The following is a 54,339-nucleotide window of genomic DNA, read 5'->3' on the forward strand; positions in this document are numbered from 1 at the left end:
AACGACCGCCCCCGGATGACCCTCGGCTGGGACAGCCCAGCCGAACGCGTGACACAGTTACTCAACACCGCCCACCAACAGCAATGTTGCAACGACCGCTAGAAACCGCCCGCATAGGGGGGTTAACCCCCGTGACTCCAGGTTTCGAACTGATAACTTGGAGAAACACGATCGAGCGCGGGAGGTGACACGATGAGCTGGATTCTCCTGACGCTAGGGGTTGCGTTCGGTTCCGCCATCGTGCCGCTGATCAACGCCGAAGTGTTCCTGATCGGGCTCTGCGCGAGCCAGCCCGGGCTGCACTGGCTGTGGCTCGGAGCGGCCGTGGCCGGCGGGCAGATCGCCGGCAAGTCGCTCTACTTCCTCGCCGCGCGCGGCACGATCAAGCTGCCGAAGCCGCTGCACGACCGGCTCCACCGCGAGCGGCCGATGACGGAGCGGCGCGTGCGCTGGGAGCTGCGGACCAAGCGGCTGCGCGGCTGGATCGACCGGCTGCGCGAGCGCTGCCACCGGCACCCGCACTGGATGGCGGGGACGTACGGCGTGAGTTCGCTGGTGGGCCTGCCGCCGTTCATGGCGACGAGCGTGCTGGCCGGTGTGGTCCGCATGCGGCTCGTGACGTTCCTGACCACGGGCTTCGCCGGAAGGTGGATCCGCTTCAGCTTGATAGCCGCTTCACCCGCGGTGTTCGCGGGCTGGCTGCACCACTGAGGGAACGTCACCCTCGGGGTGCGTGCCGCCGGTAGACGAGTGGCCCCGCCACCGCCCCGCCGGCCGCGAGCACGAACGCCCACCCGCCGAGCGGCTCGGCCAGCACCGCCACCAGGAAGCAGAACGCCGCGAACCCGCCAAGCCCGCGCAGCAGCCCCCGCATCGTCGCGGCCGCCGCCGGCGGGCCGCCCTGGGCCAGCGCGAACACCGCCACCACGCTCAGCGCGGTCGGGAACGGCGCCAGCACGCCCGTGAGGTCCGGGCCGAGGCGGCCCGCGGCAGTCGTCACGGCCAGCACGAGTCCCGCTGTCACCAGCGCGCGGGCGGGCAGGTCCCACCACGACGGCGTCACCGGCCGCACCTCTCCCGGCAACGGCAGGAGCCGCGTGCCTGCCCAGGCCGCGGCCAGGGCGAGCCCCAGCGCCACCCAGGCCGGGACCGGCGCGAACGAGAGCGCGAGGTCCAGCGACAGGCACACCAGCCAGCCCTGCAGCACCGTGCCCACCCAGCCTCGCGCCCGCGACACCCGCGCGAAGACCACCGCGAACGCGGCCAGCGACACCAGGCCCAGCAGTGATGCCGACGCGGCCCGCGCGACGAACGCCGGGCCTTGCTCGAGGTAGGTGATCAGCAGGATCGGGCCCGCCACCAGCGGCAACGCGACCAGCAGGCCCGTCAGGCCCGGGCCCCAGCGCCGTCCGGCCAGCGACGACCCGACCACCAGCAGCGGCGCCAGGACGAGCTTCAGCAGCAGCGTCACCGGGTCCAGTCTGCCGGATTCAGTGGTCGGCGGCTTCCAGCTCCACGGCCTTCTTCATCGTCTCGCGGGCCCGGCGCCGGTCACCCGCGATGTCGTACGCGTACGCCAGTTTGTACCAGACTCGCCAGTTCTCCTGGTCCGCTTCGACCTCCGCGCGGCGGTCCTGGAACCACGCGTCCGCCGCGTCGCGGTCCACGCGTCCCGAGGGACGGCGCGGCAGGTCCGAAACGTCCGGGAGCGCGCCTTCGCCGTCGAGCCGGCGGGACAGCCGCTGGATCTGGACGCCGTTGCGCCAGGTCACGACGACGATCCAGATCCCCAGGATCGGCAGCAGCAGCACGCCGACGCCCAGCGCGATGCCCGCGCCGGTACCCGACGCGAACAGCGCGAACGCCCGGTCGGCGAGCAGCACCAGGTAGACGACCAGCGCCGCCGTCATCAGCAGCGCGACATTGCGGGCCTTCACAGGTCGAGCACGTTCTCCAGGCCGACCGTCAGGCCGGGCCGCGCCACCACCGTGCGCACGCCGAGCAGCACGCCCGGCATGAACGACGTCCGGTCGAGCGAGTCGTGGCGGATGGTCAGGGTCTCCCCCTCGCCGCCGAACAGGATCTCCTCGTGCGCCACCAGGCCCGGCAGCCGGACCGAGTGCACCCGGACGTCCTCGACCGACGCGCCGCGGGCGCCGTCCAGCTCCGACGTCGTCGCGTCGGACCCCGGCGTCACGCCGGCTTCCGCGCGGGCCGCGGCGATCATCCGGGCGGTGTGCGCGGCGGTGCCCGATGGCGCGTCCGCCTTGCGGTTGTGGTGCAGCTCGATGATCTCGGCCGACGCGTAGAACTTCGCCGCCTGGGCCGCGAACCGCATGGCCAGAACCGCGCCGAGGGCGAAGTTCGGCGCGATCAGCACGCCCAGCGACGGCTTCGGCTCGAGCAGCGCCCGCAGCGCGGCCAGCCGCTCCTCGCTGAAGCCCGTGGTGCCGACGACCGCGTGGATGTCGTGCTCCACCAGGTACTTCAGGTTGTCCATGACGGCGTCGGGGTGGGTGAAGTCGACGACGACCTGAGCCTCGGCCAGCGCCGAGAAGTCGTCGCCCGCGTCCAAAGCGGCGACGACCTTCATGTCGCCGGCGCCTTCGACGGCCTTCACCACCGTCGCGCCCATCCGGCCGCGCGCGCCGAGCACACCGACGTTGATGGTCATGAAGCGATCACCTCGTGCAGATCGTCCGGAAGGTCGTCGGCGTGAGCGTACGGCCCCACGACCGCCGCCGCCGAGACCCCGCCCGGCCGCGCGAACAAAGTGCGAGCGAGCGCACACACCTCTTCGGTGGTGACGGCGTCGATCCGGGCGATCGTCTCGTCGACGCCCAGGTAGTGGCCGTAGTTGAGCTCGCTCTTGCCGATCCGCGACATCCGCGACGACGTGTCCTCCAGGCCCAGCACGATCCCGCCGCGCAGCTGGCCCTTGGCGCGGGCCACCTCGGCGTCGGTCAGGCCGTCGACGCCGACCTTGTCGAGGACCTCGCGGATGACCCCGGCGACGTCGCCGAGCTTCTCCGGCTGGCAGCCCGCGTACACAGCCATGTGCCCGGTGTCGGCGTAGCTCGCGACCGACGAGTACACCTGGTAGGCCAGCCCGCGCCGCTCCCGGATCTCCTGGAACAGCCGCGACGACATGCCGCCGCCGAGCGCCGCGTTGAGCACCGACAGCGCGAAGCGGCGCTCGTCGTGGCGCGACAGCGACCGCAGGCCGAGCATCACGTGCGCCTGCTCGGTGTCGTCGGTGTGCAGGGCGAGCTTCGGGAGCGTCTTGATCCGGGCGCGGCCCTCGCGCGGCGCGACCGGCGTCGCGGTGCCCGCCAGGCGCTCCTTCAAAGCCTTGCGCACCAGGCGAAGCACCTGGCCGTGGTCGACGTTGCCGGCCACCGCCAGGACCATCCGCGGCAGCGTGTAGCGGCGCTTGTAGAAGGTGCGCAACGCCGCCGGCGACATCTCGATGATCGACTTCTCGGTGCCCAGCACCGGGCGGCCCAGCGGGTGGTCGCCGAGGATCGCGCTGACAAACGTCTCGTGCAGCAGGTCTTCGGGGTCGTCGTCGCGCATCGAGATCTCTTCGAGGACGACGCTGCGTTCCATGTCCATGTCGCGATCCGTGCAGAGCGCCTCGAACACGACGTCGGTGACCAGGTCCACGGCGAGCGGGAGGTCGGCGTCGAGCACCTGCGCGTAGTAGCAGGTGTGCTCCTTCGCCGTGAAGGCGTTGAACTCGCCGCCGACGGCGTCGATCTCCTCGGCGATCTGCGTCGCGTCGCGCTTCTTGGTGCCCTTGAACAGCAGGTGCTCGAGGTAGTGCGCGGCACCGGCGACGGCCACCGGTTCGTCGCGGGAGCCGATGCCCACCCACAGCCCGACCGTGGCCGAGCGGGACGCCGGGACGTGCTCGGTGATCACGCGCAGACCGCCGGGCAGGACGCTGCGCTTGACGACCGCACCGTCCGGAGTGGACTCGAGCGTGCGGGTGGTGCCGACGGGCTGCTCGTGCCCGGAAACCTGCCGTGCCATGGGTTCCTTACTCACGATGCCGTTAAGGCCACCTTACGGGCGTCTGACGCCCGTAAGGTGGCCTTAAGGGACCACTACTTCTGCGGTGAAGCTGACTTACTCAGGCGTCGGCCTTCTCGGCCTCGGCCGGCGCGTCACCCTCGGCCGCAGCCGGGGCGTCGTCCTCCTTGACCACGATCAGGCTGATCTTGCCGCGGTTGTCGATGTCGGCGATCTCGACGCGGAGCTTGTCGCCCACGTTGACGACGTCCTCGACCTTGGCGATCCGCTTGCCGTTGCCCAGCTTGGAGATGTGCACCAGGCCGTCCTTGCCCGGCAGCAGCGAGACGAACGCGCCGAACGCGGCCGTCTTCACCACGGTGCCGAGGAAGCGCTCGCCGACCTTGGGCAGCTGCGGGTTGGCGATGGCGTTGATCAGGTCGATCGCCGCCTCCGCCGACGGGCCGTCGGCCGCGCCCACGTAGATCGTGCCGTCGTCCTCGATGGAGATGTCGGCACCGGTCTGCTCGGTGATCGAGTTGATCATCTTGCCCTTCGGGCCGATGACCTCGCCGATCTTGTCCACCGGGATCTTCACGCTGGTGACACGCGGCGAGTACGGGCTCATCTCGTCCGGGCCGTCGATCGCCTCGGCGATGACCTCCAGGATGGTGAGGCGAGCGTCCTTCGCCTGCTTCAGCGCGGCGGCGAGCACCTCGGAGGGGATGCCGTCGAGCTTCGTGTCCAGCTGCAAGGCGGTGATGATGTCCTTGGTGCCGGCGACCTTGAAGTCCATGTCGCCCATGGCGTCCTCGGCACCGAGGATGTCGGTCAGCGCGACGTAGCGCGTCTCGCCGTCGACCTCGTCGGAGATGAGGCCCATCGCGATGCCCGCGACCGGCGCCTTCAGCGGCACGCCGGCGTTGTACAGGCCCATGGTGGACGCGCAGACCGAGCCCATCGAGGTCGAGCCGTTGGAGCCCAGCGCCTCGGAGACCTGGCGGATCGCGTACGGGAACTCGTCACGCTTCGGCAGCACCGGAACCAGGGCGCGCTCGGCGAGCATGCCATGGCCGATCTCGCGCCGCTTCGGCGAACCGACGCGGCCGGTCTCGCCGGTGGAGAACGGCGGGAAGTTGTAGTGGTGCATGTAGCGCTTGTGCGTCTCCGGGGACAGCGAGTCGATCTGCTGCTCCAGGCGAAGCATGTTCAGCGTGGTGACGCCCAGGATCTGGGTTTCGCCGCGCTCGAACAGCGCCGAACCGTGCGCCCGCGGGATCACGGCGACCTCGGCCGCGAGCGACCGGATGTCGGTGAGGCCACGGCCGTCCATGCGGATCTTGTCCGTGAGGACGCGCTTGCGCATGACCTTCTTGGACAGCGCCTTGAACGCGGCGCCGATCTCCTTCTCGCGGCCCTCGAAGGCTTCGCCCTCGCCGACGCCGACCTTCTCCAGGACGGCGGCCTTGACCTCGTCGGTCGCGGCGTCGCGGGCCTGCTTGCCGGCGATCTGCAGCGCGTTCGCCAGGTCGTCGGTCGCGATCGCGGCGACGGCCTCGAAAGCGTCCTGCTCGTAGGGCAGGAAGACCGGGAACTCGCCGGTCGGCTTCGCGGCCACGTCGGCCAGCTTCTGCTGGGCCTCGCACAGCACCTTGATGAACGGCTTCGCGGCCTCGAGGCCCTCGGCGACCGAGACCTCGTCCGGCGCCTTGCCGCCGTCGGCGATCAGGTCGAGCGTGTTCTCGGTGCCCTCGGCTTCGACCATCATGATCGCGACGTCATCGCCGACGATGCGGCCGGCGACTACCATGTTGAACGTGGCCTTCGCGAGCTGCGACCAGGTCGGGAACGCGACCCACTGGTCCTCGATCAGGGCGACGCGCACGCCGCCGACCGGGCCCGAGAACGGCAGGCCGGCGATCTGGGTCGACGCCGACGCGGCGTTGATCGCCAGCACGTCGTACGGGTCGTCCGGGTTCAGGCTCTGGACGGTGATGACGACCTGGATCTCGTTGCGGAGACCGTCGGTGAACGACGGGCGCAGCGGCCGGTCGATCAGGCGGCAGGTCAGGATCGCGTCGGTCGAGGGACGGCCCTCGCGGCGGAAGAACGCGCCGGGGATGCGGCCGGCCGCGTACATGCGCTCCTCGACGTCCACCGTCAGGGGGAAGAAGTCGAAGTGGTCCTTCGGGTGCTTCGACGCCGTGGTCGCCGAGAGCAGCATGGTCTCTTCGTCGAGGTAAGCCACGACGGCGCCGGCGGCCTGCTTGGCCAGGCGGCCCGTCTCGAAGCGGACGGTGCGGGTGCCGAACCGGCCGTTGTCGATCACGGCTTCGGTCTCGTGCACGGTGACTCCGGTGGAGTCGGTCATAGGGTGTTTCTCCTCTTTAGTTCCTTCTATACGGCGCGAGTCTCCCACCCTGGGACCCGTTTCGCCTGAGGACGCTCGAGGAGTGATGCCGGTCTTCGATCGAAGCCCCCGGGACTCTTCCCGGAAGCCACTACCGAGGACCGGCGGACGGTTCCTCGGGCGCGCTCGCGCCGTTTCTTTCTCCTGCTAAACCGAGGGGGAGCGACCGGCGGTCACTCCCCCTCGGGCAACAGCTATCGGCGCAGGCCGAGGCGCTGGATCAGCGCACGGTAACGCTCGATGTCCACCTTCATCACGTAGTTCAGCAGCCGGCGGCGACGGCCGACCAGCAGCAGGAGCCCGCGACGCGAGTGGTGGTCGTGCTTGTGAGCCTTGAGGTGCTCGGTGAGGCCGACGATCCGCTTGGTCAGCAGCGCGACCTGGGCCTCGGGGGATCCCGTGTCCGAGTCGTGCACGCCGTACTCGGCCAGGATCGACTTCTTCTCTTCGGTGGACAACGCCACTTGTATAACTCCTCGAAATGATCAGTGCCGTGCGGCCCCGGACGCGGAATGAACGCCGGGAAGTCGGTCGCGGCCGCCACGGACTGCAGCCGGACCCGGTCATGACGTTACCAGCCGTCCGGACTGTGCCCCTGAGCAGGGCCTTCAGGCGTCGCCGAGCCCGAACGCGCGGGCCACCCGGTAGCGGGTCCCGCCCGGCTCGCGCTCGCTGGTCATCAGCACGGCGTGCGTGGCCGTCCAGCGCCGGCTGGTGAAACCGGCCAACGCCGATGTCCAACGCCCGGCGAGCCCCGGTTCTTCCCGGGGGAACCGCGCCAGCGTCAGGTGGGGCACGTACGGCCTCGCCTCGGCGCCGGCCCCCGCGGCGAGCGCGGGGGGCGTCAGCTCGTCTCCGGCGGCAGTCACCCACAGCCCCCCGGGGAACGCCGCGGCCTTCCCCCGCCGCACGGCGCCGCCCGCCCGCCCGGCCAGCCGCTCCGCCAGCCAGGCGGCGCGGGTGTCCAGGTCGTCCGGCCCGTAGTAGGCGAGGGTGACGTGCCAGCGCTCCGGCGGCTCCCACCGAAGGCCGTCCCCGGGGTCGCCGAGTGTCTCGGCGACCGCTTCGACGACGTCGTCCGGCGGGACCAGCGCGCTGAACAGGGCCGGCATCAGGCGCCGTTGCCCGCCCGGCGCAGCAGGTCGGCGATGGCCGGGAACTCGTCGTCGAGCCGCTTGGCGGCCTCGCCCAGGTCCTCGTCCTCGGCGAGGTCACGCAGGTAGGCGAGGACCTTCTGGTCCTCGTTGACCACCGGGATGTTGTCGCGGCCGACGGTGGGCCGGGAGTCGCGGACGTCCTCCATCGCGGCCAGCATCGCGTCGCGGTTGCCGGCGGCGACCTCGGGCACCAGGATCTTGCGCTCGAGCATGATCATCCTGGCCAGCACGACCGGGTTGCCGATCTTCGCCCGCCGCCCGCTCATCACCTGGCTGAGCATGGGGGCGCTGATCCCGAGGACCTCGGCCAGGAACGCCTGCGAAACGTCGAACGCGACGACGAGGCGGCGCACCCGGTCACCGAGCGGCTCCCCGTACCACTCGCGCTGCAACGCGATGTTCCGCTGGACGATCTTGTGGTCCTCCACCAGTTCCGCTCCCCTAAACCGCTTCGTGCCGCTTGCGCGTGCACCGTCCGTGAGCATCTTGCCATCGCTGTCACGTGCGTGAACGCGAAATCCCCTATTCGCGCCCGGTCGGGGCGTCCGGGGGCATGTCCAGTGCCTTTCTCGTCTCGACGACGTCGTCGTCGATCTGCGCGACCAGCCCGGCCGAGTCGGCGAACCGGACCTGGTCGCGCAGCCGCGTCACGAAGTCGATCGCCACGTGCTGGCCGTAGAAGTCCTCGTCGACGTCGAGGACGAACGCCTCGACGGTCCGCTCGCGCCCGGAGAACGTCGGGTTCGTGCCCACCGAGACCGCGGCGCGCAACCGGCGGGTGCGGTCGGCCGAGCGGGTGAACCAGGCACTGTAGACACCGTCGGCCGGGACGGCGGCGAAGCGCGGCGTCGACAGGTTCGCCGTCGGGTAGCCGAGCTCGTGGCCCCGGCCGTCCCCGCGGACGACGATGCCCTCCAGGCGGTGCGGGCGGCCGAGCGCCTCGGCCGCGGCGACGACGTCGCCGGCGTCGATGCACGAGCGGACGTACGTGCTGGAGAACGTGATCGCCGACTGGTCCTCTTCGGACAGTTCCTTGCCCTGCAGTTCGGCGCCGTAGGCGGCGAAGCCGAACCGGCGGCCGAGGGTGCGCAGCAGCGCGACGTCGCCGGCGGCCTTGGCGCCGAAGGTGAAGTTGTCGCCGACGATCACCGCGGCCGCGTGCAGCCGGTCGACGAGCACCTCGTGGACGAACTCCTCCGGCTGCAGCCGGGACAGCTCCAGGGTGAAGGGCAGCACGCAGAAGACGTCGATGCCGAGGCCTTCGACGATCTCCGCCTTGCGCCGCAACGTGGTGAGCTGCGCCGGGTGGCTCCCGGGACGCAGCACTTCCGACGGGTGCGGGTCGAATGTCACCATGACGCTCGGCAGGCCGCGTTCGGCCGCCGCGGCCACGGTCCGGCTGACCAGCTCCTGGTGTCCGCGGTGGACACCGTCGAACACGCCGATGGTGACCACGCACCGGCCCCAGCCGCCGGGGAGGTCCCCCAGCCCACGCCACCGCAGCACGTCGAACTCCCGTCTCTCACACGCCACCCTAGGCGGGCAGCAACACGACCACTGCCCGGGACACGCCTTCTTCGTCGGTGGCCAGGGCGAGCACCCGGCCGTCGGGCCCGAAGAGCCCGTAGGTGCCCTCGACGCCGGCCGCCGGGATGCGCTGGCCGTGGCGGACGGCTTTCGCCGTCGCGGCGTCGAGGTCGCGCCGCGGGAAGGCCGCGGCGACGGCGGCGTCGAGGTCCAGGCTCAGCTCGGGCGTCTCCTCGAGCTGGTCGAGGGTCCGCGCCCGGGCCAGGGTGAACGGGCCGACCGTGGTGCGCCGCAGCGCCTGGAGGTGGCCTCCGACGCCGAGGTCCGCGCCGAGGTCGCGGGCCAGCGCGCGGACGTAGGTGCCGGACGAGCACTCGACGACGGCGTCGACCTCGACGTGGTCGTCTTCGTGCCGCACGCCGAGGACGTCGAAGCGGTAGACGGTGACCGGGCGCGGCGGGAGGACGACCTCCTCGCCGGCGCGGACGCGGGCGTAGGCGCGCTTGCCGTCGATCTTGACGGCGCTCACCGCGCTGGGCACCTGCTGGATGGCGCCGGTCAGCTTCTCGACCCCGGCGGCGATGTCGTCGTCGGTGACGGACTTCGGGTCCGCCGTCGTGAGGACCTCGCCCTCGGCGTCGTCGGTCGTGGTGCTGCTGCCGAGGCTCAGGGTGGCCAGGTAGGTCTTGCGGTCCAGCGCCAGGTGGCCGAGCAGCTTGGTGGCGCGCTCGATGCCGAGCACCAGCACGCCGGTCGCCATCGGGTCGAGCGTGCCGGCGTGCCCGACCTTGCGGGTGCCCATGATCCGGCGGGCACGGGCGACGACGTCGTGCGACGTCATGCCGGCGGGCTTGTCGACGATCACGAGACCGGGCGGCGGGGCGGGACGGCGGGGCGGTTTGGGGCTCGACACGCGGCAAACCCTAGCGGCCGCCGATCGTGGATCGATCAGGCCGCTCGGCCGGGCCACCATGGGGGCGTGACGGAGATCGAAGTCCGGGCCGCCCGGCCCGCCGAGCTCGAAGCGGTCGCCGCGCTCCGGTGGCGCTGGGTGGCCGAGCGGGACGGCCTGGCCGGCGCCGGCCGCGAGGCGTTCGTGCGGGAGTTCGCCGCGTGGGCGCGGGAGAACGCGGCCACCCACCGCTGCCTCGTCGTGGTGCGCGACCGCCGGGTGCTCGGGATGGCGTTCCTGGCGATCACCCCGCGCGTGCCGACGCCGTCGGCGGTGTCGCGGGCCGCCGGGGACGTGCAGAGCGTGTACGTCGTCCCGGAAGCCCGCGACGGCGGCCTCGGCGGGCTGCTGATCGAAGGCGTCCTGCGGCTGGCCGGGGAGCTGGGGCTGGAGCGGGTCACCGTGCACTCGTCGCCGCGGGCCGTGCCGGCCTACGAGCGGCGCGGGTTCTCGGTGGCGCCGCAGCTGCTGCAGGCGCTGGTCAAGCGGCCACGATCGGGGTCTCGGGCAGAGCGGCGTCCCAGCGGCGGCGGGTGATGCGCACCGGCAGCTCCTCGCCGCGGGCTTCGGCCAGGAACAGGTGGGCGCGCGTCCGGCGCCACCACACGAGCATCCGGGACGTACCCAGCGCCAGGATCGCGACGATCGCCAGCAGCGAGATCCGGAAGCTCCCGCCGGTCCACTGCAGTAGCACGCCGACGAGCAGGGCCGCGATGGTCGTCGCCACGAAACCGCCGACGTTGACCACGCCGGTCGCCGTGCCGACGCGGGACAGCGGGTTGTAGTCGCGGGCGAGCGCGAAGCCGATCATCGACGCCGGGCCGCCGAGGGCGAGGAAGGCGAACGCGGGCACCAGCAGGCCCACCGGCACGTGCCCGGGCCAGCTCAGCAGCACCGCCCAGAGCAGCGCGGCCCCGCCGATGTACCCGCCGACCAGCGGCATCCGCAGCGACGGGCGGCGCCCGATCAAGCCGCCAAGGAAGGGGCCGCCGGCCATCGAGCCGAAGACGAACACGGTGAGCAGCGCGCTCGCGGTGGCCTTCGACTGGCCCTGGCCCTGCACCAGCCAGGGCACGCCCCACAGCAGCGTCAGGGCGTTGGGGGCGAACATCGTGCTGAAGTGGACCCAGAAGCCCAGGCGCGTCCCCGGCGTCCGCCACGCCTCGGCGACCTGGTGGGCGAGCTGGCGCGCGGGGACGGCTTCGCGGACCGGCGGCTGCTCCCCGGCGGGGACGTCGCGGACCCGGAGCGTCACGACCAGCGTGTAGAGGACGGTGACGGCGCCGACCGCGAGGAACGTCGGGGTCCAGCCGGCGCTGTCGAGCACCAGCGAGAGCGGGACGGTGGCGGCGAGGTTGCCGATGTAGCCGACGGCCGCGGTGAACGACGTCAGCAGCGCGTACTGGCGGCCCGGGAAGTGGGCGGCGACCAGGCGCAGCACGCTGACGAAGGTGAGCGCGTCGCCGAGGCCGAGCACGCCGCGGGCGACCAGGCCGAGGCCGTAGGAGTGGGCGATGCCGAGGAGGAGCTGGCCGGCGCCGAGCACCAGCACCGCGACGGTGAGCACGCGGCGGGGGCCGTAGCGGTCGACCAGGACGCCGGTCGGGATCTGCATCGCGGCGTAGACGCCGACCTGCAGCACGGTGAACGTCCCGAGCGCGGCCGCGCCGACGCCGAAGCGCTCGGCCGCCTGCAGCCCGGCGACGCCGAAGGAGGTGCGGTGGAAGACCGCGAGGAGGTAGACGGTGACGGCGGCGAGCCAGATGAGCCAGGACCGGGCGGTGGCGCGGCCGGTGGCGGGCGGCACGAGGACCTCCAGGGATTCGGCGTTGTGGGCGTGTGGACGCCTGCGCTGCCGTCCTTACTACTTGTAGCGCCTAAGCAACGACGAAACATAGCTGTTATCCCGGTGGCGTTCACCACATGGTTGTATCTGAATGTTCTTCACATTCGGGGGTGGTTTCGTGACCGGACTGCACGGGGCGCACGCGGTGATCACGGGCGGGTCCAGCGGGATCGGCCTGGCGACGGCGGCGGCGCTGGCCGCGCGCGGCGCGTCGGTTTCGCTGGTGGCGCGGGACGAATCGCGGCTGCGGAAGGCTTCGGTGTCGCTGAAGTCACGCGGGGCCTCGGTGCGGACCGCCGTCGCCGACGTCTCGTCGCAGGCCGAAGTGGAGCAGGCGTTCTCGGAGCTGGAGGCGTCCGCGGGGCCGTGCGACGTGCTGGTGACGTGCGCGGGCCAGGCGCGTCCGGGCGAGTTCCTGGAACTCGACGACGAGGTCTTCCGGCGGATGGTGGAGGTCGACTACTTCGGGACGCTGCACGCGGTCCGGGCGGTGGCGCCGTCGATGGTCCGGCGACGGAGCGGCTCGATCGTCGCGATCTCGTCGGCGGCCGCGGTGCTGGGGATCTACGGGTACACGGCGTACGCGCCGGCGAAGTTCGCGGTACGCGGGCTGATGGAGGCCCTGCGCGACGAGCTGAACCCGGCCGGGGTGCACGTCGCGTGCGTGTACCCACCGGACGTCGACACGCCGCAGCTGGCGGAGGAGAACCGCTGGAAGCCGGCCGAGACGGCGGCGATCAGCGGCACGATCCGCCCGATGGCGGCCGAGGCCGTGGCGTCGGCGATCGTCCGGGCGGTGGAGCGGGAGCGGTACGCGGTGTACCCGGACCGATCGGTGGCCCTGCTGGCCGCGTTGGGCCCCCTGGCAGCCCCGTTCCTGCGCCGCATGGTGGACCGCCGGGTCCGCCACGCCCGCCGAGCCCGAGCCTGACCCCGGAACTCGCGTGACTGAAGCCGGGACTCGCGTGATTGAGCCCGGAACTCGCGAGTTCCGGACCTGATCACGCGAGTTACGGGCCTGATCACGCGGGTTACGGGTTACGCGGGGCGGATTGCGCCGGTTATCGCCCAGTTTCCGGAGCGCCAGCGGAGGAGCACGAAAGCCAGGCGGAGGACCATGAACAGGGACAGGCCGGTCCAGATGCCCGTCAGGCCCCAGCCGAAGCCCAGGGACGCCCAGATCAGCGGCAGGAAACCCAGCGCCGCGCTGCCGAGGGTCGCGTTGCGGAGGAAGGCCGCGTCGCCCGCTCCCAGCAGGACGCCGTCCAGCGCGAACACCACCCCCGCGATCGGCTGCAGCGCCACGAAGAACCACCACGCGTGCGGGATCTCCGCCAGCACCCCCGGGTCGGACGTGAACGCGTGCGGCAGCACCCACGACAGCGCCGCGAACAGCACGCTGAGGAAGCAGCCCAGCAGCAGCCCGTACCCGGTGATCTGGTTGGCCACCCCGCGCGCCTGCCGCGCCGCGTTCGCCCCCAGTGCCGCCCCCACCAGGGACTGCGCCGCGATCGCCACCGAGTCCAGCACCAGCGCCAGGAACGTCCACAGCTGCAGCACCACCTGGTGCGCGCCCACCGCCTCGGTCGACGTCCGGGCCGCGACGGCCGCCGCCGAGATGAAGCACGCCTGGAACGCCAGGCTGCGCAGCACCAGGTCGCGGCCGAGGCCGAGCTGCGCGCGCATCACCTTGAAGTCCGGCCGCAGGCCGACCTTCTCGCGTACCAGCGCGGCGAAGAACAGCGCCGCCGAGATCACCTGCGCGACGACGTTCGCGATCGCCGAGCCCTCCAGCCCCAGCCCGGCCCAGTAGACCAACACCGGGCAGAGCACGGCCGAAATCCCGTTGCCCGCCAGGACGTACCGCAACGGCTTCGCGGCGTCCTGCACCCCGCGCATCCAGCCGTTGCCGGCCATGGTGACCAGGATCAGCGGCGCCCCGAACAGCGCGATCCGCACCCACGACACGGCCGCGGCCGCGATGTCGTCGCTGCCCGAGAGCACCCGCGTGATCGGCCAGGCCAGCAGCTGCCCGGCGACCAGCACGAAGAGCCCGACGAACACCGCGAGCCACGTCGCCTGCACGCCCTCGCGGACCGCGTCGGCCCGGCGGCCGGCGCCGTGCAGCCGGGCGGTGCGCGACGTCGTGCCGTACGACAGGAACGTCAGCTGGCTCGACACTTGGGCCAGCACGACGCCGCCGAGCGCGAGCCCGGCCAGTGGCAGCGCGCCCAGGTGGCCGACCACCGCGGTGTCGACCAGCACGTACAACGGCTCGGCGGCCAGCACCCCCAGCGCGGGCACGGCCAGGCCGAGCACGCGCTTCGCCGGGATCCGCTCCGCTTCCTCCACGTTCACCACGAACCGGACTCTAACCGCCGGCACCGACAGTTCCGGCTGACGGGAAGCTCACAGCAGCGGGGCCCGTTCCAGCGCCGCCCGCAACCCCGCCAGGACCTCCTCGGCGGTGCCCGCGATCGTGCAGCCCGCGGCCTGCCGGTGCCCGCCGCCGCCGAACTCCGACGCCACCGCGGAGACGTCGATCCCGATGGAGCGCAACGAGATCTGCCACTGCGCCGGATTGGTCAAGTCCTGTTTGAGCACCGCCGCGACGGCCGCCTCGCGCACCGAGCGGACGACGTCGATCACCGACTCGACCTCTTCGCCGCGCACCGTCCGCGCCGCGTCGACGCGGACGACCGCGTGCACGAAACCCCGTCCCTGCGCGGCATCCGGCTCCAGCTCGGCCTCGCGCAGCACGGACGACAGCATCGGCAGCCACGTGAACGGCCGCTCGTCGACGATCCGCCGCACCACCGCTTCGGCGTCGACACCCGCTTCGAGCAGCCGCGCCGCCATCCGGTGCGTCTCGGGACTGGCCCGCCGGAACCCGCTCGTGTCGGTGACGATCCCCGCGTAGATCCCGCGGGCGATCGGCTCGTCCAGCTCGACACCCATCGCGTCCAGGATCCGGAACACGAGGATCGCGCTGGCCTCGGCGGACTCGTCGACGACGTTGCAGGAGCCGTAGAACGTGTTGGTCGCGTGGTGGTCGATCACCAGCACCGAGCCGGCGAGCTCGACGCGCCCGGCGAGCCGGCCCAGCCGCTTCGGCACCGGCGTGTCGACGCACACGAGCAGCGCCTCGGTGTCGGGCAGATCATCCGGGTGGGTGAGCAGGCCGTCCTCGTCCAGCCACCGCAGCGTCTCCGGCGCCTCGTCCGGCTCGCCGAAGGAGACGCGCACCTTCGCGCCGCGCTGGTGGAGTGCCCGGCCGAGGGCGAGCGCGCTGCCGAGGGCGTCCGCGTCCGGGCGGACGTGGCCGAGCACGGTCACGTCGGTGGCCGACGCGAGCAGCGCGGCCGCGTCCCGGATGTCCTGCGCCGAAGTAGGGGTCACGGTGCGTCACGCTACGCTCTGCGGGATGCCTGAGTACGTGATCCTGGTCCACCCGTCCGCCAATCGGGTCTACGCCGCCTCCTCCCCCGCGCTGCTGCGCGCCGAGCTGGCGGTCTTCGGCGCGGCGCTGTCGGCCGAGCTGTCCGGGATCGAGGAGGTCGAGCTCGGCGGCGTCGGCTACGTGCGCTTCACCAGCTCGGCGCCCCTGGGCGGGAGCGACCTCGCCCTGCTGTCGAACCTGTCGTCGCTGTACGCGCTCTTCGAGCTGGGTGACGGCGTCCTGCGCCCGGTCACCGTGACGCCGCTGGCGAAGGCCGACTCGGACCTGCTGACCATCCAGAAGTACGCCGGCAAGACCAACGAGTCGTTCACGAAGCTGCTGCTGAACGTCACGCTGCTGGCCACCGCGGATCCCTTTTCGGGCAAGCCGAAGTACCTGCTCGACCCGCTGTGCGGCCGTGGCACCACGCTCAACCAGGCGATCATGTACGGCCTGCACGCCACCGGCCTGGACGTCGACGCCAAGGACTTCGAGGCGTACGAGGCGTTCATCAAGACGTGGCTGCGGAACAAGCGCGTCAAGCACACCGCCGACTCGGGACAGCTGCGGCGCAACAAGGTCCGGCTCGGGCGCCGGCTCGACATCGAGTACGCGCTGACCAAGGACGACTACAAAGCGGGCGACACCCGCAAGCTCACCTACTTCAACGCCGACACGCTGACCACCGACGAGGTGCTGCGGGCCAACTCGTGCGACGTGATCGTCACCGACGCGCCCTACGGCGTGCAGCACGGCAGCCACCGCGAAGCCGGCCTGCAGCGCAGCCCGCGTGACCTGCTCGCGGCGGCCGTCCCGGTGTGGACGCGGGTGCTGCGCCCCGGCGGCGCGCTCGGGATCTCGTGGAACACCACCGTGCTACCGCGCGAAGAGCTCGTCGCGGTGCTGCGCAAAGCCGGGCTCGACGTCCGCGAAGACGGGCCGTGGGCGGAGTTCACCCACCGGGTGGACCAGGCCATCCTGCGTGACCTGGTCGTCGCCGTGAAGCCCGCCTCCTGACGGAGTCGACAAAGCAACTCAGGACTGGGTGAGCTCGCCCTTGGCCGGTGCCTGCCCGTTGTCCTCCGGGGCGCCGGTGGGCGCCGGCGGCGTGGTCAGCCCCCGCTTCACCGAGTCCAAGATGGACAGACCCTGGCCGACGAGTCCCGCGGCCATCTCGCCGAGGCCGTCGGCGCCGTTGAGGATGTTGACGTTCGCGCCGGCCAGCCCCCGCCCGGCTTCCTTGACGATCAGCGGCAGCTGGTCGATGAGCATCCGGTCGAGCGCGACCCGGTTGTTCGACGCGGCCGCCTCCGCCTGCACGCGCATCTTCTCCGCGTCGGCCAGCGCCAGGATGCGGATCCGTTCGGCCTCCGCGTCGGCCGGCTTGATGACCTCGGCCACCAGCTGCTGCTGCCGCAGTTCGGCTTCGCGCTGGGCCAGCTCGGTCCGCGCGTCGACGACCTGCTGCTGTGCCTTCGCCTGCGCGAGCGGCCCGGCCTGGGCCGCCTCGGCCTGCGCCGCCTCGACTTCGGCGCGGTACTGCGCCTGCACGATCGACGTCTGCCGGGCGTACTCCGCCTGCGTCCGCTGGGACTCCTGCTCGGCCTCGGCCGCCTTCTTGTTCGCCACGGCCTGCGCGATCTGGGCGTCCCGCTGGATAGCGGCGTTGTGCGGCGCGGCCATCGCGGCGATGTAGCCGAGCTTCATGTCGTCGATCGACTGGATCTGCAGCGCGTCGACCGAAAGCCCGATCTTCGCCATCTCCACCGCCGAGCCGTCCAGCACCTCGGTCGCGAGCTTCTGCCGCTCGGTGATGATCTCTTCGACGGTCATCGACCCGATGATCGAGCGCAGGTGACCGGAGAAGATCCGGCCGGTCAGCACCGACATCTGGTCCTGGTCGGAGAGGAACCGCTGGCCGGCGTTGACGATGCTCTCGGTGTCGTTGCCGACCTTGAACGCGATCACCGCCCGCACGGTCAGGGCGATGGCCTGCTTCGTCACGCACACTTCGGTCACTTCGGCCTCACACATGGAAAGCGTGAGGAACCGGACTTTCCGGAAGACCGGCATGACGAACGCTCCGTGGCCGGTGACGACCCGGAACGGCGACGCGCTGTTGCTGTTCTTGCCGCCCGAAATCAGCATCGCTTCGTTGGGGGCCGGCACGCGATAACCGAACATCGACTGTCCTTCCGCGAGCACTAGGAAGTGGGTTCCGAGACGTCCCACGCCACGACGTCGACCGTGCGCCGGCCCCGGGTTTCGACGACCAGCACGGTCGTCCCCTTCGGCAGCTCCGTGTCGGACCAGGCCAGGAAGGTCTCCAGCCCGCCTCTGATCCTGATCAGCACCTCCCCGGGCCCCCGCTGCCCGCGGGTGCCGACCAGGAGGACTCCGGTGCGGCCCGACGGCGACAGGTCGGAGTGCATGTGCCGGCCTCCCTCGCCCGTCCGCCTCGTCGCGGGGTGTCCCCGCTCACCCATTGTGCTCCCGGCGGGCGGGGCGGTGCGGCACTGTGAGGTTCCGATCAGGGGGCAACCGGACGGGCCGCCCGGGCGTGAACAACCCGGGACGCGCGCCGGCTTGGCTATACTCCGGGCCGTGACGGTCGAGCAACGCCCCCTGCGCGCGGACGCCCGGCGCAACCGGGAGGCGCTGGTCGTGGCCGCGCGGGAGGTGTTCGGCGCCAAGGGCGTCGACGCCCCGCTCGACGAGATCGCGCGCCGCGCCGAGGTCGCGATCGGCACGCTCTACAACCGGTTCCCGACGCGGGCCGACCTCGTCGAGGCCGCGTTCCTGCCGACGCTGGAAGAAGCGAAGGCAGTCACCGAAGAAGCCCTCGCCCTCGACGACCCTTGGGACGGTTTCGTGCTCTTCCTCGAACGGTCGGTCCTGATGCAGGTCGGCGACCGTGGTTTCACCGAAGTGTGCTCGCGGGCGTTCGACCCGGCGTCGGGACTGGAGAAGGCCAAGCACGGCAACGCTTCCCGGATGCAGCGGATCGTCGCGCGCGCCCAGGAGGCCGGAGCGCTGCGGCCGGACTTCCGGCTCCTCGACCTGGCTTCCGTGTTCGCCGCCGCCACCGCGGCGCCCGACTGGCGGCGCGGGCTCGCCCTCGTCCTCGACGGCCTGCGCGCGGCCGCCGCGCACCCGCTGCCGTGACCTGGCTCGCGGACACCCGCACGTCCTACGACACGGTGGCGGAAAGCTACGCCGAGTTCATGGCGGATGCGCTCGGCAAGCAGCCGTACCTGCGGGCGGCGCTGACGCTGTTCGCGTCCGAGGTCGACGGGCCGGCGGCGGACGTCGGCTGCGGCCCGGGGTACTTCACGGCGTACCTGCACTCCCTCGGCGTCGACACGTGCGGCATCGACCTCTCCCCGGCGATGATCGACCTCGCGCGCCGGACGCACCCGGGACCGCGGTTCGAGGTGGGCTCGATGACGGACCTGCCCCTGCCCGACGCGTCGATGGCGGGCGTGCTGGCATCCTGGTCGCTGATCCACGTGCCGGACGACGACGTCCCGGTGGCACTCGGGCACTTCCGGCGCGTGCTGCGGCCGGGCGGGCTGCTGGTGATCGGCTACCACGTCGGCGCGGGCACCCGGCTGAAGACCGAAGGCTACGGCGGCCACCCGATGCGGGTCCACATCCACCTGCGGCAGCCGTGGTGGCTGGCGAAGCGGGTACGGGCGGCCGGGTTCACGATCGAGGCGGAGTGGGCGCTGAACCCGGAAAACAAGGTGTCGCAAGCGATCCTGTTCGCGCGCGTCGCGGGTGAGGGCTGAGGCACGCCGCGGTGCCCCAGCCCATCCGTTCACCGCATGGCGATCAGATGCATTCCCAGCGGCTGCAGTTCTGGGTGATCCCGGAGGCGAACATGCTGGACGGATAGTTGTAGACGTAACCATGTGACTGATAGGTGATTCCGGTGTCCGTCGAGCCGAAATACCCGGTGTAGCAGCTGGTCTTCCCCTGGGAGACTTCGCCGCTGCCGTGGACGTCGGCACAGGTCAGCCGGCCGTCCATCGTGCCGTCCACGTAGAGGTCGACGAAGGCGTTGGCCCATTGGCCCGCCCCGAGCGCCTTGTCGAGCTTGATCTGCGCCCAGTACTGGTTGCACGAGTTGACGTAGGTGTAGACCTTGCCGATCGCGGCGCCGTTGCTGTGGTTGACGATGTCGGCCGACCGCAGCACCCAGGCCGCGGTCGCGCAGTTGCCCGGAGCCGCGGACGCGGTGGAACCCGACAACAGCAGGCCGCCCAGCGCCACCGCGAGACAGAGCCAGACATGCAGGATTCTCTTCATGGGTAGAGTCCTTCCGTTGCCGACATTCCGGTGTTGCACGCTTGGCGGCACCCGGTGGTTTAGCCGGTCAGGACAGGCGTTGCCCCACGAACTTCAGGACGTCCGGCAGGATCCCGCGCCAGTACTCGTCTTCGTGCTTGCCCGGGGAGAAGCTCGACACCGCCGGGTTCACCGCCTTGACCAGCTTGCGATCCGCGCCCAGGAACGGATCCGACTCGCCGCACCAGACGCCGAGGCGGTTCGCGGGCAGCTCTCCCGTGTGCAGCAACGGTTCCTCCGCGCGCCAGTTGTCCTCGCCGGAGAACACCTTGCGGCTGCGGGCATCCGGCCAGCTGACGAACAGGGCCGCGCTCGCCGTGGCGACCGCCTTCAGGTCCGAGTGGGCGCGGGCGAAGCGCAACGCGCCGAAGCCGCCCATGGAAATGCCGAACACCGCCGAAGCCGGGCTCAGGTCGCGGCCCATCAGCCAGCCGGGGACTTCTTCGGTGAGCATGCGCTGCGGGTTGTCGCCGGAACCGACGTCGACCCAGTAGTGGTCGCCGTCGAGGGCGGCGATCGCGAACGGCGGAACGCCCGCGCGCACCGCCGCCGTCAACGCCGAGGGGACGCCCAGGTCGAGGAAGGTCCGCGCGCGGGCGCCGCGGCCGTGCAGGGCCAGGCACACCGGCAGCCCCGACGACGGGACGCCTTCGGGGGTGATCAGGACCAGGTCGACGTCGGTGCCGCGGGCCACCGAGTGCATGCGCTGGACCGTCACCGGGTCGAGCGGTGCCGTCGGGTGGGATGGCGCCGGGACCGCGGGCGGGCCGGGTGGTGGCCCGGACGGTGCCGTCGAGCAGCCCGCCAGCAGCGCGAGTGCGCTGCCGGCGAGCAGGCCGCGGCGGGAGAGCACGGGTCAGCCCCGGCTCTCCTCCTCCGCCAATTCGTCGTCGTCCTCGGTTTCGCGAGGCGCCTTGTACGGGTCGGGCTCGCCCGCGTGCTGGGCTCCCGCCGAGCGGCGCGCGACCTCCGCGTCGGCCTCGCGGGCCTTCGCGAGGAGGTCCTCGATCCGCTTCGACTCCTCGGGGATGGTGTCCGCGACGAACGTCAGCGTCGGCGTGTAGCGGACCCCGGTGCCCTGCCCGACCTTCGTGCGGAGCATCCCGCGCGCCGATTCGAGTGCGGCGGCGGCGCCGGCGAAGTCCGGGGGGACGTCCAGCTTCTCGCCGAGCACCGTGTAGTACACCGTGGCGTCGTGCAGGTCGCCGGTGACCTTCGTGTCCGTGATGGTCACGTAGTCCAGCCGGGTGTCCTTGACCTCGTGCTCGATCGCGGACGCCACGATCTGCGAGATCCGCTTGGCGAGCTTGCGAGCCCGAGCAGGATCAGCCATGTCTTTCTCCTAGTCTTCTGGACCGAGCAGCCGGCGGCGTGCGGTGAGCAGCTCGAACTCCGGCCGGCTGGCCACGTACCGCTCACACGAGTCGAGCACGTCACGGACGTGCTCGCCACCTTCGGCGACCACGGCCACCCCGATGAGGGTCCGGCGGTGCAGGTCGGTGTGCCCGGCTTCGGCCACCGAGACGGCGAAGCGCTTGCGCACCTCCGCCAGCACCGGACGGACCACGGATCGCTTCTGCTTCAGCGAATGGACATCGCCGAGCAGGATGTCGAGCTCAAGAGCTCCGACGAACATAGGCAGTTGAGGTGGTGTCGTAGGGAATGGGGAAGCGCAGACCCCGGGTGTGCGGCCGAAACCGCACACCCGGGGAACACACGCCTTACGCGCGCGGCTTCTCGCGCTGCTCGTACGTCTCGATCAGGTCGCCGACCTTCAGGTCGCCGTACGAACCGAGCGTCAGACCGCACTCGTAGCCCTCGCGGACCTCGACCACGTCGTCCTTGAACCGCCGCAGCGAGCTGACCGGCAGGTTCTCCGCGACGACAGTGCCGTCGCGCAGCAGCCGGGCGCGCGCGTTGCGCCGGATCTCGCCGGACATGACCAGGCAACCCGCGATCGTGCCGATCTTGGAGGACTTGAAGACCTCGCGAACCTCCGCGCGGCCCAGCTCGACCTCTTCGTACTCCGGCTTGAGCATGCCCTTGAGGGCCTGCTCGATCTCGTCGATCGCCTGGTAGATGACCGTGTAGTACCGGACATCGACGCCCTCGCGGGTGGCCCGCTCGGTCGCCTTGCCCTGGGCGCGGACGTTGAACCCGAGGACGATCGCGTCGGACGCGGTCGCCAGGTCGATGTCCGACTCGGTCACGCCACCGACACCGCGGTGGACCACGTTCAGCTCGACCTCGTCGCCGACGTCCAGCTGGAGCAGCGAGGCTTCGAGGGCCTCGACGGTACCCGAGTTGTCACCCTTGATGATCAGGTTGAGGCTGTTCGTCTCCTTCAAGGCGGAGTCGAGGTCCTCGAGGCTGACCCGCTTGCGGCGCGACGCGTTGAGCGCGTTGCGCGTACGAGCGGCACGGCGCTCGGCGATCTGCCGGGCGACGCGGTCCTCGTCGACCACCAGGAAGGTGTCGCCCGCACCCGGCACCGAGGTGAACCCGATGACCTGGACGGGACGCGACGGCAGCGCCTCGGTGACGTCGACGTTGTGCTCGTCGACCATCCGGCGGACGCGGCCGTAGGCGTCACCCGCCACGACCGAGTCGCCGACGCGCAGCGTGCCGCGCTGGACCAGGACGGTGGCCACCGGGCCGCGGCCGCGGTCGAGGTGTGCCTCGATCGCGACACCCTGGGCCTCCATGTCCGGGTTGGCCCGGAGGTCCAGAGCGGCGTCGGCGGTCAGCAGGATCGCCTCGAGCAGGCCGTCGATGTTGATGTTCTGCCGCGCGGAGATCTCGACGAACATCGTGTCGCCGCCGTACTCCTCGGCGACCAGGCCGTACTCGGTCAGCTGCTGCCGGATCTTGTCCGGGTTCGCGCCTTCCTTGTCGATCTTGTTGATCGCGACCACGATCGGGGCCTTGGCGGCCTGCGCGTGGTTGATCGCCTCGACCGTCTGCGGCATCACACCGTCGTCGGCCGCCACCACGATCACCGCGATGTCGGTCGAGTTCGCACCACGGGCACGCATGGCGGTGAACGCCTCGTGGCCCGGGGTGTCGATGAAGGTGATCAGGCGCGGGTTGCCTTCGAGCTCGGTCTCGATCTGGTACGCACCGATGTGCTGCGTGATGCCGCCGGCCTCGCTCTCGCGGACCTTCGTCTTCCGGATCGTGTCGAGCAGGCGGGTCTTACCGTGGTCGACGTGACCCATGATGGTCACGACCGGCGGCCTGACCTGCAGATCCTCTTCGCCACCGGCGTCGTCGCCGTAGGTGATGTCGAAGGTCTCCAGCAGCTCGCGGTCCTCTTCCTCCGGCGAGACGACCTGAACCGTGTAGTTCATTTCGCCGCCGAGCAGCTCGAGGATGTCGTCCGACACGGACTGCGTCGCGGTGACCATCTCGCCGAGGTGGAAGAGCACCTGCACCAGCGAAGCCGGGTTGGCGTCGATCTTCTCGGCGAAGTCGGTCAGCGAAGCACCCCGCGGCAGCCGGATCGTCTCGCCCTGCCCCTTGGGCAAGCGGACGCCGCCGACGCTGGGCGCCTGCATGTTGTCCATGTACTCCTGGCGCTTCTGCCGCTTCGACTTGCGGCCCTTGCGCGAGGGACCACCCGGGCGCCCGAAGGCACCCGCGGTGCCGCCACGGCCACCGGGGCCACCACGGCCACCGCCGCCGCCACGGAAACCGCCGCCACCGCCGGCCGGGGCACCGGTGCCGCCACCCGGGCGGAAACCGCCGCCACCGCCACCGCCGCCGCCACCGGGACCGCCGCGGAAGCCACCGCCGCCGCCACCGCCACCGGGACCGCCGCGGAAACCGCCGCCACCGCCACCGGGACCGCCACGGGCGCCGCCACCAGGGCCGCCACGGGCGCCGCCACCGGGACCACCGCGGGCGCCGCCACCGGGACCGGCGGGACGCTGCGTGCGGCCCGGCATCATGCCGGGGTTCGGCCGCGGGGGCATGTTGCCCGGGCTCGGCCGGTTGCCACCGGCGCCACCGCCGGGCCGCGGGGCCGGACGGTCACCGCCGCCACCGGTCCCACCGGGACGCGGCGGGCGGTTGTCGCCGCCCTGGCCGCCACCCGGGCGCGGGCCCTGCGGACGCGGCGGGGCGCCGGAACCGACGCCGAACGGGTTGTTGCCGACCCGCGGGGTGCGCGGACCGGGCTTCGGACCGCCGGGCTTGGGGCCCTGCGGCTTCGGCGGGACGACCGAACCGGTGTTGCCCGAAGGCGCGGCCGGGGTCTCCTGCTTGGGTGCGGCGGGCGCCGCTGGGGTCTGCCCACCGGCAGCGGCCGGGACCTGCTCCTGGGGAGCGGGCGCGGCCGGCTGCTGACGCGGGCCGGGCCGCGGGCCGGGACCCGTGGGACGGCCGCCCTGTGCGGCGGCCGGCTTCGAAGCCGGTGCCTGCTGCTGCGGGGCCGCCGCGGGGGCGGCCTTCGCGGCGGGCGCCTGCTGCTGCGGCGCGGACGACGCGGGCTTGGGCGCGGGAGCGCCCGGCTTGGCGGCCGGGGGCCCGGGGCGCGCCGCCGGGCCGGGGGTCGGAGTGGGCTTCTTGGCGCCCTTGGGGGCGTACGCGTCGCGGAGACGGCGGGCGACGGGCGCCTCGACCGTGGACGACGCGGACTTCACGAACTCGCCCTGTTCCTTCAACTTGGCGAGAACGTCCTTGCTGGTGATGCCGAGCTCCTTAGCGAGCTCGTGTACGCGGGCCTTGCCTGGCACAGCTCTCCTCATCTAGGGGAGGCCAGGCGGGAACCCGCTGACCTCGTCCTTATTGTCTCGCGTTCATGGCTTCAGCTTCACGGCTGACTCATGACGGGTCGACCTGCTTCCTTGGTTCCTCGCGAAGCCGGGTACGTCCCGGCTTCGTGGTGCGAAGTGGTGCGCCCGACGTGGTCGTGAACCTCACGGACGTCGAGCGCCCCGGGAGCCCGCAAGGCTCTCGGGAAGGCTCGCCGCCGTTCGGCCTTGGCCAGGCAGTCCGGATCGGGGTGCAGCCATGCTCCCCGGCCCGGCAGCCTCCGACGCTCGTCGACGACCACCCGCCCGGCCACCGCGACCACGCGCAGCAGCTCACCGATCAATGCCCGCCGCTTGCAGCCGACACAAGTCCGCACCGGAGGATTCCGGTGGGGCTGGTGCTCGGCTACCCGCCGCGGGCGTTGAACCACTCCTGAGTCTAGCGCTTCGACCTTCACTCAGCCGAACCGGTTGTCGCGGCGGGCCGCGATGGACGTGCGTGGTCTTGATCACCCTCGTCGTCCGCCGGTGCGGCGTCGCTGCGGATGTCGATCCGCCAGCCGGTCAGGCGGGCGGCGAGACGGGCGTTCTGGCCCTCCTTGCCGATCGCCAGCGACAGCTGGAAGTCCGGCACCACGACGCGGGCGGTCTTCGCCCGCTCGTCCACGACTCGTACCGAAACAACCTTCGCCGGCGACAGGGCATTCCCCACGAACCGGGCCGGGTCCTCGGAGTAGTCGATGATGTCGATCTTCTCGCCGGCCAGCTCGCTCATCACGTTGCGCACGCGCGCGCCGACCGGGCCGATGCAGGCGCCCTTGGCGTTCACGCCCGCCACGGTGGACTTCACGGCGATCTTCGTGCGGTGCCCCGGCTCGCGCGCGATGGCGGCGATTTCGACCGTCCCGTCGGCGATCTCCGGGACCTCCAGCGCGAACAGCTTGCGCACCAGGTTGGGGTGCGAGCGCGAGAGCGTGATCTGCGGGCCGCGGTTGCCGCGCGACACGGTGACCACGTAGGCCTTGATCCGGCTGCCGTGCTCGTACGACTCGCCGGCCACCTGCTCCGCCGACGGCAGCACGCCCTCGGTGTCACCCACCTGGACCACGACCATGCCGCGGGCGTTGGCGCGGGCGTCGCGCTGGATCACGCCGGCGACGATCTCGCCCTCCTTGGTGGAGAACTCGCCGAAGGTCTTCTCGTGCTCGGCGTCGCGCAGCCGCTGCAGGATGACCTGGCGCGCGGTGGTGGCGGCGATCCGGCCGAAGCCCTCGGGGGTGTCGTCCCACTCCTCGTCGGTCTCGCCGTCGTGGGTCAGCGTGCGCGCGAGCACGCGCACCAGGCCGGTCTTGCGGTCGATGTCGATGCGGGCGTGCGGCTGGTGCCCCTCGGTGTGCTTGTACGCGGTGAGCAAGGCCGTCTCGATGGCCTCTATCACCGTTTCGAAGGGGATGTCCTTGTCCCGTTCGATCGCCCGTAGCGCGTCGATGTCGACGTTCACTTCGACCCCTTCTCCGTCTCGGCGGCGATCATGCCGGACGCGTCGTCTTCGAGCAGTTTCAGGTCCTCGGCGGGCGGCTGCTTGAACTCGATCTCCACGACCGCCTTCGCCACGCCGGCGTAGCGGACGTCGCGGATCTTGCCGCCTTCGAGGACGCGGGCGGCGTCCGCGCCCGCGTGACCGACCCGGCCGATGAAGGCCGCGCCTTCGGCCGGCGTGACCTTCACCAGGCGGAAGCGCGCGCGACGCCAGTGCCGCCGCTCGGTGAGCGGGCGGTCGAGGCCCGGCGAGGTGACCTCGAGCGTGTAGGCGCTCGCGAGCACGTGCTCGTTCTCGTCGAGCACCGCCGCGACCTTGCGGCTGACGGCGGCGACCTCGTCCAGCCCGACACCGTCGTCGGAGTCGACGACGACCTTGACCAGCTGCCGCCGGCCGGCCTGCTGTACCTCGAACGAGTCGAGGTCGAAACCCGCGGCGGTGACGGCTTCGGCCACTATCGGCTGAAGCCGGCTGGCGAGTTCTCCTGGCACGTGGGGCTCTCCTCGGTCGAGGTTCGGGTCGGTGGTGGACCAGCTTATCCGGTCGCCCGGTGACCCCGCGCGAGCGGCGGGCGTGCCCGGGGGCCTGGCAGGATGGGCCGACGTGACCGGAAGACCGACCGACCTGACCCGTCGTGCCGCCCTCCGCGCGGGGGCGCTGGCCGTGCTGGCCGTCCCCCTGGCCGCGTGCGGGCCCGGCTACGACGAGAGCCCCGACCCGCTGCAGCCCCTGCTGGCCGCCGCCGAGGCGGACGCCGCCGCCGCGCGGGCACTGGCCAAGGGCGACGACGCCGACGCCGCCGGCCAGCTCGCCGACGCGCGCGCGGCCCACGCGGCCGCACTGAAGTCCGAAGTGGACCGGCTGAACCGGCCGAAACCGCCGGCGTCCCCGACGCCCCCGGCGCCGGCCGGCCTGGGCGACCTGAAGGAGCGGCTGGCGACCGCCCGCAAGCAGGCCGAAGACCTCGTCGGCGGGCTGCCGCGCTACCGCGCCGGGCTCGTCGCGGCGGTGGCGGCGGGCTGCGGTGCGCTCCAGCGCACCGCCCCGGCGCTGGGCCCCGGCGAGGACGCCCCGGCGCCCGCCGGGACCACCGCGGCCGTACCCGCGGAGGCGGTGGACCCGCTGCAGACCGCGCTCGCCGCCGAGCACGCCGCCGTCTGGGTGTACGGGCTGGTCAGCGCGTTCCTGCCGGGCGACTTCGGCGACGCCGAGAAGGCCGGAGCCGCGGAGCACGCGGTGCGCCGCGACCTGCTGCAGACGATGCTGTCCGCGTCCGGGGCGACGCCTGTCGCGCCCGAAGCGGCGTACGTGCCGAAGAAGCCGGTGACGGACGCGAAGTCGGCGTCGCTGGTGGTCGCGACGGCCGAGGCCGACTGCGCGTCGGCGTGGCTGGCGGTGGTGAACCACACCGACGACGGGGCCCTGCGCACGACGGCGCTGCACGCCTTGGTGGCGGCTTCGCGGCGCGGGACGCCGTGGCGGTCGGAGGCGGGCGAGAAGCCGGTCGCGATCGCGATGCCCGGCCAGGCGAGCTAAGCCTCCCGACTGCCATGAAGGGCACCCTGATGGTCTTAACGCCCATGAGGGTGCTCTTCATGGCAGTCCAGGGTGCCGGGGTCAGCCCTTCAGGTCGGCCGAGAGGCGCAGGGCGTCGTCCGCGATCTTCTTGATCAGCGCCTTGTCCTTGTGCTTGGCGTAGAAGTCGGCCAGCACGATCGTCGTGTTCGTGCCGTCCACCTTCGACGAGAACGCCGCGTCGGAGCCGCTCACGCTCGGGACGCCGGAGCCGGCGAACGTCTTGTCCCTCACCAGGTCCGTGACGTTGCCGGTGTTGTCCTGCTCGGTCAGCGTCTTGAGCGCCTTCGCCTGCGTCGAGTCCGGCATCCCGACCAGCACCACCGACACCAGCGCCTTCGCGCCGCCCGACTCCGTCGTGTAGAGCGCGCGGACCAGCGACTGGCACTCGTTGTCCTGGAAGAAGTCGTGCGTCTTGCCGTACGACTTCGAGGCGCACTCGTTGGACTTCGACGGCCCGGCGACCAGCGTGAACTGGTACTGCCCGGTGTTCTGGGCCGGTGGCTGCGCGACCGGCTCGTCCGGCCCCGAGTCGTGCCGGATCAAGAACCAGAGCAGCCCGGAGACGACGGCGATCGCGACCAGCCCGGCGCCCCTGAGCAACAGGGACCGGGTGTCACGCGCCGGCGGTCCCGGCGCGGGCGGGCGGGGCTGCGGGGGCACCGCGCCCAGCGGGGCCGTGTCGGACGGGCCTGGGGTGAAATGCGCACCAACCACGAGGCCATACGGTAGTTCACCGTCTCCGGCGCGTTCACTCGAATGCGGGTAAGACGCGTTCGACGTCGTCAGCGGTGTTGTAGAGGTGGAATCCGACCCGCACCCGGCCGCCGCGGACGCTCGAGACGATCCCGGCCGCCGCGACCCGCTCCGGATCGGCGTCGAGCGCGACGATCGCGGTGCCGCGCGGGGGCAGTCCGAGCTTCTCGAGCAGCTGGTCGGCCAGGCCGGCGTTGTGCGCCTCGACCTGCGCGAGGTCGAGGCCGCCGAGGTACTCCAGCGCGGCCGCCGCGCCGACCTGGGCGAGCCAGACCGGCGAGAGGTCGAACGCGCGGGCGTCGCCGGCCAGGCGCAGCGGGAGGCCGTAGACCGTGGCCCACGGGTCCTCCCCCGCGTACCAGTTCGCCGCGACCGGCCGGGTGCGCTCGTGCGCGTCCGGGCGCACGGCGAGCCACGCGCAGCCGCGCGGGGACAGCAGCCACTTGTAGCCCGCCGCGACCACCCAGTCCGCCCACGCGACGTCCAGGGGCAGCCAGCCCACGGCCTGGGTGGCGTCGAGCAGCACCGCGGCCCCGGCGGCTCCGGCGGCCGCCCGCAGCGCGGGGAGGTCCGCGATCCGGCCGTCGGCGGACTGGACGACGCTCACCGCGACGACGTCGTGGCCCTCGACCCGCTCGGGCAGCAGCGCCAGCGGGACCTCGGTCACCGTGACGCCGGGGTTGGCCGCGAACGGGAAGGTCACGCTGGTGAAGTCACCCTCGGCGGCGAGCACGCGGGTGCCGGCGGGCAGCGCGGCGGCGACGTTCGCGACCAGCTGCGAGGCCGACGCGCCGATCGCGACGCGCCCGGGTTCGACGCCGAGCAGGCGCGCGAACCCGGCCCGGGACCGGTCGACGTACTGGTCGAACTCCCCCGGCCGGGCCGCGCCGGTGCGCCACCGTTCGACCGACTCGGCCACCGCGGCGGCCACCGGGGCCGGCGGGATGCCGATGCTGGGCGTGTTCAGGTATCCGGGCGGGACGGCGAAGTCGGTTCCGAAGGCACGCATGCCTCCGAGCCAAGCAGACCGGCGCGAGACAGTTCACCCCTTACAGCAGCGCGGTGACGTCGGCGTAGCCCGGCGGGCTCAGCGGCAGGTCACCGCCGTCGCGGACGGCCAGCGCCGTCTCGGCCGCCGCCTGCAGGGCCATGCGGTACGGGAGCGAGCCGAGGCTGACCCGCGCGACACCCAGCTCCGCCAGCCCGGCGAAGGTGACCTTGCCGGGCAGGAACAGCAGGTTGACCGGGAGCCCGAGGCCGACGATCCGCTCGACGTCCGCCGGGTCGGCCAGACCGGGCACGAAGACGCCGTCGGCGCCGGCCGCCGCATAGGCCTTCGCGCGATTTTCGGCGCTTTCGATCGCGTGGTCGCCGGACCAGTGGGTGTCGGTGCGGGCGTTGAGGAACAGGCCCGGGACGCGGTCCTTCACCGCGGCGACCAGGGCGGACTGGACCTCGACCGGGGCGAGTTCGCCGCCGGCCCGGCCGTCTTCGAGGTTGACACCGACGGCACCGGCGTCGGCGAGTTCCGCGGCGAGGTCGGCGACGGCGGCGGGATCGGCGCTGAAGCCGTCGGCGATGTCGACGCTGACCAGGACGTCGAGCCGGGCCAGGCGGCGGGTCAGGGCGACGGTGGCGTCCCGTGTCGAGGGGGCACCGTCGGGCTCACCGGTCGCCGCGGACACGCCGAGGCTGGTGGTGCCGAGGGCGCGGAACCCCTGCGCGGCGAGGAAGGCGCCGACGCCGAACTCCCACGCGTTCGGCAGCAGCAGCGGGGTGCCGGGGAGGTGGAGGGCACGGAATTCGTCCATGACCCGAACCTAGAAGCGGGACGCTTCGGCGGGCGCCGAACGGACGCCGTCACGGCCACAGCAACGGCGCGGCGTGCCACACCGCCCAGCCGACGAGGGCGAACCACGCGGCGATCCACACGAACGCGGGGACTCCGGTGAACCGGGCGAGCAGGGCGGCGTCGTCCTGCCGGCCGCGGAAGCCGGCGCGGAACCGGTTGAGGACGAGCACGCGGAGTCCGCCGATCTCACTGGTCAGCAGCAGCCAAGCCTCGGCGTACGCGACGCCGTTCCGCAGCCAGTCCGGCGCCCAGCGCACGGCCGAGTACGCGATCCCCCCGATGACGACGACCGAGGCCAAGGTGAGCAGGTCCCGGGCGAACAGCGCGATGAACACCATCGCCGCGGTGGTCAGGCCGAGCACGGCGGGGACGAGCCCGCGGTGCAGCAGCGCCGCGGCCCCCAGCCCGGCCAGCGGCGGCATCGCGTAACCGGCGGCGGCGGTCAGGACCCCGGCGAAGGGCGACGGGTTCCACTGCTCGGTGAAGCCGGACTCCGAGCCGGTGATCCCGATGCGGACGACGCCGCCTCCGGTCAGCAGGCTCATCAGCGCGTGGCCGCCTTCGTGGACCAGGGTGCCCAGGACGTTGGCCCCGGTCAGGAGGCTCCGGGTGCCGGTGGCCGGCACGGCGAACGAGGGCGTCGCCACGGCGGCGGCCACCAGCGCGGTGATCCCGACCAGCTCCCACCCCGGCGCGGGGACAGTCTCGTTGAGCACGGCGAACACGCCGATGAGTGTCCCGTCCGGGGAGGCGTCCGGACACCACGCGAGAGCCAGTTGTCCAGGAGCTGTCCACAGACGCGCCCCGCGGAACTACGCCGAGGCGGGGGTGTGCTCCGCGTCGTAGGCGTCCCGGGCCTCCTGGACCGCCGTCATGTGCTGCCTCGCCCACTGGTCCAGCACCTCCAGCGGCTCGGACAGGTTGCGGCCCAGCGTCGTCAGCTCGTACTCGACCTTCGGCGGGATCACCGCGTACGCCGTGCGGGTCAGGATCCCGTCGCGGACCAGGCTGCGCAGCGTCTGGGTCAGGACCTTCTGCGAAATCCCGTCCACCCGGTGCCCGATCTCGGTGAACCGCAGCGGGCCGTCCCGCAGGGCGCCGACGATCAGCACCGTCCACTGGTCGCCGATGCGGTCGAGCAGCTGGCGGGTCGGGCAGTTGCGGTCGTACGGGTTCGACAGCACGGCGCGTCTCCTTACTTTCCCCGGGAGAGTAACACGCCGTTCAGGCAGTGGCGGCCATCAACGTCGTGAACAGGATGCGCAGGTGCCGGCGGCCGCGCTCCCAGCGGGCCTCCAGCTCCTCCTGGTCCCGCGTCGCCCAGCTCGCGATGAGGATGCCGCGCACCACGTCCATCGCCGTGTACACCGCGTGCAGGAACTCGTGGTGCGCCGCGTGCTCCGGCAGCAGCGCCTTGCCGAACTCGACCAGGCTGGACGTCGCGATCGGCTCGACCACCGCCATCTGCCCGCGCAGCTCCGGGTCCGTGCGGGAGGCGACCCACAGCTCGACCGTCGCCGAGAACACCGGCCCCTGGTGCATCTCCCACATCAGCTGCAGCGCGTCGCCGACCGGGTCGCTGGACGCGCGGAGGCGATCGAGCTCGGCCATCGCGACTTCGGTGCGCTTCTCCGCCAGGTGCCGGATCGCCGAGGTCACCAGGTCGGCCTTCGTCGGGAAGTGGTGCACCTGCGCGCCGCGCGTGACGCCGGCGCGGTCGGCCACCCGCGTGGTCGTCGTGCCCGCGTAGCCGTATTCGACGAGGCAGTCGATCGTCGCGTCGAGCAGCCGGACGCGCATCGCCGCGCTGCGTTCCTCCTGGGTGCGGCCGGTCGGTCCCCGTCGTGGCGCTGACATGCGCCCACTTTATGGGGCCGCGGGCACCCCGGCCGCGTCGACCAGCCCGGCGACCACCTGCCCGATGAAGCGGCCGAGGAACCGGCGGTAGAACCAGCCGGTGCCGGGGATCTTCGCGGTGAACGTCGAGTGCCAGTGGATCTCCGTGCCGCCGTCCACCGGGGACAGGTCGACGTAGGCGACGTAGTCCCGCAGCGGCAGGCCGTGGTCCAGCGCGTAGCCGAACCGGCGGCCGGGCTCGAGCGCGACGATCTTCTCGTACGAGCGGATGCCGCCGGTGCGGAACAGGCGGATGGCGCCGAGGCCTTCGGGTTCACCCTCGCCCTCGCGGACCAGCTCGAACGACCCCAGGGGCGACCAGCGGGGCCAGCTCGCGCCGTCCCGCAGCAACGCGTACACCGTGTCGGCGTCCGCGGCCGTCACCCCGCGGACCGAAATTCTCTGTACCATTTGGTACGTGTACCATTTGGTACATGATCGACGCAAGCCCGCGCGCGAAGCTCCTCGACGCGGCGATCGACCACATCGCCCACCACGGCGGCGCGGACCGGAGCCTGCGGGCGCTGGCCACCGGGCTCGGCACCAGCCACCGCATGCTGATCTACCACTTCGGCTCCAAGGAAGGCCTGCTCACGGCGGTGGCGCGGGAGGTCGAGGCCCGGCAGCGGGCGGCGCTGGCCGACCTCGACCCGGCGGAGTTCTGGCGCCGGCTGACCGCGGACGACCTGCGGGCCAACGAAAAGCTCTTCTTCCAGCTCTACGGCCAGGCCCTCGGCGGCACCCCGGGGACCACCGAGTTCCTCGACGGCGTCATCCAGGACTGGCTCGGCCCGATCGAGGCATTGCTGGCGGAACGCGGCGTCCCCGAAGCCGACCGGCCCGCCCACGCCCGGCTCGGCCTCGCCGTCACGCGCGGCCTGCTGCTCGACCTCGTCACGACCGGCGACCGCGACGCCGTGCACGCCGCGATGGCGCAGTTCCTGGCGATGTCCGAACGGACCACGTGATACTGGCGAAATGCGTCTGCTACAGGGGTTTCTGGCCGCACTGATCACCACGACCGCGACGGCCGGATCGCTGGGCACCGGCTCGGCCTGCTGCTCGGCGGCACGGACGGGCAGCTGTTCGACCCCGCGCTGCCGCGGCTGGGCGACACGCTGACGTTCGACCTCGCGCGGACGTCGGTCACCGTCGGCCTTACAAAGCCCGAACGCTAGGCGGACGCCCTCCGAACACCCGCCCGAGAAGGTTCTCCTCGTACCCCCGAACGGATACGAGGAGACACGATGCGAGGAACCACCTGGACGCGGCTGGCGCTGGCGGGCTGCGGGAGCGCGGCCTGCCTGCTGGTGGCGGCGCCGCTGGCCTCGGCGCAGACGACGTCGCCGGCGCCGGTCGCGCCGATCACGCTCAGCCCCGAGGAGTCGCAGCAGGTCTGCGGCGACTGGGTGCCGAAGCTGCAGAAGCGCGCCGACAACCTGGAGAAGCGGATCAACGGCGGTCCCGAGGTCGCCGGTTCGGTCGCCAACCTGAAGGCCCGCGCCCAGGACCAGCGCACGGCCGGGCACGAGGACCGCGCCAAGAAGCTCGACGACCGCGCCACCAAGCGCCAAGGCAAGGTCGGCGAGCTGACCACGGCGAAGCAGAAGCTGGACGCCTTCGCGTCGGCGCACTGCAAGCCCGCGGCCCCGGCGCCGACCAAGTGAGGGCGGCGAGGATCGCGGCGGCGGTCGGGGCCGCCGCGCTCATCGCGCTCGGCTGCTCGGCCTGCCGCGACAACCTGATGGGATCACCGGACTCCGGCTCATCCCCGGCGTCGTCCGAGCTGAGCGGGATCGAGTCGACACTCAACGGCGTGGAGTCCGACATGAACAGCGATGGCTCACCCTGACCGGCTAGCGTCTTCCCGTCAGTGACGGCGGAGACGGGAGCAGGCATGGGGTCACCGGGGCGCGGCCTCGTCCTCGTGGTCGAGGACGAGGCCGCGATCGCCGAACTGGCGGCGCTCTACCTCAAGCGCGACGGCTTCGGCGTGCACGTCGAGGCCGACGGCGGCCGGGCGCTGGACGCCGTCCGGCGGCTCAAGCCGGTGGCGATCGTGCTCGACATCGGACTGTCCGGAATTGACGGTATCGAGATCTGCAAGGCGCTGCGCGCGGCCGGCGACTGGACGCCGGTGCTGTTCGTCACCGCCCGCGACGACGAGCTGGACCGCTTGCTGGGCCTGGAAATCGGCGCCGACGACTACCTGACCAAGCCGTTCAGCCCGCGCGAGCTGGCCGCCCGGGTCCGGACCGTGCTGCGGCGCGCGTCGGGGGCGACGCCGGCCGCATCGGCGTTGACCGTCGGTGGCGCGCGCGTCGACCTCACGAGCCGCCGTGCCTGGGCGGGAGACGTCGAGGTTTCCCTGACGTCCACCGAGTTCGACCTCCTCACGCACCTGCTCCGGCACCCGGGGCAGGTGCTTTCGCGCGACCAGCTGCTGAGCGCCGTCTGGGGGTACGCCGCCGCGGCGGGCACGCGCACGGTGGACGTCCACGTGGCGCAGCTGCGGGCGAAACTGGGCGCGTCGAGTCCGATCAGGACGGTGCGCGGCATCGGCTACGCGGCGGACCCGGCATGAGGTACCGCGGCACCCTCGCCGGGCGGATCACGCTGGTGTGCCTCGCGGTCGCGGGCGTGGCGGTGATCGTGGCCGGGCTCGTCGCGGCCCGGCTGATCCGGACCACGGCGGACAACGTGCTGCAGTCGTCGCTGGCCGCGCAGGCCGACGTCGTCGCGTCGCAGCTCGACGAGACCGGCATCGGGAACCGGCTCGGCGTGGGCAAGGCGGCCGACGTCGTGCGCGGGCAGGGCATCTCCGTGGTGGTCCGGCGCGCGGGCGGCCAGGCGGCCGGGGACGCGGTCGCCGTGCAGGCGGCGAACAAGGCGGGGCTCGCCGCCCGGCATTCGACGCGGGTGACGGTCGCGGGCGCGCAGTACCTGGTCGAGACGCGGGTGATCGGCACGCGCGGGGCGGCGTTCGCGCTCGTCCTGCCCGCGCGCAGCGCCGAAGCGACGCAACGCGCGCTGGTGCGCAACATCGCGCTGGCGCTGGGCATCGGACTGCTGGTCGCGGCGCTCGCGGGTTGGATTTCGGGCCGGCTGCTGGGCCGTCCCCTGCGACGGGCCGCTCTTGCCGCGGGATCGCTGCGGGCCGGACGACGGGACGTCCGGGTGCCGGTGCAGGGGCCGCGCGAGGTGGCGGAGGTGGCCGGGTCGCTGAACTCGCTGGCCGACGCGCTGGCGGTGAGCGAAGCGCGGCAACGGGACTTCCTGCTGTCGGTGTCGCACGAGCTGCGGACGCCCCTGACCGCCGTGACCGGGTTCGCCGAGGCGATCGCGGACGGCGTCGCATCCGGTGACGACGCTGTGCGCGCGGGCCAGACGATCCAGCGGGAGGCGGTGCGGCTGGAGCGGCTGGTGACGGACCTCCTGGAACTGGCCCGGCTGGGCGCGGACGAGTTCCGGCTGGACCTGGCCTCGGTGGATCTGGCCGCTTTGGTCCGCGACTGCGCCGAGGTCTGGCAGCTGCGGTGCGCGCGGGAGGACGTGCGGCTGTCCGTTTCGGCGCCCGCTTCCCCGGTCCCGGTCGTGGCGGACGCGCGGCGGCTGCGTCAGGTGGTGGACGGGCTGGCGGAGAACGCGCTGCGGGTGACGCCGGGTGGCGCGCCGATGGTGTTCGCGCTGTCGGTGTCCGGTTCGGGTGTTTCGCTGTCGGTGCGCGACGGCGGTCCGGGCCTGGCGCCGGAGGACTACGCGGTGGCGTTCGAGCGCGGGGTGCTGAACGCGCGTTACCGCGACCGCCGTCCGGTCGGGTCGGGCATCGGGCTGGCCCTGGTCCACGGGTTGGTCACTCGAATGGGTGGAACTTTGACGGCGGGCCCGGCCCCGGAAGGTGGCGCGGCGTTCACGATCACGTTCCCACTGGCGGCGTCGGACCACACGGTTCCGCTCCCCCTGGGCTGAGCTGGGCCGCGCGGTCCGTCACGTCCATCAGGGCCCAGTGCTCCACGACCCGGCCGTCGCGGACGCGGATCATGTCCATGCTGGTCACGGCGTAGCTGCGGCCGGTCGAGAGCTGCGTGCCCGAGCTCGTGTAGCGGTTGACCGAGAATTCGCCGTCGGCGACGTTCTGCTCGACCCGCACGCCCACGTCGCGAAAGTCGGCGAAGAACTCGCCGTCGAGCATGGCCTCCCACTTCGCGCGCCAGGCGTCGATGCCGTGGTGGTCGCCGCCCGCGCCGCCGCGGTGGTCGACCACCTGCGGGTCGATGTAGCGCAGGCCTTCGGCGACGCTCTCCGCGGTGAACGGCGTCAACGCGATCAGGCGGCGGTGGACCTCGGCGGCGTCCATGCTCACTCCTTAAGTGGGGACTTCCCCGGTTAGTGTTCGGCTACGCTAACCGGGGATATCCCCACTTGGCAAGGGAGCAGTATGACCGCACGGGCCCGCAGGTCGGACGCGCGGGACAACCAGGCCCTCGTGCTCGCCGCGGCGAAGGAGGTCTTCGCCGCGGACGGCCCGGACGCGCCGCTCGACCGCATCGCCCGTCGCGCCGGCGTCGGCAACGCGACCCTGTACCGGCACTTCCCGAACCGGCGCGAGCTGGTCGTCGCGGTGTACGCCGACGAAGTCGCGGAGCTGCGAAGCCGCGCCGACCTCGACGCCGACAACCCCGGCGAAGCACTCTTCGCCTGGCTGGGACTGTTCGTCGAGCACGTGCGGACCAAGCGGGCCCTCGCGCTCTCGCTGGCCGACCCCGCGGGTGAGCACGAGAGCCTGTTCGCGGGCTGGCACGCGGCGATGAACACGACCGCCGCCGCCCTGCTCGACCGCGCGCGGACCGTCGGCGCCGTGGCCGCCGACGTCACCGAACTGGACCTTCTCCTGCTCGCCACCGGCATCGCGCTGGCCGGCGGCGAGCCCGGCCGGCTGCTCGCCCTGGTCCGCCGCGGCGCGTCGGCTCGCTGAACGCAGATCTCGCGTGATCAGGGGCGGATCTCGCGTGATTGGGCGCGTGTCTCGCGTGATTGGGGAGCGATCTCGCGTGATTGGGAGGGCATCTCGCGTGATTGGAGGGGCATCACGTGTGATTGGAGGGTCGACTCGCGTGCCTGGAGCGTCGGCTCGCGGGCCTGGAGGGTCGGCTTGCGTGCCTGGAGCGTCGGCTCGCATGCCTGGAGGGTCGGCTCGTTAGGGTCGGGCCATGGAGATGCTGCACCTGCGCTACTTCGTCGCGGTCGCCGAGGAACTGAATTTCTCCGCCGCCGCGCGGAAGCTGCACATGGCCGCGTCGCCGCTTTCCCAGCGGATCAAGGACCTCGAACACGAGCTCGGGCAGCAGCTGTTCGACCGCAGCACCCACCACGTCACGCTCACCTCCGCCGGGACCGCGCTGCTGCCGCTCGCGCGCGACGTTCTCGAGCAGGTCAGTGCGATTCCCTGGAAAATCCGGGACGCGACCCGGCCGCAGCGCAGCACCGTCTTCCTCGGCATGCCCGCCGGCGTGCACCCCGAACTGCGGGACCGCGTCAACGCCCTCGCCGAGCGGGTCAAAGCGCACTACGAACTCAAACGCTGGCCCGGGACTACCGCCGACCTCGTCCAGGGCGTGCACGAAGGGAAGCTCGCGCTCACCCTCGCCCGGCTGCCGGTCACCGATCCGGCGCTGGAGCAGCTGCCCGTGATGTCGGAACGGCTCGGCGCGGTCGTCCCGGCCGACCTCTTCGCCGGCCGGGACTCGGTGAGCCTCGCCGAGCTCACCGAATTCCCGTACGTCGCCTCACCCGGGGAAATCACGCCGGCCTACTTCGACCAGCTCGACCACCAATTGAACGAACTCGGCATCAAGAAACGCATCAGGCTGACCAACACCGGTTACGGCGGGACGTCGGAAATCATTTCCAGCGGTGAGGCCTTTTCCATTTCCATGCTCGACGACAAGAGCCCGATGCACGGCTACCGGCTCGACAACGTCACCGTCCTTCCGTTCACCGACTTCCGCCCCCAGCTGGACACCGGCCTGCTCTGGCGCCGCGACCGCACCGACGGCGACCTGCGGGAACTCCTCGAAGCCGCGAAAGACGTCTTCAAAGATCCGATCGACACCTGAAGGAATGGTGTGACCACCGCGGTCATACCATTGTGCGTATCATGATCATTCCCTTTCGCGCCACCCGCGCCTACGTTCGTAAGTAGAGCGAAACAGCAAGGCGCGAAAGGACGAACGATGACGGACACCAGCACCGCGACCGGCCCGCTGGACGGCGTGCGCGTGATCGACCTCTCGACCGTGGTGATGGGCCCGTACGCGGCCCAGATCCTCGGCGACCTGGGCGCCGACGTGATCAAGATCGAGTCCCCCGCGGACACCGTGCGGGTGGGCCAGTACCGCACCACGCCGGGCATGACCCCGCTGAACCTCAACGTCAACCGCAACAAGCGCAGCGTGGCCCTCAACCTCAAGGACGAGACCGAGCGCGAGCAGGCGCTGAAGCTGATCGACACGGCCGACGTGCTGATCACCAACATGCGTCCCGGCGCGCTGGCCCGGCTCGGCCTGAACTACGCCGACGTCGCCGAGCGCAACCCGCGCCTGGTCTACGCCCACGCACAGGGCTTCCGCAGCGACTCCGCCCAGGCCGGGAACGCCGCCTACGACGAGACCGTGCAGGCCTCCTCCGGCCTGGTCGACGTCGCCAACCGGGCGCTGGGCGAGCCGGTCTACCTGCCGACGATCATCGGCGACAAGGTGTCGTCGCTGACCATCGCCTACAGCGTGCTCGCCGCGCTGGTGCACCGCGACCGGACCGGCCAGGGCCAGCAGATCGAGATCCCGATGACGGACACGCTGCTCGCGTTCAACCTGGTCGAGCACCTCGCCGGGCACACCTACGAGCCGGCCGAGGGCCCCACCGGCTTCGCGCTGTCGATGACGAAGGGCCACGCCGCGGTCCGCACGAAGGACGGCCTCGCCTGCGTGATCCCCTACAACCCGAAGAACTTCCGCGACTTCTTCGCCGCGGCCGGGCGCCCGGACCTCGCCGAGGACCCGCGCGTGAACGGCGAAGCCATCGACCGCGCCGACAACGAATGGCTGACCGGGCAGATCGCGGCGTGCGCCCCGGCGCTGACCACCGAGGAGTGGGCCGAGGTCTGCGCGAAGCACAGCATCCCGATGGCGCCGGTGCTCGAACTGGACCGCGCGCACGAAGACGGCTACGTCCGCGACGGCCACCTGCTCGACACCGTCGAGCACCCGAGCGAGGGCGCCATCCGCACGGTCGGCATCCCGGTGAAGTTCTCCGCGACGCCCGGCTCGATCCGCCGCCTGGCCCCGCTGGCCGGCCAGGACACCGCCGAAGTCCTCGCCGAGCTGGTCTGAACCACCGGCACTTTCACGTGAAAGTGCCGGTTAGGAAGTGAAGTCATGAGCACCACCGAAGTACGCACCGAACGGGTCGGCAGCACCCTGCTGATCACGATCGACCGGCCCCAGGCCCGCAACGCGGTCAACGCCGCCGTCGCGGCCGGACTGGCCGCCGCCCTGGACGAGCTGGAGAACGACCCCACGCTCCGGGCGGGCGTCCTCACCGGCGCCGAGAACACCTTCAGCGCCGGCATGGACCTCAAGGCTGCGCTGAAGGGCGAGTCACCGGAGATCCCGGGACGCGGGTTCGGCGGCCTGACCGAGGCCGAGCTGTCCAAGCCGCTGATCGCCGCCGTCGAAGGGTTCGCCATGGGCGGCGGGTTCGAGCTGGCCCTGGGCTGCGACCTCATCGTCGCCGGTGAAGACGCGAAGTTCGGCCTCCCCGAAGTCAAGCGGGGCCTGATCGCCGCGGGTGGCGGCGTGATCCGGCTGCCGAAGCGGATCCCGCACCACCTGGCGATGGAGTTCCTGCTGACCGGCGAGCCCGTCACCGGCCGTCGTGCCGGCGAGCTGGGCCTGGTCAACCGCGTGACGCCGAACGGCGACGCCGCCGCCGTCGCGCTGCAGCTGGCCGAGAAGCTGGCGGAGAACGCGCCGCTCGCGCTGGCCGCCGTGAAGAAGATCGTGCGTGCCGCGGATCCCGCGACCGCGCAGCGCGAAGAAATCAAGAAGCTGATGCAGTCCGCCGACGTCCGCGAGGGCATGACCGCCTTCGCCGAGCGCCGCGCTCCGAAGTGGACCGGTGAGTGACATGAAGATCGACGAAGTCCGCAGGCACGTGACCACTCCCCTGACCGCCCCGGCGTTCGCGCCCGTGGTCCCGAGGTTCACCGACCGCGAATACCTGAACATCGTCTACCGCACCGACGCCGACGCCCTGCGCGCCGTCGTGCCGGAGCCGCTGCGGGTCGAGGAACCGTTGGTGCGCTTCGAGGTCATGAAGATGGGCGACGTCTCCGGCTACGGCCCGTACACCGAGTCCGGCCAGGCGATCGAGGTCAGCTTCGACGGCGAGCGCGGCGAGTACCTGCACGCGATGTACCTCGACAACTTCCCGGCCACGGCGTCCGGGCGCGAGGTGAGCGCGTACCCGAAGACCGTCGGCAGCCCGAGTCTGTACGTCGACAACGGTGTCCTGGTGGGCACTTTGGACTACGGGACGCTCCGGGTGGCGACGGCGACCATGGGCTACAAGCACCACGAACTCGACGCTCGCGAGGCCGAACGCCAGATCACGGTCCCGACGTTCATGCTCAAGACGATCCCGGGCTACGACGGCACCCCGCGTGTGCAGGAGCTGGTCCGCACCGAGATCACCGACGTCGTCGTCAAGGAGGCCTACACCGGCCCCGCGCGACTGCAGCTGTTCCAGCACGTCCTGGCCCCGCTGGCCGACCTGCCCGTGCTGGAGGTCGTCTCCGCGAGCCACATCCGCACCGACCTGACGCTCGCCCCGGTCAAGCCGGTCTTCGACTACTTGAAGGGAGCCCGGTCATGAAGTTCCGCAACGCAGCGGTGATCGGCGCGGGCACCATCGGCCTGTCCTGGACGGCGCTGTTCGCCCACCACGGCCTGACCGTCCGGGTCAGCGACCCGCGGCCCGACCTCGCCGAGGCCATCGCCGACGCACTCGAGACGTTCGCCCCGCACCTCGGCACGACCGCCGCCGAGCTGGCCACCCGGATCCACATCGCCGCCGACGTCACTGAATCAGTGAAAGTGGCGGATGTGGTGCAGGAGAACGGACCCGAGAACGTCGAGTTCAAAAAGGACCTGTTCGCGAAGCTCGTCGAGGAGGCTCCGGAGCACGCGCTGCTGCTGAGCTCGTCGAGCGCCATCCCCTCGACGGCGTTCACCGGTGAGATCGACGGCAGCCGGGTCCTCATCGGACACCCGTTCAACCCGCCGCACCTGATCCCGCTGGTCGAGGTCGTCCCCGGCGAGCGCACGAGCGAGGAGTCCGTGCAAGCGGCCGTCGACTTCTACACCTTCCTCGGCCGGACGCCGGTCGTGGAGCGCAAGGAGATCCCCGGGTTCGTCGGCAACCGGCTGCAGAACGCGCTCAGCCGCGAGGCGATCTACCTCGTCGAGCAAGGCGTCGTGACGCCGGAAGAACTGGACGCCGTGATCACGAACTCGCTCGGCATCCGCTGGGCCACGGTCGGGCCGTTCCTCGGCTCGCACCTCGGTGGCGGCCCCGGCGGGTACCGGCACATGGCCGAGCACATCGGCAAGTCCATGAAGAAGATGTGGGCCGGGCTGGGCACTCCCAGCCAGAGCCCCGAAGAGCAGGAACGGCTGATCGAAGCCGTCGAAAAGGCTTACGGCTCCTCCACGTACTCGGAACTGGCCGAGACGCGCGACCGCAAGCAGCTCGCAGTGTTGACCGCAGTGGAGGAGAACTGACATGGAACCGATCGAGGACCAGCTGACCGCCGACTTCTACGACTTCGAGGCGCTGCTGCCGGACGACGAGCGCAAGCTGCTCGTCCGGGCGCGCGAGTTCATGACCACCGACGTCAAGCCGCTGGTGAACGAGAACTGGGAAGCCGGGACCTTCCCGGAGGAACTGATCGGGATGTTCCGCGAGAGCGGTCTCGCCGGCCTGCCCTACGAAGGCTACGGCGAGCACAAGCCCGCGGTCAGCCACCTGCTCACCGGCATGATGGCGATGGAGATGAGCCGCACCGACGCGTCCGTCGCGACGTTCTTCGGTGTCCACAACGGACTCGCGATGTACTCGATCTACAGCGGCGGCAGCCAGGAACAGCGCGACCGCTGGCTCCCGGAGATGGCCGCGATGGACAAGATCGGCGCGTTCGCGATGACCGAGCCGCTCGGCGGGTCCGATGTGGCCGGTGGCATGCGCACCACCGCCAAGCGGGACGGCGACACCTGGATCCTCGACGGCGCCAAGAAGTGGATCGGCAACGCGACCTTCGCCGACTACGTCGTGGTGTGGGCGCGGGACGTGGATGACAACCACGTCAAGGGTTTCGTCGTCGAGAAGGGCACGCCTGGGTTCGTGCCGGAGAAGATCCAGGGCAAGACCGCGTTCCGGATCGTCGAGAACGCCGAGATCACCCTGACCGGCGTCCGCGTGCCGGAGGCGAACCGCCTGCAGGGCATCAACGGCTTCCGCGACGTCGCCGAGATCCTGCGCGCCACCCGCGGCGGCGTCGCGTGGCAGGCGCTCGGTGTGATGATCGGCGCCTACGAAGCCGCGCTGGCCTACGCCCAGGAGCGCAAGCAGTTCGGCCGGCCGATCGCCCGCTTCCAGCTGGTGCAGGACCTGCTCGTGAAGAGCCTCGGCAACATCACCGCGTCGTGGGGCATGCTCGTGCAGCTCGCCCGGCTGCAGGACGCCGGGATCTTCAAGGACGAGCACTCGTCGCTGGCCAAGGCGTTCGTCACCTCGCGGATGCGTGAGGTCGTCGCGTGGAGCCGGGAGATCTTCGGTGGCAACGGGATTGTGCTCGGCTACGACGTCGCGCGGTTCTTCGCCGACGCCGAAGCGATCTACTCGTTCGAGGGCACGCGCGAGATGAACACCCTGATCGTCGGGAAGGCGATCACGGGACAGTCCGCGTTCGTCTGAGCACTCAGTTGACGCAGCCGGCGGCCGTCGAGGTCGCCGGCTGCTTGCTGTTCGACGTGGCGGTCGTGGTCGCCGCCACCGGCTTCACGCCGCCACCGGTGTCGTCGCCCGAGGCCTGCACCGCGGGCGTGCTGATCGCCGTCCGGATGAACTGCTGGACCTGCGCCGGGTCGACCTTCACCGCGTCGCCGTCGGACGGCGTGGACAGCGAGAGGCTCTGCACCGGGATCGTGGCGAACGCGATCGCCCCCGAGCTCATCCCGCGCAGCTGCTGCGCGAAGCTCAGCACGTCCCAGCCCTTGTCCAGCACCACGGCCCCCTGGACCGCGCTGACCAGCGCGTTCAACTTCGAGACGTCGGTGAACGTGCCCGCGCTCAACACCTTCTTCGCCATCCCGGACAGGAACGCCTGCTGCCGCGCGATCCGGTCGAGGTCGCCGTTGGCCAGGCCGTGGCGCTGCCGGACGAACGCGAGCGCCTGCGCGCCGGAGAGCGTCTGCGGGCCGGCCGGGAAGTCCGCGCCGGAGTAGCTGTCGTGCACCGGCGCCTTGAGGCAGACCTCGACGCCGCCGACAGCCTGCGACAGCGCGTCGAAGCCGGCGAGGTTGATGGCCGCGTAGTGGTTGATCGTCAGCCCGGTGAACTTCTCGACCGTCTGGATCGCGGTCTTCGCGCCGGCCTCGTTCGCCGCCACCTCCAGCTGTGCGCCGGACAGGCCCTGGGTGCGCAACCCGGACATCGCGGCGTTCTTGCCGCGGCTGTACGCCGAGTTGATCTTGTGCTTGCCGTACCCTCCCGCAATGTCCACATAGGAGTCACGCGGGATCGAGATCGCCGTCGCCGCGGCGCCGCCGGCCGGGATGTGGACCACGATCATCGTGTCGGTGGTGTCGCCGCCGGTGTCCCCGCTTCCGGCGTGCAGCGCGTCGAGCACGTTCTGCGGCAACGGGTTGCCGTACGCGTCGGTGCGCGCGTCGATCCCGACGAGGAGGATGTTCTGGGCGACCTTCAGGGGTTCCCCTGGCGGTGTGCTGTCTTCGTCCACCTGCGCCGCGGGCGGGATGACGTCGGCGGTGACGAGGCCGTCGTCCAGCTTGCTCAGCTGCGACCAGGCGTACCCGGTGGCACCGAGCACCAGCGTCGACACGACGCCGAGCGCGACCCGCACGCCGATGCGACGCCCCCGGGACGACAGCAGCACGACACTTCCCCTTGCTTCCCTGTGGTGAACCTCCGACCCCGCCTTCGAGGATCACCGGGTTAGCTGGGAATCAGCTGAGAAACTTGTTGAAAGCTCGTGACGCTGCCCGATCGGCCGAGCCGAATCCAGCTGATCGGCCGATTTCGCGACGGAAAGTACCGGCGCGCGCACGAAAACGTGCTGTGGCGGTGGCCACAACCGGGCGGCTAGTGTCGCGCGTTGCAAGTTGTTCGACGCTGGAACGGGTGCGCCCGCTGAAGCTCCGGCGACGGTTCCGCCGTCAGGGTCGCGTCACGGCAGGGGCTCTCGGTGCTCGTCGATGGAGGATTCCGGCCACCCGGCGTCCCGAATCCTCCATCGGCACCTCGTGGCCATGCCCCCAGTCGGACGATTCCGCCCGGGCAGCGCGCTGCCGGACCCCGGTCAACGAAACTCAGACGCGCGACACTAGCGCGGCAGCCGGCGCCAGAGCGCGCGCGGCAGCAAGCGCATTCCGAAGAACACCGGACGGAGTACGCCGGGCACCCAGACGACCCCGCGGCGCTTGCGCAGCGCGGCGACGGTCGCGTCGGCCACCTGGTCCGGCGTGCTCGAGAACGGCGCCGGGCTCATGCCCTCGGTCATCCGCCCGATGACGAAACCGGGACGGACGAGCAGGAGGTGGACGCCGGAACCCGGCAGCGCGTCGGCGAGGCCGCTCGCGAAGCCGTCGAGTCCGGCCTTCGCCGAGCCGTAGACGTAGTTGGCGCGCCGCACGCGAACGCCGGCGACGGACGAGAACACGACGAGGCTGCCGTGGCCCTGGGCGCGGAGCAGGTTCGCGGCGTGGGTCAGCACGCCGACCTGGGCGACGTAGTCGGTGTGGACGATGGCGGTGGCGTGGGTGGCGTCTTCTTCGGCGCGTGCCTGGTCGCCGAGGATGCCGAAGGCGAGCACGACGACGTCCAGGGGCCCGTGCTCGGCGGCGACCTTCTCCAGGAAGGGGCCGTGGGCGGCGAGGTCGTCGGCGTCGAACTCGGCCGTATCGACGGTCTCGGCGCCCGCTTCGCGCAGGGTGGTCGTGGCGGCGGTGAGGTCCGCGCCCGGGCGGGCGGCCAGCACGAACCGCCGGTGGTCCCCGGCCAGGCGTTGCGCCACGGCCAGGCCGATCTCACTGCGTCCGCCGAGTACCAGCACCGTTCCGCTCACGGAGGCAGTCTCCCAGCCCCGGGTGCGCTAGCGTGCCCGGGTGGGCCACGCTCCGGATTTCGAGACGGTCGTCGCGCGGCATCGGCGGGAGATCCAGGTGCACTGCTACCGGATGCTCGGCTCGTTGAGCGATGCCGAAGACCTCGCCCAGGAGACCTTCCTGCGTGCGTGGAAGGCCCGGGACAAGTTCGAGGGCCGGGCCAGTGTGCGGACCTGGCTGTACCGGATCGCGACCAACGCCTGCCTCGACGTCCTCGCCCGGCGGCCGCGGCGGGTGCTGCCCGATCAGCTCGGGCCCGCCGGCGAGCCCGACGGGCCCATCTCGGCCGTCGACCTGCCGTGGCTCGAGCCCGTCCCGGACCGGTTGCTGGACGAAGCCGGGCCGGACGCCGTCGTCGTCGAGCGGGAGACCATCGAGCTCGCCTACCTCGCCGCCGTCCAGTACCTGCCGCCGCGGCAGCGGGCGGCGCTCGTCCTGCGGGACGTCCTCGGCTGGTCGGCCCAGGAGACCGCGGACCTGCTGGAGACGAGCGTCGCGTCGGCGAACAGCGCGCTGCAGCGCGCCCGGGCGACGCTGCGTGAACGCCTGCCCGCGCGCCGTGCCGAGTGGACGGCCGGCGACGCGACGGCCCAGGAAACCGCGCTGCTCAAGCAGTTCATCGCGGCTTACGAACAGGGTGACCCCCAGGCGGTCGCCCGGCTGCTGCACGCCGAGGCCCGCGCGGTCATGCCGCCCTACGAGCTGTGGTTCGCGAGCGCGGCGTCGATCGTCCGGGCGTTGTCGCTGTCGCTCGACCCCGCGTCACCGCACTGCGTCGGCCGCTTCCGGATGCGGGCGACGCGCGCCAACCGCCAGCCCGCCGTGGCGACCTGGCTCCGGCGCCCGGGTACGGACGAATACCGCTGGTTCGGGGTGTCCCTGCTGACGATCGAGCACGGGCTGATCACGGACCTGGCCGCCTTCGAGTCCGTCCCGGCGGCGGTGTGGGGAATGCCGGAGACCTGGCACGACGAGTGAGCACGATGACCTCGGGTGGCCCCGTCCGGCATCTCGTACCGATCAGCGGCGTGCGCATTCGGTAGTGCGTCGCTCACCCGCGAAGGGCGTGAAAAAGCCCGGGCGGGTGATTCACGGGGAATCACCCGCCCGGGCGCACACCATCCGGAAAGAAATTCTTCCGATTTCGGTGTTCGGCTTTCCTGGCCGCCGGGAAGAGGTCACCGGGCGGCGGGTCAGGCTACTCGGTGCCGCTGCGGCGCGGTGTGCGTCAACCGGCGTCGGTCCTCGGCGGTGGTCCCGCCGAAAACACCGTGGTCCAGGCCGTTGTCGAGCGCGTAGCCCAGGCATTCGGCGCGCACCGGGCAGCGCGCGCACACGGCCTTGGCCTGCGCGGCCTGCCGGGCGCCGGGGCCCATCGCGGAGATCGGGAAGAACAGTTCCGGGTCCTCGTCCTTGCAGGCCGCGAGTTCCGCCCAGCCCGTCATCGTGGCTTCCATTTCCTTCGTTCACCTCCCTCTGCTTCTACTGTTTCCCATTGTCATGGCGCGTCAACCGACTTGACCGCGGCGGACGCGCGAGCTTATCCGCGTCGGTCAAGGGGGTTTTGGCTTCGGTCCCCGGCTCACCCTCCGGGCAACCAAGACTGCAACACATGAGAGTACGCCTTCCTTCCCGGGATCTCGATGTCGATCACGTCACCCGATCGGCGTGAGCGCGCTCCGGCGTGTCCGCGTGACATGCGCCGGCGGCCCGCGCTTTCCCGGCACCGCACGGCCTTCCCGATCGGGGTGCGTCAGGCCGCGGCCGCCGGGCCGGTGTCCGGAATCCGCCGTTCGCGGCCTCTGCGCCGTTCGCCGGACCTGCGCCGGCTGCCGGGCTCGATCGAGTGGGTCGTCGGGACCGGGTACCCGAGATGCCCGCACCCATTCGTCACCGGCCGTCACCATCCGGAGCAGGCCATTACTCCCATCGAGCAGTCTTGATCGAATCGTTACACGTAGCGGTCACCTCAGCGCACTTGTTCCAGTGGAGGCGAGGGGTGGTGAGGGGTCCATGTGGGCTGACGACGATTTCGACGCGTTCTTCCGCGCCGACTTCCCCCCGCTCGTGGCGTTCCTGTGCAAGGCCGGGTTCGAGGCCGAGCTGGCCCGCGAGATCGCCGCCGAGGCGATGCTGCACGCGCTGGAGGCGTGGCCGACCCCCGAAGACCCGCGGGCCTGGGTCCGCCGCGTCGCCGGGCGGCTGCTCGACGCGGTCGGCGACACGCACGCGGACCGGGCACCGGACGACCCGCAGGACGACGAGAAGCTGGCCGCCCTGGTCGACCAGCACGCGGGGTTCATCGACCTGCTCGCCTCCCTCCCCGGCCAGCAGCGGATGGTCCTCGCCTGGTCCCTCGACGGCTTCACGCCCACACAGATCGCGACAGCGCTGCGCGTCGCCCCCGCGACCGTCCGCTCCAACCTCCGCCACGTGCGGGAACGCCTCAGGCGCCACCGGGCCGCACGACCCGGCGACCAGCGGGACAGGGAAGGGTGAGCACCATGCCGGCAACCGAGTACGGGGACCCCGCGACCACGGAGCTGCTGCGGGAGTCCAACGCCGCGCTGCACGACTCGCTGCGCGTCGGCCTCGACGTGGAGGGCACCCTGCTCCGGGTGCGCAGCCGCGCCCTCGTCCGGGAGATAGCCGCGGCGCAGCCCCCGGAGGCCTTCCCCTCGCACTGGCGGCGGCACGACGAGCCGGTCGCCGACGCGATCGCCGGCGACCACGCCGCGACCGCCCGCCTGCTCGCCACCATCCGGCCGCTGGTGGTGCGCTACTGCCGCGCCCGCGTCGGACGGCACGAGCGGTCGTTCGCCTCGGCCGACGACGTCGCCCAGGAGGTGTGCGTGGCCGTGCTGACCGCGCTGCCGTCCTACCGCGACCAGGGCCGCCCGTTCCTCGCGTTCGTCTACGGCATCGCCCAGCACAAGGTCGCCGACGCGCACCGCGCCGCGGCCCGCAACCGCGCCGACCCGGTCCCCGAAGTCCCCGACGGCGTGTCCGAAGCGGACGGCCCGGAGCAGCACGCCCTGCGGTTCGAGCTGAACGAACGCCTGGCGCGGCTGCTGGACGTGCTGCCGGCCAAGCAGCGCGAGATCGTCGTGCTGCGGATAGTCGTCGGGCTGTCCGCGGAGGAGACGGCCGCGGCGGTGGGCTCGACGCCCGGCGCGGTGCGCGTCGCCCAGCACCGCGCGCTCGCGCGGCTGCGAAGACTGCTGACCGGCGAAGAGGACTGACCGGCTACCGCAGGTCCGCGACGCCGGGAACGACCACGCCGTACAGGTCGGCGATGGTCGCCAGCGCGCCGTGGTGCAGCTCCGCGGCGCTCACCTCCGCGACCGGGGTCGCCAGCGGCCGGGTGGCGCAGGCATCGGCGACGACGGTCGGGCGGTTGCCGCGCAGGAACGCGCCCTCGGCGGTGAACGTGACGCACATGTTCGTCATGAACCCGGCGATGACCACGTCCTCGTGCCCGGCGGTGTCGACCCGCTCGCCGAGATCGGTCCGCACGAAGGCGTTCGGCACACCCTTGACCACCACCTGCTCACCTTCGGCGGGGGCAACGTCAGGGTGGATGCCGCCGATCTCGGCCCGCACGTCGTACGGCGTGCCTTCGCCGCCGTCGTTGACGACGTGGATCACCGTCGTCCCGGCGGCGCGGGCCGCTTCGAGCAGGTCCTTGGCCGCGGCCAGCGCGGGTCGCCACCCCTCCAGCTCCATGACACCGCGGGTGTAGGTGTTCTGGTAGTCGACCAGGATCAGCGTCGAGCCGGCCAGTGCGGCCGGGGTCCCGTCGAGCCCGTTCAGCTCACGCAACGTCGTCCTCGCCATGTTCGGGTGTCCTTTCGCGGTGTTCGCCCGGCTTGCCCGGGCACCACCGACGCTAAGCTCGACCGGGAGTGTCGGCAATGACATGCTTGACGCAGAAACCGACACGGAACGGAACGCGATGGAGCACCCCGAGCGGCTGGTCGTGGTCGTCCTCTTCGACCGGATCGACCTCCTCGACGTGACCGGCCCCGCCGAGGTTTTCTCGCTGCTGCAACGGGAACTGGACTCCCCCGCCGGCTACCGCGTGCTCCTCGCCGCCGAGACGCCGGACCCGGTGACCACCTCCGCCGGGTGCGCGTGCTGCCCGACATCACCTTCGCGGAACTGGCCGGCACGTCGATCGACAGCCTGGTCGTGCCGGGCGCGGTGACCGTCGGGGAAAACCGGGAGATCGTCGCCCGGTGCGACCCGGCCGTGGTCGAGACCGTGCGCCTGCTGGCCGGCCAGGCCCGCCGGGTGGCGTCCGTCTGCGTCGGGGCACACCTCCTGGCGGCGGCCGGGCTGCTCGACGGCAAGCGCGCCACCACGCACTGGTCCACCGCCCGGCAGCTCGCCGCGGACCACCCCGAGGTCACGGTCGACGCCGACCCGATCTTCATCCGCGACGGCAGCGTGTGGACCGGGGCCGGGCTGAGTGCCTGCCTGGACCTCGCCCTGGCGCTGGTCGCGGACGACTTCGGGCCCGGGCCGGCGTCCCGGGTCGCCCGCCAGCTCGTCATGTTCCTCCGGCGGCCGGGCGGGCAGAGCCAGTTCAGCGTGGGCATCGAGCCGGCGTCGGCGACCCGGCGCGTGGACGAGCTGCGCCAGTACATCGCCGCCCACCTCGCCGACGCGCTCACGGTGACCGAGCTCGCCGCCCGGGTCCACCTGACCGACCGGCAGATCACCCGCGTGTTCAAGGCGGAGCTGGGCATGACGCCCGCCGCCTACGTCGAGCACGCGCGGGTCGAGGCGGCCCGGCAGCGGCTGGAAACCACCGACGACACGCTCTCGCGCATCGCCGGGACCTGCGGTTTCGGCACGGTGTCCACGCTGACCCGGGCGTTCCGCCGGACGGTGAACACGACACCGGGCGAGTACCGCGAGCGGTTCCGGGTCGAGCCGGCCTAGCGCCGCACGCTGTCCAGGACGAACTCCTCCAGCGCCGCCGCCGGTCCCTCCTGGGATTCACGCGACAGCAGCATGAACTCGATGTCGCCGGGCTCGGGCAGGCCGTCGAGCTCGACGAGGTCGCCGGGCACCAGGCTGCGCGCGTGCAGGGTGACGCCGAGCCCGGCCGCCGCCGCTGCCCTCAGGCCGGTGAGGCTCGACGTCTGGCACGCGGCCCGCCACTCCAGCCCGGCGCGTTCGAGGCACTCCACGGCGAGCTGCCGCGTGATCGAGGGCATCGGGTACTGCACCAGCGGCACCGGCTGGCCGGGCTCCAGCACCGTCGCCGCCGAGCCGATCCAGACCAGCGGCTCCCGCCAGAGCAGCCGGCCGTGGTGGGCGCCCGGGCGGCGCTTGCCCAGCACCAGGTCCAGCTGGCCGGCGCGCAGCCGCTGCGCCAGGACGTCCGAGAGCTCGACGGTCAGCTCGACGTCCACCAGCGGGTGGCTGCGGCGCAGCCGGTGCAGGATCTCCGGCAGCTCGCCGAGCGCGAAGTCCTCCGAGACGCCGAAGCGCACGCGGCCGCGCAGCTCGGCACCGCGGAAGTGCCGCTCGGCACGCTCTTCCGTGTCGACGATCGTCTGCGCGAACCCCAGCATCGCCTGCCCGCGCGCGGTGAGCTCGACGGTGTGGGTGTCGCGGGCGAAGAGCAGCCCGCCCGAGTCGCGCTCGAGGCGCCGGACGTGCTGGCTGACCGTCGGCTGGCCGACCCCCAGCCGTCGCGCGGCCGCGGTGAAGCTGCGCGTCTCGGCGACGGCGAGGAACGAACGGCACAGGCGCGGGTCCAGCACCCGGCCACTTTATCGTGATTCGCGATGACAGTCAGTCCGGTCATCGGGGTTCACAATGAGCACGGCGTCACCGAGAATTGCCGTGGAAGGAGATCCATGTCCCGCTTTCGCCTCGACCCGTTCGTCGTCGCCATCCTCGCCACCGTCGGAGTCGCCACGCTGTTGCCCGCTTCGGGCGTCGTCGCCGACGGCTTCAGCACCGCCACCACGATCGCCGTCGGGTTGCTGTTCTTCCTGTACGGCGCCCGGTTGTCCACCCAGGAAGCCCTCGACGGGCTGCGGCACTGGCGGCTGCACGCGGTCGTACTGGCCGCGACGTTCGGCCTCTTCCCGCTGCTCGGCCTCGCGCTGTTCCTGCTGCCGTCGTCGGTGCTGCCTGCCCAGCTCGCCGCCGGCGTGCTGTTCCTGGCCGTGCTGCCTTCGACCGTGCAGTCGTCGATCGCGTTCACCTCGATCGCCCGCGGCAACGTCGCGGCGGCGATCTGCAGTGCGTCGCTGTCCAACCTGGCCGGGATCGTGCTGACACCGCTGCTGGTGGCGCTGCTGCTGTCCGGGGACGGCGCCGGCGTCGACGGTTCGGCCGTGCTCGGGATCGTGCTGCAGCTGCTCGCGCCGTTCGTCGCCGGCCAGCTCGCGCGGCGCTGGATCGGCGACTGGATCACGCGCAATTCCGCGCCGCTCAAGCTGTTCGATCGCGGGTCGATCCTGCTGGTCGTCTACACGGCGTTCAGCGCGGGCATGGTCGAGGGCATCTGGCACCGGCTCGACGCGGGTCAGCTGCTGGTGCTGCTCGGCATCTGCTGCGTACTGCTCGCGGCGGTGCTGGGCGCGACCGGCTGGGGCGCCCGCCTGCTGGGCTTCGCCCGCGCCGACCGGATCACGATCGTGTTCTGCGGGTCGAAGAAGAGCCTGGCCAGCGGGTTGCCGATGGCGACGGTGCTGTTCGGGCACGCGCAGGTCGGGCTGATCGTGCTGCCGCTGATGCTGTTCCACCAGATCCAGCTGATCGTGTGCGCGACGCTGGCCCGCCGGTACGCGCTTTCGGCGTCGCCGGAACTCGTGCCCGCCTGACCGATGAGTTTCCCGGGCGGCCGCAGTCGGTACCGGTGATCCCCACCGGAAGGCGGCACCCATGGCCAAGGTCATTTACCACATCACGATGTCCCTCGACGGCTTCGTCGCCGGCCCCGCCGACGACATGACGTGGCTGTCGGGCCTGCACGCCGGGCCGAACCCGGCCGTCGAGCGGCTGCTCGGCGAGATCGGGGCGATCGTGATGGGGCACAACACGTACGCACCGGCGACGACGGCCGAGGGCAAGGTGTACGGCGGCCGCTGGGAGGGCCCGATCTTCGTGGTGACCCGCTCGGCGGCGCCTTCGCCGGGCTTCACCCTGGTCGACGACCTGGGCAAGGCGGTGACGGCGGCGTCCTCGGCGGCCGGGGACGGGTACGTCGCGGTGCTGGGCGCGACGACGGCCCGGCGCTGCCTGGAAATGGGCCTGCTGGACGAGGTGCTGGTGCACGTGGCGCCGGTCCTGCTCGGCGACGGCGTCCGGCTGTTCGACCACCCCGGCGGCACGCGGGTGCGGCTGGAGCCGCTGGAGCTGAGCAGCACCGGGCCGATCGGCAACTTCCGGTACCGGGTGGCGTGACTGCTCACCCCAGCAGGACGTTCTTGTAGAAGATGTTGGCGTAGCGGTTGATGTTGTCCATGCTGCTGCGCGAGCCGAAGCCGAGGAACAGCCGGGTCTCGCCGGCCGCGGTGCGGTAGATCGCCATGCCCTCGGGTTCGCGGTAGACGAGCGACTCGCCGGCTTTCGTCAGCGCGCGGCTCATCACGGTGCCAGTGTTCATGTCGATCCGCGTGACGTAGGAGTCGATGTCCGCGGCGTCGGCGTGGCCTTCACCGTCCAATGTGTACAGGCAGTTGCCGAAGACGGTGTAGCCCTGGAAGACCACGCTCCCGGTGCTCAGCGCGGGCTGCGGGAAGTGCGCCAGCGGCGTGGAGAAGTCCCCGGCGGCGGCACTGGCCAGGGGGAAGACGCTGTACCACATCTTGCCGCCTTCGCTGCGGCGCACGGCGATCCGCTGGTACACCGGGTCGGTGGCGCACGTGATGGTCTTGCTGCCGGTGAGGAACTTCTTCACCGACGGCGTGCCGCCGTCGACGAACTTGAAGCGCGCCAGTGCGGTGCCGCGGGCGTCGGTCGTCGTCCCGTCGGCGTCGCATTCCATCCAGATGTAGGACGCGGTGCCGACGGGCTCCACCCCGATCGACACGCCGTGCCCGGCGTGCCCCAGGTGCATCGAGCCGAGCAGCTCGCCGCTGAAGCTGAGCTGGTTGACGCAGAGGTCGTCGCCGGAGGTGCCGTTCTGCGCCTGGACGACGAAGAGCCGCCGGTTCACGTTGTCGAAGGCGAAGCCCTGCATGACGTGGTGCGACTCGTGGAGCATCTTGCTGCGGAAGAGATCGTAGGACGGCTGGGTGATGTCGAAGTACGGCGAGACGGGCACACCATCGTCGGCAGCGGCGGCGGTGCCGGCGAGCGCGGCACCGGCACCGAGCGCGGCGGCCGTCGCGACGGTCGCGCGGAGCAGCGTCCGCCGGGACAGCGCGGTCGGGTGGGGGTTCATGGCGGTGAGGTTCCCGCGGCGACGTACACAGCACGTACAACCCCGGTACATCGGCGGGCGTAACGGCGGAGGCCGGCCGGGCGACTCCGGGCTCCGAGGGAGGGATCGTCATGAAACGAAACGCATTCGCGGCTTTGGCCGGCGCTCTGGCGGTGACGGCGGGGGCGGTGGTCTTCGCCGGGGCTTCGGCCGCGGTCGGGCCGTCGCCGGCGCCGATCGTCCAGGCGGCGCAGGCCACCTGCGTCACCGACGGCAACGGCTTCTGCACGGTGACGCACAGTCTCGGCAAGGTGCCGGAGGCGGTCGTGGTCTCGCCGAACACGCCGAGCGCGTTCAACGGGTTCGTGCTCAACACGGTGCTGGGCTCCTCCACCGCGACCACGTTCCAGGTGCGGGCG

At 71.7% G+C, this 54,339-nt stretch carries 64 protein-coding genes (1 of these 64 only partly in view); 27 read left to right on the forward strand and 37 right to left on the reverse strand.

What is annotated here, in order from left to right; translation table 11 throughout:
* The first annotated feature begins 192 nt into the window (after nt 1–192).
* A complete protein-coding gene (locus tag QQ657_RS49845; RefSeq protein WP_284749476.1) occupies nt 193–711 on the forward strand; it encodes a YqaA family protein in 519 nt (172 codons plus the stop codon).
* Between the two features lie 7 nt (nt 712–718).
* Here QQ657_RS49845 and QQ657_RS49850 read toward each other — a convergent pair whose 3' ends face one another.
* The 10 genes from QQ657_RS49850 to truB all read right to left on the reverse strand — a co-directional run bounded on the left by QQ657_RS49850 (nt 719) and on the right by truB (nt 10,021).
* Nucleotides 719–1,471 carry a hypothetical protein gene (locus QQ657_RS49850; RefSeq protein ID WP_284749477.1) on the reverse strand — a complete coding sequence of 251 codons (753 nt, stop codon included), beginning with the start codon at nt 1,469–1,471 and terminating at the stop codon, nt 719–721.
* A gap of 19 nt (nt 1,472–1,490) precedes the next feature.
* Nucleotides 1,491–1,937 (reverse strand): tetratricopeptide repeat protein, encoded by a 447-nt coding sequence (locus QQ657_RS49855; RefSeq protein WP_284749478.1) that lies wholly within the window; start codon nt 1,935–1,937, stop codon nt 1,491–1,493.
* Complete coding sequence (gene dapB / locus QQ657_RS49860) at nt 1,934–2,674, reverse strand: 4-hydroxy-tetrahydrodipicolinate reductase (RefSeq protein WP_284749479.1); 741 nt, start codon at nt 2,672–2,674, stop codon at nt 1,934–1,936. Before dapB ends, QQ657_RS49855 begins: the two co-directional genes overlap by 4 nt.
* Nucleotides 2,671–4,035 carry a M16 family metallopeptidase gene (locus QQ657_RS49865; RefSeq protein WP_284749480.1) on the reverse strand — a complete coding sequence of 455 codons (1,365 nt, stop codon included), beginning with the start codon at nt 4,033–4,035 and terminating at the stop codon, nt 2,671–2,673. Before QQ657_RS49865 ends, dapB begins: the two co-directional genes overlap by 4 nt.
* Before the next feature lie 100 nt (nt 4,036–4,135).
* Entirely contained in the window at nt 4,136–6,385 is a 2,250-nt protein-coding gene (locus QQ657_RS49870; protein WP_284749481.1) for a polyribonucleotide nucleotidyltransferase, read from the reverse strand.
* A 233-nt stretch (nt 6,386–6,618) separates the two neighbouring features.
* Entirely contained in the window at nt 6,619–6,888 is a 270-nt protein-coding gene (gene rpsO, locus QQ657_RS49875; RefSeq protein ID WP_003084034.1) for a 30S ribosomal protein S15, read from the reverse strand.
* A 144-nt stretch (nt 6,889–7,032) separates the two neighbouring features.
* Entirely contained in the window at nt 7,033–7,536 is a 504-nt protein-coding gene (locus QQ657_RS49880) for a 2'-5' RNA ligase family protein (protein ID WP_284749482.1), read from the reverse strand.
* Nucleotides 7,536–8,009: a helix-turn-helix domain-containing protein gene (locus tag QQ657_RS49885; RefSeq protein WP_284749483.1), complete on the reverse strand. Its 474-nt coding sequence runs from the start codon at nt 8,007–8,009 to the stop codon at nt 7,536–7,538. The genes QQ657_RS49880 and QQ657_RS49885 overlap by 1 nt, the downstream gene beginning before the upstream one ends.
* Before the next feature lie 94 nt (nt 8,010–8,103).
* On the reverse strand, nt 8,104–9,087 hold the full coding sequence (locus QQ657_RS49890) for a bifunctional riboflavin kinase/FAD synthetase (protein ID WP_284749484.1): 984 nt from the start codon (nt 9,085–9,087) through the stop codon (nt 8,104–8,106).
* Nucleotides 9,088–9,115: 28 nt separating this feature from the next.
* Nucleotides 9,116–10,021 (reverse strand): tRNA pseudouridine(55) synthase TruB, encoded by a 906-nt coding sequence (gene truB, locus QQ657_RS49895; protein ID WP_284749485.1) that lies wholly within the window; start codon nt 10,019–10,021, stop codon nt 9,116–9,118.
* Nucleotides 10,022–10,087: 66 nt separating this feature from the next.
* Between truB and QQ657_RS49900 the strand changes: the two genes are divergently transcribed.
* Nucleotides 10,088–10,597 carry a GNAT family N-acetyltransferase gene (locus tag QQ657_RS49900; protein WP_284749486.1) on the forward strand — a complete coding sequence of 170 codons (510 nt, stop codon included), beginning with the start codon at nt 10,088–10,090 and terminating at the stop codon, nt 10,595–10,597.
* On the opposite strand, the gene QQ657_RS49905 is transcribed toward QQ657_RS49900, so the two are convergent.
* Entirely contained in the window at nt 10,542–11,867 is a 1,326-nt protein-coding gene (locus QQ657_RS49905) for an MFS transporter (protein ID WP_284749487.1), read from the reverse strand. The genes QQ657_RS49900 and QQ657_RS49905 overlap by 56 nt on opposite strands.
* A 157-nt stretch (nt 11,868–12,024) precedes the next feature.
* Between QQ657_RS49905 and QQ657_RS49910 the strand changes: the two genes are divergently transcribed.
* A complete protein-coding gene (locus QQ657_RS49910) occupies nt 12,025–12,837 on the forward strand; it encodes an SDR family oxidoreductase (protein ID WP_284749488.1) in 813 nt (270 codons plus the stop codon).
* A 107-nt stretch (nt 12,838–12,944) separates the two neighbouring features.
* Here QQ657_RS49910 and QQ657_RS49915 read toward each other — a convergent pair whose 3' ends face one another.
* Entirely contained in the window at nt 12,945–14,264 is a 1,320-nt protein-coding gene (locus QQ657_RS49915; RefSeq protein ID WP_284749544.1) for an MATE family efflux transporter, read from the reverse strand.
* Between the two features lie 51 nt (nt 14,265–14,315).
* Nucleotides 14,316–15,305 carry a DHH family phosphoesterase gene (locus QQ657_RS49920; RefSeq protein ID WP_284749489.1) on the reverse strand — a complete coding sequence of 330 codons (990 nt, stop codon included), beginning with the start codon at nt 15,303–15,305 and terminating at the stop codon, nt 14,316–14,318.
* A gap of 25 nt (nt 15,306–15,330) precedes the next feature.
* Between QQ657_RS49920 and QQ657_RS49925 the strand changes: the two genes are divergently transcribed.
* On the forward strand, nt 15,331–16,362 hold the full coding sequence (locus QQ657_RS49925) for a TRM11 family SAM-dependent methyltransferase (protein ID WP_284749490.1): 1,032 nt from the start codon (nt 15,331–15,333) through the stop codon (nt 16,360–16,362).
* Between the two features lie 18 nt (nt 16,363–16,380).
* On the opposite strand, the gene QQ657_RS49930 is transcribed toward QQ657_RS49925, so the two are convergent.
* Together QQ657_RS49930 and QQ657_RS49935 are read right to left on the reverse strand one after the other, a co-directional pair.
* The gene (locus QQ657_RS49930; protein WP_284749491.1) at nt 16,381–17,529 is read right to left on the reverse strand and encodes an SPFH domain-containing protein; all 1,149 of its coding nucleotides are present in this window, start codon (nt 17,527–17,529) and stop codon (nt 16,381–16,383) included.
* Nucleotides 17,530–17,549: 20 nt separating this feature from the next.
* Nucleotides 17,550–17,777: an NfeD C-terminal domain-containing protein gene (locus QQ657_RS49935; RefSeq protein WP_284749492.1), complete on the reverse strand. Its 228-nt coding sequence runs from the start codon at nt 17,775–17,777 to the stop codon at nt 17,550–17,552.
* Nucleotides 17,778–17,949: 172 nt separating this feature from the next.
* Between QQ657_RS49935 and QQ657_RS49940 the strand changes: the two genes are divergently transcribed.
* Entirely contained in the window at nt 17,950–18,510 is a 561-nt protein-coding gene (locus QQ657_RS49940; RefSeq protein ID WP_284749493.1) for a TetR/AcrR family transcriptional regulator, read from the forward strand.
* Nucleotides 18,507–19,136, forward strand: a complete 630-nt coding sequence (locus QQ657_RS49945; RefSeq protein WP_284749494.1) for a class I SAM-dependent methyltransferase — start codon at nt 18,507–18,509, stop codon at nt 19,134–19,136. Before QQ657_RS49940 ends, QQ657_RS49945 begins: the two co-directional genes overlap by 4 nt.
* 43 nt (nt 19,137–19,179) lie before the next feature.
* Here the strand turns inward: QQ657_RS49945 and QQ657_RS49950 are convergent, their stop codons facing one another.
* From QQ657_RS49950 to rimP, 8 genes are all read right to left on the reverse strand, one after another.
* A complete protein-coding gene (locus tag QQ657_RS49950; RefSeq protein ID WP_284749495.1) occupies nt 19,180–19,656 on the reverse strand; it encodes a hypothetical protein in 477 nt (158 codons plus the stop codon).
* A gap of 67 nt (nt 19,657–19,723) precedes the next feature.
* Nucleotides 19,724–20,548: an alpha/beta hydrolase gene (locus QQ657_RS49955; protein WP_284749496.1), complete on the reverse strand. Its 825-nt coding sequence runs from the start codon at nt 20,546–20,548 to the stop codon at nt 19,724–19,726.
* 3 nt (nt 20,549–20,551) lie between these two features.
* Nucleotides 20,552–21,028 carry a 30S ribosome-binding factor RbfA gene (gene rbfA / locus QQ657_RS49960; protein WP_284749497.1) on the reverse strand — a complete coding sequence of 159 codons (477 nt, stop codon included), beginning with the start codon at nt 21,026–21,028 and terminating at the stop codon, nt 20,552–20,554.
* A 9-nt stretch (nt 21,029–21,037) separates the two neighbouring features.
* On the reverse strand, nt 21,038–21,331 hold the full coding sequence (locus tag QQ657_RS49965) for a DUF503 domain-containing protein (protein WP_155545954.1): 294 nt from the start codon (nt 21,329–21,331) through the stop codon (nt 21,038–21,040).
* Between the two features lie 85 nt (nt 21,332–21,416).
* Nucleotides 21,417–24,431 (reverse strand): translation initiation factor IF-2, encoded by a 3,015-nt coding sequence (gene infB / locus QQ657_RS49970; RefSeq protein WP_284749498.1) that lies wholly within the window; start codon nt 24,429–24,431, stop codon nt 21,417–21,419.
* Between the two features lie 77 nt (nt 24,432–24,508).
* Nucleotides 24,509–24,826, reverse strand: a complete 318-nt coding sequence (locus tag QQ657_RS49975) for a YlxR family protein (protein WP_284749499.1) — start codon at nt 24,824–24,826, stop codon at nt 24,509–24,511.
* A gap of 77 nt (nt 24,827–24,903) precedes the next feature.
* Entirely contained in the window at nt 24,904–25,950 is a 1,047-nt protein-coding gene (gene nusA, locus QQ657_RS49980) for a transcription termination factor NusA (protein ID WP_284749500.1), read from the reverse strand.
* Nucleotides 25,947–26,480: a ribosome maturation factor RimP gene (rimP, locus tag QQ657_RS49985; protein WP_284749501.1), complete on the reverse strand. Its 534-nt coding sequence runs from the start codon at nt 26,478–26,480 to the stop codon at nt 25,947–25,949. The genes nusA and rimP overlap by 4 nt, the downstream gene beginning before the upstream one ends.
* 112 nt (nt 26,481–26,592) lie before the next feature.
* Between rimP and QQ657_RS49990 the strand changes: the two genes are divergently transcribed.
* Nucleotides 26,593–27,525 (forward strand): ferritin-like domain-containing protein, encoded by a 933-nt coding sequence (locus QQ657_RS49990; RefSeq protein ID WP_284749502.1) that lies wholly within the window; start codon nt 26,593–26,595, stop codon nt 27,523–27,525.
* 81 nt (nt 27,526–27,606) lie between these two features.
* On the opposite strand, the gene QQ657_RS49995 is transcribed toward QQ657_RS49990, so the two are convergent.
* From QQ657_RS49995 to QQ657_RS50025, 7 genes are all read right to left on the reverse strand, one after another.
* Nucleotides 27,607–28,167: a hypothetical protein gene (locus QQ657_RS49995; RefSeq protein WP_284749503.1), complete on the reverse strand. Its 561-nt coding sequence runs from the start codon at nt 28,165–28,167 to the stop codon at nt 27,607–27,609.
* A gap of 148 nt (nt 28,168–28,315) precedes the next feature.
* Nucleotides 28,316–29,329 carry an aminotransferase class V-fold PLP-dependent enzyme gene (locus tag QQ657_RS50000; RefSeq protein ID WP_284749504.1) on the reverse strand — a complete coding sequence of 338 codons (1,014 nt, stop codon included), beginning with the start codon at nt 29,327–29,329 and terminating at the stop codon, nt 28,316–28,318.
* A gap of 40 nt (nt 29,330–29,369) precedes the next feature.
* Nucleotides 29,370–30,131, reverse strand: a complete 762-nt coding sequence (locus tag QQ657_RS50005; protein ID WP_284749505.1) for an isocitrate lyase/PEP mutase family protein — start codon at nt 30,129–30,131, stop codon at nt 29,370–29,372.
* Between the two features lie 49 nt (nt 30,132–30,180).
* Complete coding sequence (locus tag QQ657_RS50010; RefSeq protein ID WP_284749506.1) at nt 30,181–30,897, reverse strand: M50 family metallopeptidase; 717 nt, start codon at nt 30,895–30,897, stop codon at nt 30,181–30,183.
* Nucleotides 30,898–30,984: 87 nt separating this feature from the next.
* Nucleotides 30,985–31,356 carry a winged helix-turn-helix transcriptional regulator gene (locus QQ657_RS50015; protein WP_155545946.1) on the reverse strand — a complete coding sequence of 124 codons (372 nt, stop codon included), beginning with the start codon at nt 31,354–31,356 and terminating at the stop codon, nt 30,985–30,987.
* A gap of 40 nt (nt 31,357–31,396) precedes the next feature.
* The gene (locus tag QQ657_RS50020; protein ID WP_350310768.1) at nt 31,397–31,972 is read right to left on the reverse strand and encodes a TetR/AcrR family transcriptional regulator; all 576 of its coding nucleotides are present in this window, start codon (nt 31,970–31,972) and stop codon (nt 31,397–31,399) included.
* Between the two features lie 66 nt (nt 31,973–32,038).
* Complete coding sequence (locus QQ657_RS50025; protein ID WP_284749508.1) at nt 32,039–32,479, reverse strand: SRPBCC family protein; 441 nt, start codon at nt 32,477–32,479, stop codon at nt 32,039–32,041.
* Between the two features lie 23 nt (nt 32,480–32,502).
* Here QQ657_RS50025 and QQ657_RS50030 point away from each other — a divergent pair, with 23 nt between their 5' ends.
* The 5 genes from QQ657_RS50030 (at nt 32,503) to QQ657_RS50050 (ending at nt 36,037) form a co-directional block, all read left to right on the forward strand.
* Complete coding sequence (locus QQ657_RS50030) at nt 32,503–33,036, forward strand: TetR/AcrR family transcriptional regulator (protein ID WP_284749509.1); 534 nt, start codon at nt 32,503–32,505, stop codon at nt 33,034–33,036.
* 10 nt (nt 33,037–33,046) lie between these two features.
* Nucleotides 33,047–33,190, forward strand: coding sequence for a hypothetical protein (locus QQ657_RS50035; protein WP_284749510.1), 144 nt, complete (start codon nt 33,047–33,049; stop codon nt 33,188–33,190).
* A 125-nt stretch (nt 33,191–33,315) separates the two neighbouring features.
* Nucleotides 33,316–33,735 carry a hypothetical protein gene (locus QQ657_RS50040; RefSeq protein WP_284749511.1) on the forward strand — a complete coding sequence of 140 codons (420 nt, stop codon included), beginning with the start codon at nt 33,316–33,318 and terminating at the stop codon, nt 33,733–33,735.
* A 230-nt stretch (nt 33,736–33,965) separates the two neighbouring features.
* Nucleotides 33,966–34,652, forward strand: a complete 687-nt coding sequence (locus QQ657_RS50045; protein ID WP_284749512.1) for a response regulator transcription factor — start codon at nt 33,966–33,968, stop codon at nt 34,650–34,652.
* A complete protein-coding gene (locus QQ657_RS50050) occupies nt 34,649–36,037 on the forward strand; it encodes a HAMP domain-containing sensor histidine kinase (RefSeq protein ID WP_284749513.1) in 1,389 nt (462 codons plus the stop codon). The genes QQ657_RS50045 and QQ657_RS50050 overlap by 4 nt, the downstream gene beginning before the upstream one ends.
* Here QQ657_RS50050 and QQ657_RS50055 read toward each other — a convergent pair.
* Complete coding sequence (locus QQ657_RS50055) at nt 35,985–36,425, reverse strand: ester cyclase (protein ID WP_284749514.1); 441 nt, start codon at nt 36,423–36,425, stop codon at nt 35,985–35,987. The genes QQ657_RS50050 and QQ657_RS50055 overlap by 53 nt on opposite strands.
* 81 nt (nt 36,426–36,506) lie before the next feature.
* Here QQ657_RS50055 and QQ657_RS50060 point away from each other — a divergent pair, with 81 nt between their 5' ends.
* The 7 genes from QQ657_RS50060 to QQ657_RS50090 all read left to right on the forward strand — a co-directional run bounded on the left by QQ657_RS50060 (nt 36,507) and on the right by QQ657_RS50090 (nt 43,099).
* Nucleotides 36,507–37,043, forward strand: coding sequence for a TetR/AcrR family transcriptional regulator (locus tag QQ657_RS50060; RefSeq protein WP_284749515.1), 537 nt, complete (start codon nt 36,507–36,509; stop codon nt 37,041–37,043).
* 235 nt (nt 37,044–37,278) lie between these two features.
* The gene (locus tag QQ657_RS50065) at nt 37,279–38,184 is read left to right on the forward strand and encodes a LysR family transcriptional regulator (protein WP_284749516.1); all 906 of its coding nucleotides are present in this window, start codon (nt 37,279–37,281) and stop codon (nt 38,182–38,184) included.
* Between the two features lie 117 nt (nt 38,185–38,301).
* Nucleotides 38,302–39,456 carry a CaiB/BaiF CoA transferase family protein gene (locus QQ657_RS50070; protein ID WP_284749517.1) on the forward strand — a complete coding sequence of 385 codons (1,155 nt, stop codon included), beginning with the start codon at nt 38,302–38,304 and terminating at the stop codon, nt 39,454–39,456.
* 45 nt (nt 39,457–39,501) lie between these two features.
* Nucleotides 39,502–40,251, forward strand: a complete 750-nt coding sequence (locus QQ657_RS50075) for a crotonase/enoyl-CoA hydratase family protein (protein WP_284749518.1) — start codon at nt 39,502–39,504, stop codon at nt 40,249–40,251.
* A 1-nt stretch (nt 40,252) separates the two neighbouring features.
* Entirely contained in the window at nt 40,253–40,999 is a 747-nt protein-coding gene (locus QQ657_RS50080; protein WP_284749519.1) for an acetoacetate decarboxylase, read from the forward strand.
* On the forward strand, nt 40,996–41,907 hold the full coding sequence (locus QQ657_RS50085; protein WP_284749520.1) for a 3-hydroxyacyl-CoA dehydrogenase NAD-binding domain-containing protein: 912 nt from the start codon (nt 40,996–40,998) through the stop codon (nt 41,905–41,907). Before QQ657_RS50080 ends, QQ657_RS50085 begins: the two co-directional genes overlap by 4 nt.
* A gap of 1 nt (nt 41,908) precedes the next feature.
* Nucleotides 41,909–43,099, forward strand: a complete 1,191-nt coding sequence (locus tag QQ657_RS50090) for an acyl-CoA dehydrogenase family protein (RefSeq protein ID WP_284749521.1) — start codon at nt 41,909–41,911, stop codon at nt 43,097–43,099.
* Between the two features lie 4 nt (nt 43,100–43,103).
* On the opposite strand, the gene QQ657_RS50095 is transcribed toward QQ657_RS50090, so the two are convergent.
* Both QQ657_RS50095 and dprE2 read right to left on the reverse strand, forming a co-directional pair.
* Nucleotides 43,104–44,300 carry an LCP family protein gene (locus QQ657_RS50095; RefSeq protein WP_284749522.1) on the reverse strand — a complete coding sequence of 399 codons (1,197 nt, stop codon included), beginning with the start codon at nt 44,298–44,300 and terminating at the stop codon, nt 43,104–43,106.
* A 447-nt stretch (nt 44,301–44,747) separates the two neighbouring features.
* The gene (dprE2, locus tag QQ657_RS50100; protein WP_284749523.1) at nt 44,748–45,488 is read right to left on the reverse strand and encodes a decaprenylphospho-beta-D-erythro-pentofuranosid-2-ulose 2-reductase; all 741 of its coding nucleotides are present in this window, start codon (nt 45,486–45,488) and stop codon (nt 44,748–44,750) included.
* A 40-nt stretch (nt 45,489–45,528) separates the two neighbouring features.
* Between dprE2 and QQ657_RS50105 the strand changes: the two genes are divergently transcribed.
* Complete coding sequence (locus QQ657_RS50105; RefSeq protein ID WP_284749524.1) at nt 45,529–46,506, forward strand: RNA polymerase subunit sigma-70; 978 nt, start codon at nt 45,529–45,531, stop codon at nt 46,504–46,506.
* A 215-nt stretch (nt 46,507–46,721) separates the two neighbouring features.
* Here the strand turns inward: QQ657_RS50105 and QQ657_RS50110 are convergent, their stop codons facing one another.
* Entirely contained in the window at nt 46,722–46,985 is a 264-nt protein-coding gene (locus tag QQ657_RS50110; protein ID WP_284749525.1) for a WhiB family transcriptional regulator, read from the reverse strand.
* A 556-nt stretch (nt 46,986–47,541) separates the two neighbouring features.
* Here QQ657_RS50110 and QQ657_RS50115 point away from each other — a divergent pair.
* Both QQ657_RS50115 and shbA read left to right on the forward strand, forming a co-directional pair.
* Nucleotides 47,542–48,027 carry an RNA polymerase sigma factor gene (locus QQ657_RS50115; RefSeq protein WP_284749526.1) on the forward strand — a complete coding sequence of 162 codons (486 nt, stop codon included), beginning with the start codon at nt 47,542–47,544 and terminating at the stop codon, nt 48,025–48,027.
* A gap of 146 nt (nt 48,028–48,173) precedes the next feature.
* On the forward strand, nt 48,174–48,770 hold the full coding sequence (gene shbA / locus QQ657_RS50120; protein ID WP_350310769.1) for an RNA polymerase sigma factor ShbA: 597 nt from the start codon (nt 48,174–48,176) through the stop codon (nt 48,768–48,770).
* Nucleotides 48,771–48,774: 4 nt separating this feature from the next.
* Here shbA and QQ657_RS50125 read toward each other — a convergent pair whose 3' ends face one another.
* Nucleotides 48,775–49,365: a cysteine hydrolase family protein gene (locus QQ657_RS50125; protein ID WP_284749528.1), complete on the reverse strand. Its 591-nt coding sequence runs from the start codon at nt 49,363–49,365 to the stop codon at nt 48,775–48,777.
* 82 nt (nt 49,366–49,447) lie between these two features.
* Between QQ657_RS50125 and QQ657_RS50130 the strand changes: the two genes are divergently transcribed.
* Together QQ657_RS50130 and QQ657_RS50135 are read left to right on the forward strand one after the other, a co-directional pair.
* The gene (locus QQ657_RS50130; RefSeq protein WP_284749529.1) at nt 49,448–49,735 is read left to right on the forward strand and encodes a type 1 glutamine amidotransferase family protein; all 288 of its coding nucleotides are present in this window, start codon (nt 49,448–49,450) and stop codon (nt 49,733–49,735) included.
* The gene (locus QQ657_RS50135; RefSeq protein WP_284749530.1) at nt 49,657–50,475 is read left to right on the forward strand and encodes a GlxA family transcriptional regulator; all 819 of its coding nucleotides are present in this window, start codon (nt 49,657–49,659) and stop codon (nt 50,473–50,475) included. The genes QQ657_RS50130 and QQ657_RS50135 overlap by 79 nt, the downstream gene beginning before the upstream one ends.
* Here the strand turns inward: QQ657_RS50135 and QQ657_RS50140 are convergent.
* The gene (locus QQ657_RS50140) at nt 50,472–51,305 is read right to left on the reverse strand and encodes a LysR family transcriptional regulator (RefSeq protein ID WP_284749531.1); all 834 of its coding nucleotides are present in this window, start codon (nt 51,303–51,305) and stop codon (nt 50,472–50,474) included. The genes QQ657_RS50135 and QQ657_RS50140 overlap by 4 nt on opposite strands.
* A gap of 96 nt (nt 51,306–51,401) precedes the next feature.
* Between QQ657_RS50140 and QQ657_RS50145 the strand changes: the two genes are divergently transcribed.
* Both QQ657_RS50145 and QQ657_RS50150 read left to right on the forward strand, forming a co-directional pair.
* On the forward strand, nt 51,402–52,376 hold the full coding sequence (locus QQ657_RS50145) for a bile acid:sodium symporter family protein (protein ID WP_284749532.1): 975 nt from the start codon (nt 51,402–51,404) through the stop codon (nt 52,374–52,376).
* A 61-nt stretch (nt 52,377–52,437) separates the two neighbouring features.
* On the forward strand, nt 52,438–52,959 hold the full coding sequence (locus QQ657_RS50150; protein ID WP_284749533.1) for a dihydrofolate reductase family protein: 522 nt from the start codon (nt 52,438–52,440) through the stop codon (nt 52,957–52,959).
* A 4-nt stretch (nt 52,960–52,963) separates the two neighbouring features.
* Here the strand turns inward: QQ657_RS50150 and QQ657_RS50155 are convergent, their stop codons facing one another.
* Nucleotides 52,964–53,941: a phage baseplate protein gene (locus tag QQ657_RS50155; RefSeq protein WP_284749534.1), complete on the reverse strand. Its 978-nt coding sequence runs from the start codon at nt 53,939–53,941 to the stop codon at nt 52,964–52,966.
* Nucleotides 53,942–54,051: 110 nt separating this feature from the next.
* On the opposite strand from QQ657_RS50155, the gene QQ657_RS50160 reads away from it, so the two are divergent.
* A protein-coding gene (locus QQ657_RS50160) for a hypothetical protein (protein ID WP_284749535.1) crosses the window boundary here: on the forward strand, nt 54,052–54,339 show its 5' portion. 153 nt of this gene lie beyond the right edge of the window; 288 of the gene's 441 nt are visible here — the first part of the coding sequence; its start codon is at nt 54,052–54,054; the stop codon falls past the right edge of the window.

This window comes from Amycolatopsis ponsaeliensis, assembly GCF_030182635.1.
In the GTDB taxonomy this organism is placed as follows: Bacteria; Actinomycetota; Actinomycetes; order Mycobacteriales; family Pseudonocardiaceae; genus Amycolatopsis; species Amycolatopsis ponsaeliensis.

Excerpts from the sequence above, each read along its gene's own strand:
- QQ657_RS49845 (WP_284749476.1), top strand. The coding sequence starts at position 193 with ATGAGCTGGATTCTCCTGACGCTAGGGGTTGCGTTCGGTTCCGCCATC.
- dapB (WP_284749479.1), bottom strand. The coding sequence starts at position 2,674 with ATGACCATCAACGTCGGTGTGCTCGGCGCGCGCGGCCGGATGGGCGCG.
- QQ657_RS49865 (WP_284749480.1), bottom strand. The coding sequence starts at position 4,035 with ATGGCACGGCAGGTTTCCGGGCACGAGCAGCCCGTCGGCACCACCCGC.
- QQ657_RS49870 (WP_284749481.1), bottom strand. The coding sequence starts at position 6,385 with ATGACCGACTCCACCGGAGTCACCGTGCACGAGACCGAAGCCGTGATC.
- QQ657_RS49880 (WP_284749482.1), bottom strand. The coding sequence starts at position 7,536 with ATGCCGGCCCTGTTCAGCGCGCTGGTCCCGCCGGACGACGTCGTCGAA.
- QQ657_RS49925 (WP_284749490.1), top strand. The coding sequence starts at position 15,331 with ATGCCTGAGTACGTGATCCTGGTCCACCCGTCCGCCAATCGGGTCTAC.
- QQ657_RS49930 (WP_284749491.1), bottom strand. The coding sequence starts at position 17,529 with ATGTTCGGTTATCGCGTGCCGGCCCCCAACGAAGCGATGCTGATTTCG.
- QQ657_RS49935 (WP_284749492.1), bottom strand. The coding sequence starts at position 17,777 with ATGCACTCCGACCTGTCGCCGTCGGGCCGCACCGGAGTCCTCCTGGTC.
- QQ657_RS49950 (WP_284749495.1), bottom strand. The coding sequence starts at position 19,656 with ATGAAGAGAATCCTGCATGTCTGGCTCTGTCTCGCGGTGGCGCTGGGC.
- rbfA (WP_284749497.1), bottom strand. The coding sequence starts at position 21,028 with ATGGCTGATCCTGCTCGGGCTCGCAAGCTCGCCAAGCGGATCTCGCAG.
- QQ657_RS49965 (WP_155545954.1), bottom strand. The coding sequence starts at position 21,331 with ATGTTCGTCGGAGCTCTTGAGCTCGACATCCTGCTCGGCGATGTCCAT.
- QQ657_RS50000 (WP_284749504.1), bottom strand. The coding sequence starts at position 29,329 with ATGCGTGCCTTCGGAACCGACTTCGCCGTCCCGCCCGGATACCTGAAC.
- QQ657_RS50005 (WP_284749505.1), bottom strand. The coding sequence starts at position 30,131 with ATGGACGAATTCCGTGCCCTCCACCTCCCCGGCACCCCGCTGCTGCTG.
- QQ657_RS50020 (WP_350310768.1), bottom strand. The coding sequence starts at position 31,972 with ATGCGCGTCCGGCTGCTCGACGCGACGATCGACTGCCTCGTCGAATAC.
- QQ657_RS50025 (WP_284749508.1), bottom strand. The coding sequence starts at position 32,479 with ATGGTACAGAGAATTTCGGTCCGCGGGGTGACGGCCGCGGACGCCGAC.
- QQ657_RS50030 (WP_284749509.1), top strand. The coding sequence starts at position 32,503 with ATGATCGACGCAAGCCCGCGCGCGAAGCTCCTCGACGCGGCGATCGAC.
- QQ657_RS50035 (WP_284749510.1), top strand. The coding sequence starts at position 33,047 with ATGCGTCTGCTACAGGGGTTTCTGGCCGCACTGATCACCACGACCGCG.
- QQ657_RS50040 (WP_284749511.1), top strand. The coding sequence starts at position 33,316 with ATGCGAGGAACCACCTGGACGCGGCTGGCGCTGGCGGGCTGCGGGAGC.
- QQ657_RS50045 (WP_284749512.1), top strand. The coding sequence starts at position 33,966 with ATGGGGTCACCGGGGCGCGGCCTCGTCCTCGTGGTCGAGGACGAGGCC.
- QQ657_RS50050 (WP_284749513.1), top strand. The coding sequence starts at position 34,649 with ATGAGGTACCGCGGCACCCTCGCCGGGCGGATCACGCTGGTGTGCCTC.
- QQ657_RS50055 (WP_284749514.1), bottom strand. The coding sequence starts at position 36,425 with ATGGACGCCGCCGAGGTCCACCGCCGCCTGATCGCGTTGACGCCGTTC.
- QQ657_RS50060 (WP_284749515.1), top strand. The coding sequence starts at position 36,507 with ATGACCGCACGGGCCCGCAGGTCGGACGCGCGGGACAACCAGGCCCTC.
- QQ657_RS50065 (WP_284749516.1), top strand. The coding sequence starts at position 37,279 with ATGGAGATGCTGCACCTGCGCTACTTCGTCGCGGTCGCCGAGGAACTG.
- QQ657_RS50070 (WP_284749517.1), top strand. The coding sequence starts at position 38,302 with ATGACGGACACCAGCACCGCGACCGGCCCGCTGGACGGCGTGCGCGTG.
- QQ657_RS50075 (WP_284749518.1), top strand. The coding sequence starts at position 39,502 with ATGAGCACCACCGAAGTACGCACCGAACGGGTCGGCAGCACCCTGCTG.
- QQ657_RS50080 (WP_284749519.1), top strand. The coding sequence starts at position 40,253 with ATGAAGATCGACGAAGTCCGCAGGCACGTGACCACTCCCCTGACCGCC.
- QQ657_RS50085 (WP_284749520.1), top strand. The coding sequence starts at position 40,996 with ATGAAGTTCCGCAACGCAGCGGTGATCGGCGCGGGCACCATCGGCCTG.
- QQ657_RS50090 (WP_284749521.1), top strand. The coding sequence starts at position 41,909 with ATGGAACCGATCGAGGACCAGCTGACCGCCGACTTCTACGACTTCGAG.
- QQ657_RS50110 (WP_284749525.1), bottom strand. The coding sequence starts at position 46,985 with ATGGAAGCCACGATGACGGGCTGGGCGGAACTCGCGGCCTGCAAGGAC.
- QQ657_RS50115 (WP_284749526.1), top strand. The coding sequence starts at position 47,542 with ATGTGGGCTGACGACGATTTCGACGCGTTCTTCCGCGCCGACTTCCCC.
- QQ657_RS50125 (WP_284749528.1), bottom strand. The coding sequence starts at position 49,365 with ATGGCGAGGACGACGTTGCGTGAGCTGAACGGGCTCGACGGGACCCCG.
- QQ657_RS50130 (WP_284749529.1), top strand. The coding sequence starts at position 49,448 with ATGCTTGACGCAGAAACCGACACGGAACGGAACGCGATGGAGCACCCC.
- QQ657_RS50145 (WP_284749532.1), top strand. The coding sequence starts at position 51,402 with ATGTCCCGCTTTCGCCTCGACCCGTTCGTCGTCGCCATCCTCGCCACC.
- QQ657_RS50150 (WP_284749533.1), top strand. The coding sequence starts at position 52,438 with ATGGCCAAGGTCATTTACCACATCACGATGTCCCTCGACGGCTTCGTC.
- QQ657_RS50155 (WP_284749534.1), bottom strand. The coding sequence starts at position 53,941 with ATGAACCCCCACCCGACCGCGCTGTCCCGGCGGACGCTGCTCCGCGCG.